This is a genomic window from Mycobacterium simulans, from assembly GCF_900232995.1.
GTDB classification, from domain to species: domain Bacteria; phylum Actinomycetota; class Actinomycetes; order Mycobacteriales; family Mycobacteriaceae; genus Mycobacterium; species Mycobacterium simulans.
The window spans coordinates 1424741-1479359 of sequence record NZ_OCVX01000003.1 but is presented as its reverse complement, the minus strand read 5'-3'; the positions used below and the strand labels follow the sequence as shown (position 1 = coordinate 1479359).

At 64.7% G+C, this 54619-nt stretch carries 60 protein-coding genes, 1 tRNA gene and 4 pseudogenes (1 of these 65 only partly in view); 24 read left to right on the top strand and 41 right to left on the bottom strand.

The genetic code is table 11. The features are described 5' to 3' along the window. A protein-coding gene (ligD, locus tag MSIMFI_RS07460; protein ID WP_191496732.1) for a non-homologous end-joining DNA ligase crosses the window boundary here: on the bottom strand, positions 1-682 show its 5' portion. The gene continues 359 nt to the left of window position 1, outside the view; the window shows 682 of its 1041 coding nt (coding positions 1-682); its start codon is at positions 680-682; its stop codon lies beyond the left edge, outside the window. 37 nt (positions 683-719) lie between these two features. Between ligD and MSIMFI_RS07455 the strand changes: the two genes are divergently transcribed. After that, positions 720-1814 carry an ATP-dependent DNA ligase gene (locus MSIMFI_RS07455; RefSeq protein ID WP_191496731.1) on the top strand — a complete coding sequence of 365 codons (1095 nt, stop codon included), beginning with the start codon at positions 720-722 and terminating at the stop codon, positions 1812-1814. A gap of 45 nt (positions 1815-1859) precedes the next feature. Then, positions 1860-2300: a hypothetical protein gene (locus MSIMFI_RS07450; protein ID WP_191496730.1), complete on the top strand. Its 441-nt coding sequence runs from the start codon at positions 1860-1862 to the stop codon at positions 2298-2300. Between the two features lie 7 nt (positions 2301-2307). Here MSIMFI_RS07450 and MSIMFI_RS07445 read toward each other — a convergent pair whose 3' ends face one another. Then, positions 2308-3540, bottom strand: coding sequence for a cytochrome P450 (locus MSIMFI_RS07445; RefSeq protein WP_191496729.1), 1233 nt, complete (start codon positions 3538-3540; stop codon positions 2308-2310). 82 nt (positions 3541-3622) lie between these two features. On the opposite strand from MSIMFI_RS07445, the gene MSIMFI_RS07440 reads away from it, so the two are divergent. Beyond that, on the top strand, positions 3623-4675 hold the full coding sequence (locus tag MSIMFI_RS07440) for a DUF2330 domain-containing protein (RefSeq protein ID WP_191496728.1): 1053 nt from the start codon (positions 3623-3625) through the stop codon (positions 4673-4675). On the opposite strand, the gene MSIMFI_RS07435 is transcribed toward MSIMFI_RS07440, so the two are convergent. From MSIMFI_RS07435 to MSIMFI_RS07390, 10 genes and pseudogenes are all read right to left on the bottom strand, one after another. Continuing rightward, entirely contained in the window at positions 4672-5151 is a 480-nt protein-coding gene (locus MSIMFI_RS07435) for an NUDIX domain-containing protein (protein ID WP_191496727.1), read from the bottom strand. The genes MSIMFI_RS07440 and MSIMFI_RS07435 overlap by 4 nt on opposite strands. A 17-nt stretch (positions 5152-5168) precedes the next feature. Continuing rightward, positions 5169-6527: pseudogene (locus MSIMFI_RS07430) on the bottom strand (WS/DGAT/MGAT family O-acyltransferase); the annotation flags it as partial. A gap of 161 nt (positions 6528-6688) precedes the next feature. After that, entirely contained in the window at positions 6689-7813 is a 1125-nt protein-coding gene (eccE, locus tag MSIMFI_RS07425; protein ID WP_318187381.1) for a type VII secretion protein EccE, read from the bottom strand. A gap of 49 nt (positions 7814-7862) precedes the next feature. After that, positions 7863-8153, bottom strand: coding sequence for a WXG100 family type VII secretion target (locus tag MSIMFI_RS07420; RefSeq protein WP_191496725.1), 291 nt, complete (start codon positions 8151-8153; stop codon positions 7863-7865). Between the two features lie 32 nt (positions 8154-8185). Continuing rightward, positions 8186-8479, bottom strand: a complete 294-nt coding sequence (esxG, locus tag MSIMFI_RS07415; RefSeq protein WP_191496724.1) for a type VII secretion system protein EsxG — start codon at positions 8477-8479, stop codon at positions 8186-8188. 37 nt (positions 8480-8516) lie between these two features. Beyond that, entirely contained in the window at positions 8517-9791 is a 1275-nt protein-coding gene (locus MSIMFI_RS07410) for a PPE family protein (protein WP_191496723.1), read from the bottom strand. Further along, on the bottom strand, positions 9788-10102 hold the full coding sequence (locus MSIMFI_RS07405) for a PE family protein (RefSeq protein WP_191496722.1): 315 nt from the start codon (positions 10100-10102) through the stop codon (positions 9788-9790). The genes MSIMFI_RS07410 and MSIMFI_RS07405 overlap by 4 nt, the downstream gene beginning before the upstream one ends. Positions 10103-10413: 311 nt before the next feature. After that, complete coding sequence (locus MSIMFI_RS07400; RefSeq protein ID WP_191496721.1) at positions 10414-11322, bottom strand: HpcH/HpaI aldolase/citrate lyase family protein; 909 nt, start codon at positions 11320-11322, stop codon at positions 10414-10416. Between the two features lie 17 nt (positions 11323-11339). Further along, on the bottom strand, positions 11340-12524 hold the full coding sequence (locus MSIMFI_RS07395) for a CaiB/BaiF CoA transferase family protein (RefSeq protein WP_191498067.1): 1185 nt from the start codon (positions 12522-12524) through the stop codon (positions 11340-11342). Next, positions 12517-13902 (bottom strand): LLM class flavin-dependent oxidoreductase, encoded by a 1386-nt coding sequence (locus tag MSIMFI_RS07390; protein WP_191496720.1) that lies wholly within the window; start codon positions 13900-13902, stop codon positions 12517-12519. Before MSIMFI_RS07390 ends, MSIMFI_RS07395 begins: the two co-directional genes overlap by 8 nt. 67 nt (positions 13903-13969) lie before the next feature. On the opposite strand from MSIMFI_RS07390, the gene MSIMFI_RS07385 reads away from it, so the two are divergent. Next, positions 13970-14623, top strand: a complete 654-nt coding sequence (locus tag MSIMFI_RS07385) for a GntR family transcriptional regulator (protein WP_191496719.1) — start codon at positions 13970-13972, stop codon at positions 14621-14623. A gap of 11 nt (positions 14624-14634) precedes the next feature. On the opposite strand, the pseudogene MSIMFI_RS29970 reads toward MSIMFI_RS07385, so the two are convergent. Further along, positions 14635-14835, bottom strand: a pseudogene (locus MSIMFI_RS29970) (hypothetical protein); the annotation flags it as partial. Between the two features lie 91 nt (positions 14836-14926). Here MSIMFI_RS29970 and MSIMFI_RS07380 point away from each other — a divergent pair. Continuing rightward, on the top strand, positions 14927-18838 hold the full coding sequence (locus MSIMFI_RS07380) for a Pls/PosA family non-ribosomal peptide synthetase (protein ID WP_191496718.1): 3912 nt from the start codon (positions 14927-14929) through the stop codon (positions 18836-18838). Further along, entirely contained in the window at positions 18835-20151 is a 1317-nt protein-coding gene (locus tag MSIMFI_RS07375) for a M1 family metallopeptidase (RefSeq protein ID WP_191496717.1), read from the top strand. The genes MSIMFI_RS07380 and MSIMFI_RS07375 overlap by 4 nt, the downstream gene beginning before the upstream one ends. Positions 20152-20154: 3 nt before the next feature. Here the strand turns inward: MSIMFI_RS07375 and MSIMFI_RS07370 are convergent, their stop codons facing one another. Both MSIMFI_RS07370 and MSIMFI_RS07365 read right to left on the bottom strand, forming a co-directional pair. Next, complete coding sequence (locus MSIMFI_RS07370) at positions 20155-20550, bottom strand: DUF2237 family protein (RefSeq protein ID WP_186245246.1); 396 nt, start codon at positions 20548-20550, stop codon at positions 20155-20157. Positions 20551-20604: 54 nt separating this feature from the next. Further along, on the bottom strand, positions 20605-20916 hold the full coding sequence (locus MSIMFI_RS07365) for a PE family protein (protein ID WP_191496716.1): 312 nt from the start codon (positions 20914-20916) through the stop codon (positions 20605-20607). 205 nt (positions 20917-21121) lie between these two features. Here MSIMFI_RS07365 and MSIMFI_RS07360 point away from each other — a divergent pair, with 205 nt between their 5' ends. Further along, positions 21122-21511: a hypothetical protein gene (locus MSIMFI_RS07360; protein WP_191496715.1), complete on the top strand. Its 390-nt coding sequence runs from the start codon at positions 21122-21124 to the stop codon at positions 21509-21511. Positions 21512-21545: 34 nt separating this feature from the next. Here MSIMFI_RS07360 and MSIMFI_RS07355 read toward each other — a convergent pair whose 3' ends face one another. From MSIMFI_RS07355 to MSIMFI_RS07345, 3 genes are read right to left on the bottom strand one after another with little or no spacing between them, the layout of a single operon-like run. After that, on the bottom strand, positions 21546-22295 hold the full coding sequence (locus MSIMFI_RS07355; protein ID WP_191496714.1) for an SDR family NAD(P)-dependent oxidoreductase: 750 nt from the start codon (positions 22293-22295) through the stop codon (positions 21546-21548). Further along, positions 22292-23500, bottom strand: coding sequence for an MBL fold metallo-hydrolase (locus MSIMFI_RS07350; RefSeq protein WP_191498066.1), 1209 nt, complete (start codon positions 23498-23500; stop codon positions 22292-22294). Before MSIMFI_RS07350 ends, MSIMFI_RS07355 begins: the two co-directional genes overlap by 4 nt. Positions 23501-23520: 20 nt before the next feature. Beyond that, on the bottom strand, positions 23521-24837 hold the full coding sequence (locus MSIMFI_RS07345; protein ID WP_191496713.1) for a sulfotransferase family protein: 1317 nt from the start codon (positions 24835-24837) through the stop codon (positions 23521-23523). 159 nt (positions 24838-24996) lie between these two features. Here MSIMFI_RS07345 and MSIMFI_RS07340 point away from each other — a divergent pair, with 159 nt between their 5' ends. The 4 genes and pseudogenes from MSIMFI_RS07340 (at position 24997) to ribH (ending at position 27777) form a co-directional block, all read left to right on the top strand. Continuing rightward, positions 24997-25407: a YbjQ family protein gene (locus tag MSIMFI_RS07340; protein WP_186245251.1), complete on the top strand. Its 411-nt coding sequence runs from the start codon at positions 24997-24999 to the stop codon at positions 25405-25407. A gap of 33 nt (positions 25408-25440) precedes the next feature. Beyond that, positions 25441-25803, top strand: a complete 363-nt coding sequence (locus MSIMFI_RS07335) for a hypothetical protein (protein ID WP_191496712.1) — start codon at positions 25441-25443, stop codon at positions 25801-25803. Positions 25804-26112: 309 nt separating this feature from the next. Further along, positions 26113-27228: a GTP cyclohydrolase II gene (ribA, locus tag MSIMFI_RS07330; protein WP_191496711.1), complete on the top strand. Its 1116-nt coding sequence runs from the start codon at positions 26113-26115 to the stop codon at positions 27226-27228. Between the two features lie 67 nt (positions 27229-27295). Continuing rightward, positions 27296-27777, top strand: a pseudogene (ribH, locus tag MSIMFI_RS07325) (6,7-dimethyl-8-ribityllumazine synthase). On the opposite strand, the gene MSIMFI_RS27905 reads toward ribH, so the two are convergent. The 7 genes from MSIMFI_RS27905 to MSIMFI_RS07295 all read right to left on the bottom strand — a co-directional run bounded on the left by MSIMFI_RS27905 (position 27746) and on the right by MSIMFI_RS07295 (position 31166). After that, on the bottom strand, positions 27746-28426 hold the full coding sequence (locus MSIMFI_RS27905; protein WP_224770240.1) for a Fic family protein: 681 nt from the start codon (positions 28424-28426) through the stop codon (positions 27746-27748). The pseudogene ribH and the gene MSIMFI_RS27905 sit on opposite strands and share 32 nt — an antisense overlap. Next, positions 28363-28926, bottom strand: a complete 564-nt coding sequence (locus tag MSIMFI_RS27900; RefSeq protein WP_224770108.1) for a Fic/DOC family N-terminal domain-containing protein — start codon at positions 28924-28926, stop codon at positions 28363-28365. Before MSIMFI_RS27900 ends, MSIMFI_RS27905 begins: the two co-directional genes overlap by 64 nt. Then, positions 28844-29356 carry a PIN domain-containing protein gene (locus MSIMFI_RS07315; RefSeq protein ID WP_191496710.1) on the bottom strand — a complete coding sequence of 171 codons (513 nt, stop codon included), beginning with the start codon at positions 29354-29356 and terminating at the stop codon, positions 28844-28846. The genes MSIMFI_RS27900 and MSIMFI_RS07315 overlap by 83 nt, the downstream gene beginning before the upstream one ends. Before the next feature lie 15 nt (positions 29357-29371). Further along, entirely contained in the window at positions 29372-29821 is a 450-nt protein-coding gene (locus MSIMFI_RS07310; RefSeq protein ID WP_191496709.1) for a helix-turn-helix domain-containing protein, read from the bottom strand. A gap of 230 nt (positions 29822-30051) precedes the next feature. Further along, positions 30052-30141, bottom strand: a tRNA-Ser gene (locus tag MSIMFI_RS07305). Positions 30142-30170: 29 nt separating this feature from the next. Next, positions 30171-30629, bottom strand: coding sequence for a nucleoside deaminase (locus tag MSIMFI_RS07300; RefSeq protein ID WP_191496708.1), 459 nt, complete (start codon positions 30627-30629; stop codon positions 30171-30173). A 15-nt stretch (positions 30630-30644) separates the two neighbouring features. Further along, positions 30645-31166: a tRNA adenosine deaminase-associated protein gene (locus tag MSIMFI_RS07295; RefSeq protein WP_191496707.1), complete on the bottom strand. Its 522-nt coding sequence runs from the start codon at positions 31164-31166 to the stop codon at positions 30645-30647. 119 nt (positions 31167-31285) lie between these two features. Between MSIMFI_RS07295 and MSIMFI_RS07290 the strand changes: the two are divergent. Continuing rightward, a pseudogene (locus MSIMFI_RS07290) lies at positions 31286-32225 on the top strand (prephenate dehydrogenase). Here the strand turns inward: MSIMFI_RS07290 and MSIMFI_RS07285 are convergent. The 5 genes from MSIMFI_RS07285 to MSIMFI_RS07265 are packed head-to-tail and all read right to left on the bottom strand — an operon-like array spanning position 32188 to position 36281. Further along, the gene (locus MSIMFI_RS07285) at positions 32188-32787 is read right to left on the bottom strand and encodes a putative glycolipid-binding domain-containing protein (RefSeq protein ID WP_191496706.1); all 600 of its coding nucleotides are present in this window, start codon (positions 32785-32787) and stop codon (positions 32188-32190) included. The pseudogene MSIMFI_RS07290 and the gene MSIMFI_RS07285 sit on opposite strands and share 38 nt — an antisense overlap. Before the next feature lie 4 nt (positions 32788-32791). Continuing rightward, a complete protein-coding gene (locus tag MSIMFI_RS07280) occupies positions 32792-33550 on the bottom strand; it encodes an ABC transporter permease (RefSeq protein ID WP_191496705.1) in 759 nt (252 codons plus the stop codon). Then, positions 33547-34236 carry an ABC transporter permease gene (locus MSIMFI_RS07275; protein WP_191496704.1) on the bottom strand — a complete coding sequence of 230 codons (690 nt, stop codon included), beginning with the start codon at positions 34234-34236 and terminating at the stop codon, positions 33547-33549. The genes MSIMFI_RS07280 and MSIMFI_RS07275 overlap by 4 nt, the downstream gene beginning before the upstream one ends. Positions 34237-34239: 3 nt before the next feature. After that, entirely contained in the window at positions 34240-35334 is a 1095-nt protein-coding gene (locus tag MSIMFI_RS07270; protein WP_191496703.1) for an ABC transporter ATP-binding protein, read from the bottom strand. 8 nt (positions 35335-35342) lie between these two features. Further along, positions 35343-36281 carry an ABC transporter substrate-binding protein gene (locus MSIMFI_RS07265; RefSeq protein ID WP_191496702.1) on the bottom strand — a complete coding sequence of 313 codons (939 nt, stop codon included), beginning with the start codon at positions 36279-36281 and terminating at the stop codon, positions 35343-35345. A gap of 94 nt (positions 36282-36375) precedes the next feature. On the opposite strand from MSIMFI_RS07265, the gene MSIMFI_RS07260 reads away from it, so the two are divergent. Continuing rightward, complete coding sequence (locus MSIMFI_RS07260) at positions 36376-36714, top strand: LapA family protein (RefSeq protein ID WP_186245266.1); 339 nt, start codon at positions 36376-36378, stop codon at positions 36712-36714. 7 nt (positions 36715-36721) lie between these two features. Here MSIMFI_RS07260 and MSIMFI_RS07255 read toward each other — a convergent pair whose 3' ends face one another. The 4 genes from MSIMFI_RS07255 to MSIMFI_RS07240 all read right to left on the bottom strand — a co-directional run bounded on the left by MSIMFI_RS07255 (position 36722) and on the right by MSIMFI_RS07240 (position 39624). Next, complete coding sequence (locus MSIMFI_RS07255) at positions 36722-37765, bottom strand: phosphotransferase family protein (RefSeq protein ID WP_191496701.1); 1044 nt, start codon at positions 37763-37765, stop codon at positions 36722-36724. 182 nt (positions 37766-37947) lie between these two features. Continuing rightward, positions 37948-38553 carry a histidine phosphatase family protein gene (locus tag MSIMFI_RS07250; RefSeq protein WP_191496700.1) on the bottom strand — a complete coding sequence of 202 codons (606 nt, stop codon included), beginning with the start codon at positions 38551-38553 and terminating at the stop codon, positions 37948-37950. A 58-nt stretch (positions 38554-38611) separates the two neighbouring features. Further along, positions 38612-39007 (bottom strand): PPOX class F420-dependent oxidoreductase, encoded by a 396-nt coding sequence (locus MSIMFI_RS07245; protein WP_191496699.1) that lies wholly within the window; start codon positions 39005-39007, stop codon positions 38612-38614. A 14-nt stretch (positions 39008-39021) separates the two neighbouring features. Further along, a complete protein-coding gene (locus tag MSIMFI_RS07240; RefSeq protein WP_449868423.1) occupies positions 39022-39624 on the bottom strand; it encodes a TetR/AcrR family transcriptional regulator in 603 nt (200 codons plus the stop codon). 61 nt (positions 39625-39685) lie between these two features. On the opposite strand from MSIMFI_RS07240, the gene MSIMFI_RS07235 reads away from it, so the two are divergent. From MSIMFI_RS07235 to MSIMFI_RS07195, 9 genes are all read left to right on the top strand, one after another. Next, entirely contained in the window at positions 39686-40375 is a 690-nt protein-coding gene (locus MSIMFI_RS07235) for a methyltransferase domain-containing protein (RefSeq protein WP_191496698.1), read from the top strand. An 18-nt stretch (positions 40376-40393) separates the two neighbouring features. Continuing rightward, positions 40394-40813, top strand: coding sequence for a nitroreductase family deazaflavin-dependent oxidoreductase (locus tag MSIMFI_RS07230; RefSeq protein WP_191496697.1), 420 nt, complete (start codon positions 40394-40396; stop codon positions 40811-40813). Positions 40814-40825: 12 nt separating this feature from the next. Further along, positions 40826-41527, top strand: a complete 702-nt coding sequence (locus MSIMFI_RS07225; RefSeq protein ID WP_191496696.1) for an NAD(P)-dependent oxidoreductase — start codon at positions 40826-40828, stop codon at positions 41525-41527. Between the two features lie 66 nt (positions 41528-41593). Continuing rightward, positions 41594-42604 carry a phosphotransferase family protein gene (locus MSIMFI_RS07220; protein ID WP_191496695.1) on the top strand — a complete coding sequence of 337 codons (1011 nt, stop codon included), beginning with the start codon at positions 41594-41596 and terminating at the stop codon, positions 42602-42604. Position 42605: 1 nt separating this feature from the next. After that, positions 42606-43370, top strand: coding sequence for an SDR family NAD(P)-dependent oxidoreductase (locus MSIMFI_RS07215; protein ID WP_191496694.1), 765 nt, complete (start codon positions 42606-42608; stop codon positions 43368-43370). 16 nt (positions 43371-43386) lie between these two features. After that, entirely contained in the window at positions 43387-44667 is a 1281-nt protein-coding gene (locus tag MSIMFI_RS07210) for an acyl-CoA dehydrogenase family protein (RefSeq protein WP_191496693.1), read from the top strand. Further along, a complete protein-coding gene (locus MSIMFI_RS07205; protein ID WP_191496692.1) occupies positions 44651-45271 on the top strand; it encodes a TetR/AcrR family transcriptional regulator in 621 nt (206 codons plus the stop codon). Before MSIMFI_RS07210 ends, MSIMFI_RS07205 begins: the two co-directional genes overlap by 17 nt. Next, the gene (locus MSIMFI_RS07200) at positions 45271-46239 is read left to right on the top strand and encodes an NADPH:quinone oxidoreductase family protein (protein ID WP_191496691.1); all 969 of its coding nucleotides are present in this window, start codon (positions 45271-45273) and stop codon (positions 46237-46239) included. Before MSIMFI_RS07205 ends, MSIMFI_RS07200 begins: the two co-directional genes overlap by 1 nt. A 40-nt stretch (positions 46240-46279) precedes the next feature. Continuing rightward, on the top strand, positions 46280-47410 hold the full coding sequence (locus MSIMFI_RS07195; RefSeq protein WP_191496690.1) for a sodium-dependent bicarbonate transport family permease: 1131 nt from the start codon (positions 46280-46282) through the stop codon (positions 47408-47410). Between the two features lie 93 nt (positions 47411-47503). Here MSIMFI_RS07195 and MSIMFI_RS07190 read toward each other — a convergent pair whose 3' ends face one another. Then, complete coding sequence (locus tag MSIMFI_RS07190) at positions 47504-49384, bottom strand: alkyl/aryl-sulfatase (protein WP_191498064.1); 1881 nt, start codon at positions 49382-49384, stop codon at positions 47504-47506. 188 nt (positions 49385-49572) lie between these two features. Between MSIMFI_RS07190 and MSIMFI_RS07185 the strand changes: the two genes are divergently transcribed. After that, positions 49573-50055 carry a lipoprotein LpqH gene (locus MSIMFI_RS07185; protein ID WP_186245275.1) on the top strand — a complete coding sequence of 161 codons (483 nt, stop codon included), beginning with the start codon at positions 49573-49575 and terminating at the stop codon, positions 50053-50055. Between the two features lie 7 nt (positions 50056-50062). Here the strand turns inward: MSIMFI_RS07185 and MSIMFI_RS07180 are convergent, their stop codons facing one another. From MSIMFI_RS07180 to MSIMFI_RS07160, 5 genes are all read right to left on the bottom strand, one after another. Continuing rightward, complete coding sequence (locus MSIMFI_RS07180) at positions 50063-51565, bottom strand: sensor histidine kinase (protein WP_191496689.1); 1503 nt, start codon at positions 51563-51565, stop codon at positions 50063-50065. Further along, positions 51543-52247, bottom strand: a complete 705-nt coding sequence (gene tcrX / locus MSIMFI_RS07175; RefSeq protein ID WP_186246038.1) for a two-component system response regulator TcrX — start codon at positions 52245-52247, stop codon at positions 51543-51545. Before tcrX ends, MSIMFI_RS07180 begins: the two co-directional genes overlap by 23 nt. 146 nt (positions 52248-52393) lie before the next feature. Next, complete coding sequence (locus tag MSIMFI_RS07170; protein WP_169726378.1) at positions 52394-52549, bottom strand: DUF6131 family protein; 156 nt, start codon at positions 52547-52549, stop codon at positions 52394-52396. Positions 52550-52569: 20 nt separating this feature from the next. Beyond that, positions 52570-52797: a hypothetical protein gene (locus MSIMFI_RS07165; RefSeq protein WP_191496688.1), complete on the bottom strand. Its 228-nt coding sequence runs from the start codon at positions 52795-52797 to the stop codon at positions 52570-52572. 109 nt (positions 52798-52906) lie between these two features. Next, a complete protein-coding gene (locus tag MSIMFI_RS07160) occupies positions 52907-53332 on the bottom strand; it encodes an MmcQ/YjbR family DNA-binding protein (protein ID WP_186246039.1) in 426 nt (141 codons plus the stop codon). Between the two features lie 57 nt (positions 53333-53389). Here MSIMFI_RS07160 and MSIMFI_RS07155 point away from each other — a divergent pair, with 57 nt between their 5' ends. Continuing rightward, the gene (locus tag MSIMFI_RS07155) at positions 53390-54217 is read left to right on the top strand and encodes a hypothetical protein (protein WP_191496687.1); all 828 of its coding nucleotides are present in this window, start codon (positions 53390-53392) and stop codon (positions 54215-54217) included. Between the two features lie 71 nt (positions 54218-54288). Here MSIMFI_RS07155 and MSIMFI_RS27895 read toward each other — a convergent pair. After that, positions 54289-54619: hypothetical protein (locus MSIMFI_RS27895; RefSeq protein WP_396819547.1), on the bottom strand; the 331-nt coding region annotated here is incomplete at its 5' end.

Here is a 54619-nt window from a genome sequence, read left to right as displayed (position 1 = left end):
AGATGCGCTTGCCGCGTTCTTCCTTCCACCACGACGTGGTCACCGCATCCGGTGCGCGGCGCTCCACCTCGCGTGCCAACGCGATACCGGCCCGACGTACTTCGATGAAGTCCCACTCTGTGGCGATCCGCAGAAAAACGTGGACCCCGCGCCCTCCGGATGTCTTCGGATAACCGACCAATCCGAGCTCGTCTAGCAACGGTCGCAGCACATCGACGGCAATGGCGCGGGCCTGTTCGAATCCGGTGCCGGGTTGCGGATCCAGATCGATGCGCAACTCGTCGGGATGTTCGGTGTCGGGACACCGCACCTGCCAGGGGTGCAGCGTGACGGTGCCCATCTGGGCCGCCCACACGATCGCCGCGGGGTGCGTCACCTTCAGCGCGTCGGCGGTCCGTCCCGACGGGAAGGTCACTCGGCAGGTCTCCAGATAGTCGGGATGGTGCTGCGGTATCCGCTTCTGGTAGATCTCCTCGCCATCGATGCCGTCGGGAAAGCGCTGCAAGTGCGTCGGCCGGTCCCGCAGCGCGGTGAGCATCGGACCAGCCGCCACAGCACGGTAGTACTCGACGAGCCGGCCCTTCGTACCGTTCGAGCCGAGCTGGGGGAAATACACCCGGTCCGGATTGGTCAACCGCACCGCGATGCCGTTGACGTCGAGTTCTTCTGCTGGGGCAGCCATATCTGGATTCCAGCATGCCGCACGGGAGAATGAACCAATGGACTTACCCGTCATGCCGCCGGTATCACCGATGCTCGCCAAGTCGGTGAAGGCGATCCCACCCGATGCGTCGTATGAACCCAAATGGGATGGGTTCCGCTCCATCTGCTTTCGCGACGGCGACGAGGTTGAATTGGGCAGCCGCAATGAGCGACCGATGACCCGCTACTTCCCGGAGCTGGTCGCCGCCGTCAAAGCCGAGTTGCCACGACGTTGCGTGATTGACGGCGAGATCGTCATCGCCAGAACCCGCGGCGCCTATCAGGGGCTGGACTTCGAGGCATTGCAGCAACGCATCCACCCGGCCGATTCGCGGGTGCGAATGCTCGCCGAGCAGACACCGGCTGCCTTCATCGCCTTCGACCTGCTGGCCCTCGGCGACGACGATTACACCCAGCTCCCGTTCAACGAACGGCGCGCGGCCCTGGTCGAGGCGGTGGGCTCGGGTCCGTCGATCCACATCACGCCGGCAACCACCGACTTATCCACCGCGCAGCGATGGTTCGAGGAGTTCGAAGGTGCGGGTCTCGACGGCGTCGTCGCCAAGCCGCTGGCAATCCCCTATCAACCCGACAAGCGCGTCATGTTCAAGATCAAACACGAGCGCACCGCCGACTGTGTGGTGGCCGGGTATCGGGTGCACAAGTCCGGCGGTGACGCGATCGGCTCCCTGCTGCTCGGGCTTTACCAGGATGACGGCCAACTCGCATCGGTCGGGGTGATCGGCGCGTTCCCCATGGCTGAACGACGCCGACTGTTCACCGAGCTGCAGCCGCTGGTCACCAGTTTCGACAACCACCCATGGAACTGGGCCGCACACGTTGCCGGCGAACGCACGCCACGCAAGAACGAGTTCTCGCGTTGGAACGCCGGCAAGGACCTCTCGTTCGTGCCGCTGCGACCAGAGCGAGTGGTTGAAGTGCGCTATGACCACATGGAAGGCGTGCGTTTCCGCCACACCGCGCAGTTCAGCCGATGGCGCCCCGATCGCGACCCACGCTCGTGTACCTACGAGCAGCTGGAACAACCAGTCACTTTCAGTCTGGGCGACATCGTGCCCGGCCTCATTGGCAGCAATGCAGACAGTCCATAACGAGCAAATGCGAACAATTTTCGCTAGCGACGTTAGGCTGTCGCAATGCACGTAGCCGCATTGTTCGTGGCCGGTTCAGCCACCCTCGATGGCTCCGCGATTAACGCCGCCCAAATACCTACGACCAGCTATGACGTCGACCAAATCCCGATGTGGCTGACCGTTCCAGTCGTGCTGGTGGTGCACGCGCCAAGTGGCGGGGACTACGAGCCCCAAATTTATGTCGTATGCAAGGACCCCGGCGGGGAGCGGCGCGGAGCGCTCCGGTCGAGTTGGGACTGGCCTGACGAGGACGGCAAACCATCCAAGTACCGGTGCTTTACCTACGACCTCTCATTCGCGATCGAATCCGAGGGTGAGTTCACAATCGGTGCTTACTACGACGCCGAGGCCACCGATCAGGTGGCCACACCGATACCGCTGGCGATCAGACTGGCCGGTCCCCGTCTGCCCGGCAACAACGGCCTGGGTACCGGCTCGATCTAGGGCTCTATCAGACCGCCACCATCAACTCCGATAGTCCGCGCAGCGTCACGTTCGACTTGTACTTTGGCTCGCCGTCCAGCAACTGCGCGTTCGGGAAGCGTGCGGCCACCGCGGCCAGGGCAATGCTGGCTTCCAGCCGCGCCAGCGGAGCGCCCAGGCAATAGTGCGCCCCGAGGCCAAACCCCAAGTGCCGCATCGACCCCCGATCCGGGTCGAAGACATCGGGTCGGTCGAACTCGGCGGCATCCCGCTGCGCGGCGGCCAACAACAGCATCATGATGTCGCCCTTGGGTACCTCGACGTCCCCAATTTTCATGTGGTCGAGGGCAATTCGGCTGGCCAGTTGTACGGGCGGGTCGTAACGCATTGTCTCCTCGACGACGGCCGAGGCGCGACCGGGGTCTTCGCCCAACGCGGTCCATTGCGGGCGGTGGCGCAACAACGCCAATATGGCGTTGGCAATCAAGTTCACCGTGGTCTCATGTCCTGCGATCAGCAACAGGTTGCAGGTGGCGACGATCTCCTCGGTGGTCAGCTGGTCGCCGGCTTCCTCCACTGCGACCAGACCCGACATGAGGTCGTCGCCGGGATGTGAGCGCCGCTGCTCGATCAGGCCGCGCAGATAATCGCGCAACCACTGAGCGGCTTGCCGCCGCTCCTCGACACCGTCCTCCGGTTGGCCGTTAATGGAAACGAACGGGTCGAGCGACTGTGCCAACCGTGCCGACGCGCGGCTGAATTGCGGCTCGTCTTCCAGCGGCACACCGAGCAGCCGGCAGATGACCGCCACCGGCAGCGGATAGGCGAAGTCTCGGATGACATCGAACCGGCCATCAACCCGGTCCAGCAAGCCGCTCACCAGCGCCCTGATGTCGGGTTGCAACGCGTTGACCACCTTTGGCGCGAAAGCCTTGCTGACCAGCTTGCGTAGCCGGGTGTGGTCGGGGGGATCGAGGAACAGGAATCCCGGCGGGCCCAGCGGGCGTGGCTCAATGCCATTGCTGATCTCCCGCTGCGCAACCGTCGAATTGAGCCGGTCGCTGCTCGACAGGGGGTGTCGCAACACCTCGTCGCAGTGTCGATACGCCGAGAAGACGGCGAGGTTGGCCTCTGGCAGAAGAAACGGTCCGCGGTCCCGAAACTGCGCATAGAGCGGGTAAGGGTCCGCCCGGTTGGCCGGGTCGAGCATCTTGCGCAATAGAGCTTGCGATTCGGCCTGGACTGTCGACGCGGCGGTCATCCTCACAGTGTGCCTGCATCGCTGAGAGTGGCGGTGTTCAAAGTGTCTCGGCTCACACACGCAGCCGCGTAGCATCAGCGGAATGACGGTGCTGCGCATCGGCCGGTTGGGGGTTGTCGTCATCGTTCTGGCCGCCAGCATGGTGCTGAGCGCACCGAGCTACGCGTGTGCCTGTGGTGCGGCAGTCGCTCCTGGCGGCGCCCAGGCCACGATGAACAATGAAGTGGCGCTGGTGCATTGGGACGGGACAACGGAGAACATTCTCATGCAGGTTGCGATGAATGCCTCTGCGGACAACGTCGCCCTGGTGGTTCCGACTCCTACACCGGCAACCGTGGCGGTGGGCGACAAGGCCGCTTTCATGGAGTTGGACGAACTCACCGCGCCGCAGATTCGGCATCAGCGACGTTGGACGCTGGGGATCGGCGTTGGAGATCCCGCGCCGCGCGAAGGAGCGGTCGCGGCTCGGCCGCCAGAAGTGGTCAATCAGGTGCGCCTCGGCCCCCTTGAGGCCACCACCCTGGCCGGCGGTGACCTGGCCGGACTGCAAAAGTGGTTGGCCGACAACGGTTATTCCATCCGGCCGGCGGTGTCCGACGCTCTGAACCCGTACGTGCGCGAAGGCTGGGCGTTCGTGGCGATGCGCCTGACGAGCGAAACCCCGATAGTAGGCGGGCTCAATCCGGTGCGACTCACCTTTCGGTCGCCACGCTTGGTCTATCCGATGCGACTCTCGGTCGCCGCTGCGGACCCACAACACGTGATCATCTTCACCTTGTCCGACCACCGGCAGCAGCGCACCGATGCCGACGCAGCCGTCCAGAACACCAAGGTCGAATTCGCCGGCAATATCGCAGGTGCGGTTCAAGACCCACTGCTGCGCGAATGGGTCGGTAACCATGGGTCGTATCTGACCAAGACGCGGGTGGACATCTTTCAGACGTCGCGAATCTCTTCGGATTTCACGTTCGGCAATGCGCCCAACGACAACGCCTACCGGCAGGTCCGCATCGTCTATGACAACGTCGAAATCCCGATCGTGGTAGTCCTGCTCGTTGGATTGTTGGTCATCATGGTCGTGGCGGCGGTGATCTTCTTGGTGGTCCGCCGGCATGGTCAACGACGGGCGGTCTAGCTTTCGGCTAACCCCGCCGTGGGATCCGTCATCAACCGATCCAGAAAAACACGCTGACCCTTGAGCAGCTTGGTGCGCGCCTGCGCCACCGGAAACCAGCCCACCCGATCGACTTCGGGGAACTCCCTCAGCTTGCCCGAACCCTTGGGCCACTCCATTGCGAAGGTGTTGCTGCGCGCGTCGGTGACGTCGAGATCGCCGTGGACGGCAAACACGGTGACCACCTTGCCGCTGGGTTGTTTCACCGAGCCGAAGTCGATCCGCGGCCCGTCGGGCACCGACAACCCGATCTCCTCGCAGAACTCGCGCTGGGCGGCCACCCACGGGTCGTCTCCGTCGGCATACTCACCTTTAGGAATTGACCAGGCGCCCTCGTCCTTTCGGGCCCAAAACGGGCCGCCCGGATGAGCGATCAGGACTTCGACCACCCCCGCGCGCGCCCGGTATAGCAGCAGACCGGCGCTGAGCTTGGGCATGCGGTGTTGCCGTTTCAGACTCCGACGGCCTGTTCCAGATCCTTCAACGACGACTCCAGGTGCGCGAGGAGCCGCTGCAGGTGCGGCACGCTACGGCGGCATCCGACCAGTCCGAAATCCAGATTCCCCGCGTTGTTGACCAGGGTTATGTTCAGCGCTTGACCGTCCGGGATGTTCGAAAGCGGATAGCTGCCGTCGAGCTTGGCGCCGCCGTAATACAACGGCTCTGCGGGGCCCCGCACGTTCGAGATGACGATGTTGAACGGTGGCCGCATGGTCGACAGATAACCCGGGATACCGGCCAAGGCCAGCGGCGCCATGTTCAATGCGGACAATGCCAGTACCTGCAGCCGCGGCAGCTCGGAGAGCACTTTCTTGTTGCCGCGCATTGAATTGCTGATGACCTGAATCCGTTCCGCCGGGTCCTCGACGTTAGTGGCGAGGTTGCACAGGATGCTGCCGACCTTGTTGCCGCCGTCCTCGGACTCCTTTTCCGAGCGCAGGCTTACTGGAACCATCGCGATCAGCGGGGTGTCCGGCAACGCGTTCTGCTCGATCAGGTAGTAGCGCAGCGCACCGGCGCACATCGCCAGGACGGCATCGTTGACGGTCACACCGGCGGCCTGCTTGACGTTCTTGATGCGGTCCAGCGACCAGGACTGAGCGGCGCACCGGCGGGCTCCGCCGACCTTGACGTTGAACATGGTGTGCGGAGCCACGAATGGCAATGTCAACTGCTGCTCGATCAGCGCGCCGCGAGCCAGCTTCAGAGTCGAAGGAGCTAGTCCCACAATGGATCCCGCTGCCTTGATCACTGAATCCAAAGGTGACGATCCACCACCGGATGGCTCACGCGGTGGGCGCGGTAGGTTCCACATTGCCCGTACTTCGGTGTCGTCTGGATCGGGCGACAGCGTGCGCTGCATCAGCTTCATCGCCGAAACACCGTCAATCAGGGCGTGGTGCATTTTGGCGTACATTGCGAACCGGCCGTCGTTCAGACCTTCAACCACATGCACTTCCCACAGCGGGCGGTGACGATCGAGCAGGCTGGTGTGCAGCCGGGAGGTCAGCTCCAGCAGGTCGCGAACCCGTCCCGGCGACGGCAGCGCCGAGCGCCGCACGTGGTAGTCGACGTCGATTTCATCGTCATAGGCCCACGCCACCCGGGCGATTCCGCCACCGATGGTCGCGGGGCGCTTGCGGAAAGTGGGCTGGAATTCGTCGTTAGCAACCAGAGAGTCGGTGAACTGCCGAACGAACTGCCGATCGGCCCCCTCCGGCGGCTTGTACAACGACAAGCCGCCCACGTGCATGGGGTGCTCGCGTGATTCGACAAACAGAAACATCGAGTCGGTGGGCATCATCAGCTCCATCCGCCTATTAGATCGCGATATAGGAATTTGCGGTAGCGGGCCCCCGCGATATGACCCTCGACACAGTCCCGCTTCAACACCTACGCGGGCGGCATACCGTCCGGTGATATCCGTCCAGACCACGCCGTTTGGCAGGGTCGGAACAGTGGGCCGATCGCTACCTACGGACCACCGGGATGAGCCTGTCGCAATTGGCCCGTTAATTGAGTTACGCCGAACGGGGCGTGCTGACCCGGACGTGCAAGAGGTGGTTTGGAGCCGGTCCGACCGCCTGCCGAGTGCAGACGCCACTGTCGTCCGTCGCGAAGGCTTGAGGCCGGCCACCGCAGTCGGACCAGCAGGTCGTCGGGCAGGTCGGTGTGTCCGTCGAGGCGCTCGGATGACAGCGGATTCAGCGCCATCGTCGCCTTAGCGTGGTTGCCATGCTGCGGTGTCAGGCCGGGCACTGGCGGGGCGCCGCCGGGCGCGGCGTCGGTCCGCAACGCGCAGGCAGCTGCCAGCGTCAAACCCGTTCGGCCGCACGCTATTTCCAGTGCTATCCAGGTCTCACTCGCCGGGCGAGCGCGGACTGCATCGAGGCTGTTGGGCAGCGCGTCATCTATGTCGAGCCGGTATGCCGCAACGTAATCGCCGGCGCCCTGCATGATCTCGCGTCGAAGCGCGGACCACGTCTCACGGGCGGATCGAGCGGCCAGCGGCGGGATGCCATCGGGTCCCCCCAGTGTGACCACCCAGCCGAGCTCATTGAGATGGTCTGCAAGTCGGCGCGCCGCGACCTGCGCGGCATGTTCCAACGGGATGGCCGACGAACGAGCCAGCAGCGCTGCCAGATTATCGGCGGCTGACACCGTCAATGCGATCCAGGTCCGCGAAACGCCAGTCGCGATGCACCTGTTGGTGATTCGGATCTTGTCGGCTCGTAGCCCGTAGCGGTTCAGGTAGCTGGCAATCAGCGGCAGCGGAAGTATATTGTCATCGGCCAGGCCCCGGATGCAGAGCAGAACTGTAGTCTTCGCGTCAATACCTGTTTCGAGAAAGCACCCTCGGTGCCTGCGCACCATCGGTCGGCGGCGAATCATCACCAATCGGCGCCGCACAATCGTCGTGAGATGTAGCCCACGCCACCAACCGAACAACATGACCGCAACGACCACAGCGGCACCGAGGACGCACTGCTCGCGCGCCGACCGCCAGGGACACGCCATCGCCGCGGGCAGCACCGCCAACAGCGTCAGCGCGGTCCGACCCCTACCCGGCCATGCAATGTTTCGGCGGCTATAGCGCACGCCTACCACCACGAAACTGGATCGAAGCCAACACCTTCCGCAAGGAAGGCTAACCGCCCCATTTAGCGGCTTCGGCTACGTCACGGGCGCTCATGGCCATGATGTTGGATTCGTGAGTGCCCGCCATCGATTGGTAGGCCCGCACCAGGTCCTCGCTAGCCTGGTTCCACTGTGTCTGCCAGCCCTGGTAAGTCATTCCGGTGTCGCCCTGCCAAGCGTTCGACAGCGCCGCCTGTTCACTAGCGATTTCGGCACCCAAGCTCTGTAGCGTGCCGGCATACCCCGACATCTCTCCGGCATGGGCCAGCATTGCCGGGTAGTTGTACATAATCTGCGACATCACAGGTCCTTTCGGCGTTGATGGTGGCTGGCTCAGAAGCCGGTGTAACTGGACGCGGCGGCGGCATCGGCGGCCACGTAAGTGCCCGCAGCGTCGCCCAGGTTGGCCTGTGCGACGTCGAGGAGGGGGTTGACCTTGGTGGCCGCTTCCACAAATCGGGCATGCGCGGCTTGAAAAGCCGCGGCAGACTCGCCTTGGTGGAACGCCTGCGCCGACATCGCCGACTGCTCGGCCTGACCAATCGTGTGCCGCATCAATCCCGCCTTGGCAGCAAACGCCGACTGGGACGCGACCAATTGCGGAATGTGGGCATCCAACAAACTCATAATGTTCCTCTCGTTGTGGGTTTTTCGTCGCTTGTGATCAGGTGGTTAGTTGCGGTGCAGCCGCTGTGCTCGGTTCGCACGCCAGAGTCGGATCCCAGTTGGCGGGCAACATCGGCACGCGCGGACTACCGCCATACTCGCCGCCTTCCAGCACAGAAAGCCCGGCAGGCTGCGTGCGGGTCCACTTGCCGGTGCCGCCGGCAGCGTCCCACGTTCCGACACCCCGAGCGGAGGCAGTCACCACCGCCGCTTGGGCGCTGCTCGGGGCCGGCGTCACCGCCGAAACCAGCGTCACCGCCGGCATCGCCGCCGCGGTGGCGGGTAGCGGCGTCACGGAGCTTGCGGCAGCCGCTCCCACAGCCGCCGGGGCAGCCCCCACTGATCCCCCAGCCGCCTGCAGCATCGAGGTGGCGAGCGGAGCAAGAGCGGGCGGCAACGCGGCCACCAACGCGGTCCCGGCGCCCGTGGCCACACCCGCGGCCAGGGCCTCGGCTGGCGCTCCGCCCTGCACCACCGTGTAACCTAGCGCGAAAATCATTGGACCCCACTGGAACAGCGCATTGAAGGGGTCGGTCGTGAAGGCATTGAACATCGCGATCAGATTGCCGATCGGGTTCTCCAGGAAAAGCGCGTCCTCCTTCAAGACCCAGAGGTTGAAGTCGATGTACATCTCCAATGCGAGCTTGATGAGCTCCCAGATCAGGTTCCACGGGATGTCACCAAACCCAGACTGGGTTGCAGTGGCCACGGCGTTGGTGGCGGCACCGACACCTGGCTTGACTATCACCGGAGCCGGCGTGGTGGGCGGCGCCGACACTATCGCCGCACCCGAGGCCGCCTGATACGCGCTCATCGTGGTGGCGGCCTGAATCCACATCCGCATGTAGTCTGCTTCATTGAGCGCGATCGGGATCGTGTTGATGCCAAAGAAATTCGTCGCTAGGAGTACGCCGTGGGTCACGTGATTGGCCGCCAGCTCCGCAAGCGTCGGCATGGCCGCCAAGGCAGTGGTATAAGCCGCGGCCGCACCTTCGTGCTGGGCGGCCACGGCGGCACTGTCGGCGCTAGTCTTCGTCAACCAGGCCAGATACGGCAGGTGCGCAGCCGCGTAGCTTTCGGCGCTCGGACCCTGCCATGCGCCGCCCTGCACCGCGGCCAGCACTGCAGTGAGTTCCGCTGCTGCCGAGGCGAATTCGTGACTCAACGAGGTCCATGATGCGGCGGCCGCAAGCAGCGACTCGGGTCCTGGACCGTCGCTCAGCAACGCCGAATGTATCTCGGGCGGCAGCGCAATCCAGATCGGCGCCGTCACGCCCCGCCGCCGAAGGCGAGATACGACGCAGCCGCCGCGGCATCGCCGGCCGCGTAGCTGACGCTGGACTCGTCGACGCCGGCCGCAGAGCGGCCGAGCTCTTCGATCCCTTCAGCCACCAGCGCGACATGCTCGTCACCGCGAGCGCTGAACTCGGTCGCGGTCTGCAGCGACACTGGATCCGTCGCGGGCGGCACCACCGCCGTGATGAGGGGTGCCGCAGCAGCTTGCGCAGCGGCCAGCCGCGCAGTCAGCGCTTCCACCGCAGCACCGGCGGCCACCAAACCTTCAGGAACCACTCGCAGCGTCATTTCTGACATTCCTTTGAACGCGTTTCACCTAGCCGCAAGGCCGAAGCCGTTCGGTCACGACCGGTCCGTTGCGTAGTTGTCGGGAAATAAATCTCACAGATACTTGCCATTGTCAACTGTTGCGAATAGCTACGGTTACGTAGGGAAAGGTAACGGTGGCGTAGCCTCGATTTCGCGTTGAGGTCCGGCACAGAGTGGATATTCTCGGTGCGGGTCGTCGACCTAAATGCGCTGCGATCAGTCGCTTGTGTTGTGCACTTTCTCGTTTCGGCATTTGTGATTAGCGACAGCGGTACGCCATGACGCCGAATTCAGCCTCGATTGATCAACGCAGCGCGGGCCAGTACCGCCTGCGCCATCTTCACGTGTGCGGCGTCGACGAGAACTCCACTGACACCCACGGCGCCGCGGCCGCTGGCTTCGGCCTCCCGGTAAGCGGCAACATTGCGCTCCGCCAGCGCGATTTCGTCGTCAGTCGGCGAGTAGACCTCGTTGGCAATGGCGACCTGCGACGGGTGGATCGCCCACTTGCCGGTGTAGCCCAATAGTGACGCACGCCGGGCGTCGCGCTCATACCCGGCGAGATCGCGATAGTCGGGATAAGGCGCATCGACGGCGTCGATGCCCGCGATCCGTGCGGCCACGATCACCTTGTTCCGGGCGTAATTCCAGAAATCTCCCGGATATTCGCCGAGCGGGACGAAATTCGTGTCCACCCGCGCACCCTGGGACAATGAAAAGTCACCCACACCGAAAATGAGAGCATCCAACCGGGCGCTGGCCACCGCGATCGCCTCGGCGTTGGCCAGGCCTTCAACCTCCTCGATGAGCACCTCCAGGCGAATCTGCTTGCCCAGGCCCAGTTTCGATTCCAACTGGGTAAGCAGTACGTCCACCCACCAGACATCGCGGGCCTTACGAGCCTTGGGGATGATGACCGTATCGAGGTTCGCACCGGCCTTGGTCACCACCTCGATCAGATCGTCGTGGCACCACCGGGTGTCCAAGCCATTTATCCGCACTGCGCGCGCCGTGCGTCCCCAATCGATGTCGTTCAGCGCGGCGATCGCCTTGCTGCGTGATTCCACTTTGACGGCTGCCGGGACGGAGTCCTCCAGGTCGAGGAAGACCAGATCCGCTCCGCACCCCGCGGCCTTATCGAACATGTTGTCATTGCTTGCGGGTACGGCCAGTTCGGAACGGCGCAGCAGATGGGTCATCGGTGAGTTTCCTTACCTCACAGCACGCCACGGGCGCGCAGATCATCGATGTCGTTGGCGGTCAAACCGAGTAACTCGCCGTAGACCTCGGCGTTGTGTTCACCAAGGCAGGGGCCCAGATGGTCGACCGTCCCGGGTTCTGCCGAGAAGCGCGGCACCGGGGCCTGCACTTTCATCGCCCCTAGCTGTTCGTCGTCCACCGAGATGAACACCTCACGATGCGCGAGCTGCTCGTCGGTGACCAAGTCGCTGATGTCGTACACCGGCGCGGCCGCCACCTCGTGGGCTTCAAAGACTGCCATCGCTTCCGAAAGCGTTTTGGTTGCAACCCAATCCGCGACTACCGTGTCGACTTCAAGGGCCTTGGCCAGGCGTCGCTGGGGGTCGGCGAAGTCGGCGTCCGCAAGCAGGTCAGGCCGGCCTATCGCCCGGAACACCCGCAGCGCCAAGGCCGGTGAGCTGCCGGACATAGCCAGCCACCGCCCGTCCGCGGTGCGGTAGGTGTTACGCGGCGCCGAGATGTCCCACCGATTGCCGGCTCGCTCGGGCACCAGGCCCAATTGGTCGTAACCCAACAAGGTCTGCTCCAGCAGCCGGGCCAGCGGGTCGATGAGGTTGACGTCGATCAGCTGCCCCGCGGCACCGTGTACATCGCGGTGATACAGCGCCATCATTACCGCGTACGTCGCATTCAGCGATGCGACGCCGTCGGCCAACATGAACGGCGGCAGGGTGGGGGGCCCGCCGGCCGGCCCGGTGATGTGGGCGAACCCGCTCATCGCTTCTCCGAGCGTGCCGAACCCGGGGCGCTCACTCTTCGGCCCGGTGAGCCCGTAGCCGGTGATGTGCAGCATCACTATCCGATCATTGACCGCGCGCAGGTTCTCGTAGTCCAGACCCCACTTGCGCAACGTCCGGGGCCGGGTGTTGAAGATGGCGACGTCGGCCCGCCGGACTAGCCGGCGTGCCAGTTCCTGACCTTCCGCGCACCGCAGATCCAGCGTGACCGATCTCTTGTTGCGCGATATCGACTTCCACATCAAGCCGACGCCGTCACGCTGATTCCCCCACCCCCGGATTGGGTCACCGTGTCGGGGTTGCTCGACCTTGATCACGTCGGCGCCGAACTCGCCCAGATAGGTCGCCACCAAAGGGGCCGCGGCCAAGGTCGCGAGGTCGAGCACCCGAATGCCGTCAAGCATTGGCACCGGCGCGGACCCGGGTGTTCGACGGTCGTTGCAGCCCAAGGTGTCCCCGCAACGTTGACGACTCGTATGCAGTGCGGAACAGCCCCCTTCGTTGCAGCTCAGGAACCACCATCCGCACCACGTCTTCGAACGCGCCGGGCAGATGCGTTGCGGCCAAGACGAACCCGTCGCAGGCACCGCCTTCAAACCAATCCGCCATCTGATCGGCCACCTGCTCGCCAGTGCCGACGAACCGCGGTCCCTGCAACAAGGTGGCACGGTGACCGGCGAGATCGCGCACCGTCACGGGGCGGCCCCCGCCCTCAAAAGAGATGTGCGCGCGCAGGTTCTGCACCAACCCCCGAATGCCGGAGACCGACGCGATGAGCTCGTCGGTGACCGGATCGTCGAGATCATGTTGGGCGAAGTCGTAATTCATCAGCTCCGACAACAACGTTAGCGACGCCATGGGATGGACCAAGTCGTTGAGGAACATGGCTTCGCGGTCCTTGGCGTGGGCCTCGGACTCCCCCACCACGGCGTAGGCCATTGGGCAGACGCGAACCGTGGACGGATCACGACCGGCATCGGCGATACGCCCCTTTTGATCCACGTAGTGGGTACGCGCCACCTCTAGACCCGGGTCGCCGGTGAAGATCAATTCCGCCCAGCGCGAAGCGAATTCGCGTCCACGTCCGGAAGATCCGGCTTGGATGATGACCGGCCGGCCCTGCGGGGCGCGTGGCACGGTCAGCGGTCCGCGCGCCGAGAAATACTGGCCCTCATGCCTTAGTTGGTGCACCTTGGCGGGGTCGGCGTACTGGCCGGACGCTCGGTCGTGCAGTATCGCGTCGTCTTCCCAGGTGTCCCATAAACCGGTGACGACGTCCATGAACTCGTCGGCGCGGTCGTAGCGTTCGTCGTGGCCCAGGTGGGCTTCGACGCCGAAGTTTTGCGCCTCACTGTCATTGACGGAGGTGACCACGTTCCAGGCGGCGCGACCACCGGATAGGTGGTCGAGTGTGGCGAAGGTCCTGGCCACGTGGAATGGGGCGTAGTAGGTCGTCGAATATGTAGCGCCGAGGCCGATCTTCGACGTGGCCTGCGCCAAGACGCCAAGCACGACGCCCAGGTCGAGCTTGACCGGGCGGGCACCATGGAACACCGCTTCGGCCACCGATCCGCCGTAGACCCCAGGCATGGCCAGTCGATCGTCGAAGAACATTAGGTCGAAGCAGCCTTCTTCGAGCTGCCGCCCGATCTTCGCGTAGTAGGAAGCGTCCAGATATCGGTGTTCGGTCGCGGGGTGCCGCCACGAGCCCGCGTATACCGAGGTGCTGCCCGCCTGCATGAATGCGACCAGCGCCATCTTGTCGTGTCGTCGATCTGACATAACCCGAAACTAACATCTGATATTTCAGATTTCAAATGTGAGGTGTTCTGTTTGATAGGATGCGCCGGTGGCGGCAACATCAGGGCTCGACATCTCCGGGACCGTGCGGGAACGCGCCGCACGTGAACTGAGGGACCGCATTCTCACCGGCGTCCTGCCCGCGGGATTACGCATAGATCTGGATGCCATCACCGAGGAGTTCGCAACCAGTCGAACCCCGGTTCGAGAGGCGCTGCTGGAACTGTCTTTCGAGGGCTTGGTCAAAATCGCCCCGCGGAGCGGAATCACGGTGATCGGTATCAGGCCCAGCGACGTCCTGGACAGTTTCACCATTCTTGGAGTGCTCACCGGACAAGCGGCGGCGTGGGCGGCCCAACGCATCGAACCCGAAGAACTCGAGACGTTGCGCGAGCTCGCGGCCGACGTCGCCGCCCGATCCGGAGACGACAGCATCGGCGAGGCTAACTGGCACTTCCACCAAAAAATCCACCGCGCTGCACACTCTCCACGGCTGCTCACCCAGATCAAGCAAGCGGCTCGGGTGGTGCCGACCAACTTCCTCACCGTGTTCCCCGACCACGAGAAGCATTCCCTCGACGAGCACGAGGAATTGCTCGACGCGGTCGCCGACAGGGACGCCGAGCGTGCCCGCGCCGTCGCCGAACGCCACGTCCTCGACGCCGGGCGCTTCCTGGCCGACTGGCTGCAGCGGCGCAGCTAACTGCCACCTAGTCACATCCGCCACTTTGGCCCCTGCCGGGAGTGATGCGCGTTAAGGGCTTGTAAGGCGCGGTGTTTGGTGGGGTCGTAAGCGGTGTGGGTCTGCCAGCAGCACCACATGATGTAGAGCCAGGCGCGGGCGAGGATGCGCACGGCGTGCTGGTGACTTTTGCCGCGAGCGATGGCGCGGGTATAGAGGTCGGCGGCCCAAGGGCGGTGTATCCAATGTGGCAGCTGTGACAGACGGCCCTCAGCAAGGGCCTGTCGGCGTCCCGACTACGGCAATCTCGCGTAGAAATATTGGGTGATTCCCGCGCAGTACCTGTTGTCGAGCAAGGCAGCCAGTCCGCGCACGCTCATCGACATCATCTATGACACCGCGTCGCGCTACCCGGATGCCGCCGCGGTCGACGACGGCGAAGTCCAGCTCACGTACCGCGAGCTAATCAGCGACATTGAGGACAGCGTGGCGTGGCTGGCCGCGCGGGGCATCGGCCGGGGGGACCGGCTCGGCATACGGATGGCCTCGGGCAGCTATTCGCTCTATGTGGCGATATTGGCCACGCTTGCCACCGGTGCGGCATACGTGCCCGTCGACGCCGACGACCCCGAAGAGCGGGCCGAATTGGTCTTCGGTGAGGCAAATGTCGTTGCCGTCATCACCGACGCGGGAATCGAGCGGGGTCCCGGCTCGTCACGCGGTTGGCTGGCCGGAAATCCGCAAACCCGCGACGATGCGTGGATCATCTTCACCTCCGGATCGACCGGCACCCCCAAGGGAGTGGCGGTCACGCACCGCAGCGCTGCCGCGTTCGTTGACGCTGAGGCGCAGATGTTCTTGCGGGACAACCCGATTGGGCCCGGTGACCGGGTGCTGGCCGGCCTGTCGGTCGCTTTCGACGCATCGTGTGAAGAGATGTGGCTGGCATGGCGGCATGGCGCCTGCCTGGTACCCGCGCCCCGATCGCTAGTGCGCAGCGGCATGGACCTCGGCCCTTGGCTGGTCACCCGTGACGTGACCGTGGTCTCGACGGTGCCGTCGCTGGCCGCGCTGTGGCCCGCTGAAGCACTGGAAGCCGTGCGGCTGTTGATCTTTGGCGGCGAGGCGTGCCCTCCGGAGCTGGCCGAGCGCCTCGCCGTAGACGGGCGCGAAGTATGGAACACCTACGGCCCGACCGAAGCCACTGTGGTCGCCTGCGCCGCCAAGCTGGACGGCAATGGGCCGATCGGCATCGGCTTGCCGCTGTCCGGTTGGGATCTGGCCGTTGTCGACTCCGACGGCCGAGCGGTCAACCACGGCGAAACCGGCGAGTTGGTGATCGGTGGCGTCGGGCTGGCCCGCTATCTGGACCTCGACAAGGACGCCGAGAAGTACGCCGCAATGCCGACGCTTGGCTGGGCGCGCGCCTACCGCACTGGTGATCTGGTCCGGCTGGAACGCGACGGGCTGTATTTCTGCGGGCGGGCCGATGACCAGGTCAAGGTCGGGGGACGCCGTATCGAGCTGGGCGAGGTCGATTCCGCGCTGGTGCACCTGCCGGGGGTCAGCGGCGGCGCGGCCGCGGTTCGCCAGACCGCCACCGGCGCAACCGTTTTGGTCGGCTATGTCGTTAGCGCGGATCCGTCGTTCGACATCGCCTCGGCGCGCAACCAGCTAGCCGCACACCTGCCCGCCGCGATGGTCCCGCGACTGGTGCAAATCGACGAGCTGCCAACCCGCACATCGGGCAAGGTCGACCGTGACGCATTGCCATGGCCACCGCCCGGCACAGATATAGAGGAAACGGCCGAGCTGGGTGGCACCGCGGGCCGGCTGGCCGAGATGTGGCGCGAGCTGCTCGGCGCCCCTGTGACCGGTGGGGTCAGCGGCCCGGAGTCGGACTTCTTCGCGCTCGGCGGCGGCTCGCTGGCCGCCGCACAGCTCGTCGCCACGTTGCGGCACCAATATCCGCAGCTCACGGTCGCCGACCTCTATGACCATCCACGGCTCGGCTCACTCGCCGGGTTCCTTGATGAACTCGAGCCACCCCCGCAGGTCGCCGAGCGGGTGGTGCGACCCACACCACGGCGCACCCAACTGACCCAGACCATCCTGGCGGTGCCGCTGGCAACCCTGGCGGCGTTTCCGTGGCTGACCTGGCTGGCTCTGGTCAACAACGTCGCCAGCGCCTTGCATGTGGTGCCGTGGACGGTGGCGGTGAATTGGTGGCTCGTCGCGGTCGCGTTCGTCGTGTTCGTCACACCGGTGGGCCGCATGGGCGTCGCGGTGCTCGTCGCACGCATCTTGCTCCGCAAGGTAAAGCCGGGTAGCTACCCGCGCGGCGGCTCGGTGCATCTACGGGTGTGGATCGCCGAGCGGCTGGCCGAAACCAGCGGTGCGCAGAATCTGGCCGGGGCGCCGTGGCTGGTGTACTACGCCCGTGCGCTCGGCGCCGACATCGGCAAAGGAGTTGACCTGCACTCGATACCACCGGTCACCGGGTTCCTCACGGTCGGGCACCGCAGCGCGATCGAACCGGAAGTGGACCTCTGCGGACACTGGATCGACGGAGACGTGTTCCACCTCGGCACCATCACGATCGGCGATGACGCAACGATCGGCTCGCGAACCACGATGCTGCCGGGCTCGGTCGTCGGCAAGAACGCCGACGTGGCGCCCGGATCGGGCGTGCTCGGCAAAATCAAGAACGGCCAGTACTGGAAGGGTTCGCCGGCCGCGAAGTCGGGCCGGGTCAACCACCCCTGGCCCGACGAGCGGCCCGCGCGCGGTTCGCGTTGGGTTGCGGTGTACGGGCTGACATCGCTGTTGCTTGCCGGTCTGCCGCTGCTAGCGGCAGCGTGCGGTCTCGCGCCGATCGCAGTGGCCGTCCACCGCACCCGTAGCTGGTCGCAGGCGGTCCTGCCCGCACTGCTGTGGACACCGGTAGCGACACTAGCCGCGCTCACGGTGTACGCGCTGCTCACGGCGGTGGCGGTGCGGGTGCTGTCGATCAGGGTGCGCGAGGGCTACCACCCCGTGCGCAGCCGAGCCGGCTGGCAGCTATGGACCACCGAACGGCTGATGGACGCCGCACGCAATTACCTCTTCCCGCTGTATGCCAGCCTGCTGACTCCGGTCTGGCTCCGAATCCTCGGCGCCAGGGTGGGTCGCGGCACCGAGATCTCCACGGTGTTGCTGACCCCCAGGTTCACCGTGGTCGAGGACGGCGCGTTTCTGGCCGACGACACGATGGTCGCCTCCTACGAGCTCGGTGGCGGCTGGATCTACGCCGCCGAGACGAAAGTGGGCAGGCGCGCGTTCCTCGGTAACTCGGGCATCGCCCAGCCGGGGCGCCGCGTCCCCGAGGACGGGCTGGTCGCGGTGTTGTCCGCGACGCCGCCGAAGGCTAAGCGCGGTTCCTCCTGGTTGGGCAGCCCACCGATGCGGCTGCGCCGCCGCCCCGCCGAGGCCGACACGGAAACCACGTATGCCCCGCCGATCCGTTTGCGGGTGATGCGGGCCGCGGTGGAGACCTGTCGGCTCGTGCCGGTCATCGTCACGGTCGCGATCGGTCTAGCGGTGCTAGGCACGCTGCAGGCGCTGGCAATAACTTTCGGAATCTGGTGGGCGGCGCTGTGCGGCGGGCTGGTGCTGGTGGCTGCGGGTGCCGTCGCCGGCGGTATTACCGTCGCGGCGAAATGGCTTTTGGTTGGCCGGATCGAGGCGAGCGAGTTTCCACTGTGGTCGTCGTTCGTGTGGCGCAACGAGCTGGCCGATACATTCGTGGAAACTGTTGCGGCACCGTGGTTTGCGCGCGCAGCCAGTGGTACACCGGTGATGAACCTGTGGTTGCGTGGGCTGGGCGCGCGCGTCGGCCAGGGCGTGTGGTGTGAAACCTACTGGCTACCGGAGGCCGACCTCGTTGAGCTCGGCACGGGCAGCACAGTCAACCGCGGCTGCGTGGTCCAGACGCATCTGTTCCATGACCGGATCATGCGGATGGACAGCGTCGTGCTCGAACCCGGCGCGACCCTGGGCCCCCATTGCGTCGCACTGCCCGCGGCCCGCCTGGGTGCCGGCGCGGCCGTCGGTCCCGCATCATTGGTGGTGCGCGGCGACGAGGTGCCGCCGTCGACACGCTGGCAAGGCAATCCGATCAGGCCGTGGGACATCAAGCGCAAAAAGTCCCGCGACAAGAAGCCGGCCAACGGTGCCGTCGAGGACACTGCCGCGTGAAAACTTCACCCAAGACGGTCACCCAGGTGATCGACCCCTACCTGCCTAAGAACGGCAACTTCGGCTACCGGGTTTCGCGCTACGAGCTGGATCTCGAGTACAAAGTCGCGAGCAACCGGCTGACCGGATCGGCGACCATCACCGCGGTCACACTCACCGCGTTACAGCAATTCACGCTCGACCTGTCCACCGCGTTGACCGTGTCGAAGGTTTCGGTGAATGGCAAACGCGCGGCCCAGTTCTCCTCTCGCGGAGGCAAATTGCGTGTCCGGCTGGAATCCAAGCTTCCAACCGGGGCGGCGCTGTCGATCGTGGTGCGCTACGGCGGTGCGCCGCGACCGCTGCGGTCGTTGTGGGGCGGGGTCGGCTTCGAGGAACTGACCGAGGGCGTGCTCGTTGCGGGGCAGCCCAACGGCGCCGCATCCTGGTTTCCGTGTGATGACCACCCGAGCGCCAAGGCCGCGTTCCGAATCCAAATCAGCACCGAAAGCCCCTACCGGGTGGTGGCCAACGGGAAGTTGGTGTCGCGGCGGGCACGAGCTTCGCGGACCGTCTGGACTTACGAGCAATCGGAGCCGACCTCGACCTACCTGGTCACCCTGCAGATCGGCAGATACCAGATGGCGAGGCTGGCCAAGGCTCCGGTGCAGATGCAGGCCGCATTGCCGCAGAGGCTGCGGGACGACTTCGACCACGACTTTGCCCGCCAGCCACAAATGATGGAGTTCTTCGTCGAACGGTTCGGACCCTATCCGCTGGCCAACGGGTACACGGTCGTGGTCACCGACGATCCGTTGGAGATACCGCTTGAGGCCCAAGGGATTTCGATCTTCGGCGCTAATCACTGCGACGGCACCCGGTCCAGTGAGCGGCTGATTGCCCACGAACTTGCGCACCAGTGGTTCGGCAACTCAGTGACCGCACGGCGGTGGCGCGACATCTGGCTGCACGAGGGCTTCGCGTGTTACGCGGAGTGGTTGTGGTCCGAGCACGCCGGCGGCGCGAGCGCCGACGATCTGGCCCGCTTCCACCACCAACAGCTGCGGGATAAACCGCAAGATCTGCTGCTGGCCGATCCCGGACCGCACAACATGTTCGACGACCGCGTATACAAGCGCGGCGCGCTGACCCTGCACACCCTGCGCGGGCGCCTAGGCGACGACAAATTCTTCGCGCTGCTCGAGGAATGGACGGCCCGGTACCGTCATGCAACCGTCGTCACCGACGACTTCACCGGCCTGGCGGCCAACTACTCCGACGAGTCGCTGCGGCCGTTGTGGGATGCCTGGCTGTACTCGACCGAGGTGCCCTAGGACCTAGGGCTGCTCCAAGTTCGCCAGATCGTCAGGGACGTCGACGGCGTGCTCCTGCAGTACCTCAAGGGGCACCACCTCGAGGGTCCGCTCATGGGTGGATGCCAGCACCACGGGGGCCGCACAGCCATCGTGGTGGGCCCGCAGCCAGTTCACGGCGGTGACACACCAGCGATCGCCCGGTAGCAGACCGGGAAAGCGGTACTCGGGCACCGGAGTTGACAGATCGTTGCCGATGGAACGCTGGTGCGCCAAGAACTCGGCGGTCACCACCGCGCAGATCGTGTGCCGTCCCAAATCTTCGGGGCCGGTCGAGCAGCAGCCATCGCGATAGAAGCCGGTGACTGGGTCGGTGCCGCACGGTTCCAAAAGGCCGCCCAGCACGTTGCGTTCGGGCATAGCCTCAGTATCGCGCTTCCGCACGAAAATTTGCTAAAGCTCGGCGCTAACCCGTTATCGCAACGCGACGCCGCGCAGGCCTGCGGCCGCGTTGACGTCGGCATCGGCGTACGTGCGTGCGATCTCAGTGAACGCCGCACCCGCCCGCGCCAACTCTTCTTGCGCCGCCTGGTTCAAGGCGAGCAGCTGGGCACCCTCGGTCGCAAATGCCATCGCCGCCTGCCCTGAGACTTCATCGGCACCTGCGGGCAGCAGCGACGTCAACGACGTCGACGCTGTCGCACCGTCCTGCAAGCCTTGGAAAGCATTGTCCGAGATCTGTGAACCGATGTCGGCCGCAGCCGAATCAATCGTCATGGGCTGCATGTGCGTCTCCTGTATCAGTCTTCGGTGAGTCTTATACAGTTACGCCTGCGATAGTAGCAATCGGCGACTGTTTCCGGATGAACAAATAAACTTGTGGGCTGGGACCGTCTGGGGCACAAACCCATTGAGACGTACGGTGCAGCGGCATCGGCGGTTCACCGGGCGCCGGAGGAACGGCTGGGGACGGTGCGGTAGGTTCAGCGGCGTGATACTTACGGGCGCCTTTCTGGCCGACGCAGCTGCCGCGGTAGACAACAAACTCAATGTGTCGGGCGGCGTGCTGTCCAGATTTGCTCTTGGACCGGACCGATTGGCCCGCTTTGTGTTGGTGGTGCTGACCCAGGCGGAACCCGGTAGCTCAGACCGGCAAGTTGAGATTGAGATGCGGCCTCCGACAGATGACGATCCGATCCGCCTGCAGTTCGAGGTGCCCGAATCCGCCGTCGCTGAGTTTCCCGGGTTCGCCTTCTTCGAGCTGCAGTTGCGCCTGCCTGTCAATGGTCGTTGGGTACTTGTGGTGACCGGTGGCACTGGAGCGATATCGCTTCCGGTGTTGGTTAGCGAGATGCCGGCACAGCCCTCCTTCGGCCTCTAACTCGCGCCGCCGGGTTAGCGCCGGCAGCGCGCCGTCAGACACAATCCGATGCGCCGTCGACGACGAAGACCGCGCCGGTCGTGTAGCTGCTCTGCTCCGTGCACAAGAACGCCACCGTGGGCGCGATCTCCCCGACGGATCCGAAGCGGCGCAACGGTATATGCGCCAACTCGGCATCCACTAGTTCGGGCGCGACCTGCATGGGCGCGGTCATCGGGGTGACGATCGCACCCGGCGCCACCGCGTTGACCCGAATTCCGATGGGCGCCCATTTGGCGGCGAGATTCCTCGTGACACAGATGACCCCGGCCTTCGCGGCCCCGTAGCCGGGCACCGCCGGTACGGCTCGTAGCGCAGACATGGACGCCAGATTCACCACGCTGGCACCTCCCGCCGCTTTCGATGCCTTCAATGCCCGGCGGAGTCCAATGGTCAACCGGTACGGACCGGTGAGATTGAGAGCGACCGAAGCCTCGAACCCTTCTGGCTTGGATTCGTCGAGGCCCCCGGGAAAGGTCGCACCGGCGTTGTTCACGAGCACATCGAGTTGGGCGAAACGCTGCGCCAGTTTGTCCACTGAATCAGGCTCGGTGATGCGTAGCTGTTGATATGTCATTCCGGACAAATCGGTGTCGTAGTCTGCCGCACTGGGTTTGGTTCCGGTGATGGCGACATCGGCGCCGGCGTCCCGGAACAACGTCGCGATCGCATGTCCAATGCCGCTGGTTCCGCCGGTGATCAGCGCAGTGGTTCCGGTGAAGTCGAACCTCACCCGCGCCGTCACGGGTTGCTCGCAATCTGCTGCTCCAAATAATGCCTAAGCCAGGCGCTCTCCCAGAAGTTCTTACTTTCCGCCAAGAGATTCTCGTGGGCGTCGCGCAGCACTTGGCACGCACCCGGATGGTCCTTGTATACCAGCTCGGCGAGGTGGATGGCGTGCAGTGGGCGGCCGGCCGCGAGGTGCGCCCGCGCCCGTTCCACGAGTGCGTCTGCGCCGGCCAGTTCTACCACGTCTGCGGCGACGGCGTCGAAGGCGATCGGATAGAGCTCGGTGGTCGAGCGGTGATGGAACCATCCGGAGTAGTTCTCCCAGATGGCTCGCACATCCCAGGAGACTCTTCCATAGCCTTGTCCCACTTCGTATTCCGCGGGCAAAGTGATCTCACGCATCAGGGTCCAGACGTCCTTGCCGGCGTTCATGCCAGCGACGGTCTGATCGTGGATGTGCTGAATCGCGTTACGCAGCCGGGTCAGTTCGGCGTTGATGCGGTCCGCGCCCACGATCGGTGCGAAGTGACCGGTGACCAGGAGTTCGGGTTGCAACTCGCGCACCCGCTCAACCGACTCGATGGCCGTCAGGGCATCTCGGTATCGGTCGCCGCGAATCGTGACCAGGTTGGGTATATGTCCGAATAGCGGACCAAAGGTGTTTCCGCATAAGCAAATCCGCTCGTCGGGCAGCCATACGACCAGCGAGTCGGTGGTTTCTCCGCCGGGCGCGGAGATTAGCTCCAGGCATCGCCCACCAACGTCCAGGGTGAGGGTGTCATCGAAGTCGAGATCGACGGTGGGGACACTCTGGCCCGGCAAATGGGTGGCGCCGAGCCGGCGTTGGAAGGCCTGGATACCCGCCGCCAAGGTGTCTTTGAAGGCGAAGGCACTGCGGCTGGCTCGATACCGGATGAGACGTTCGTTGTCGTCGCGCCACAGGCGCCAGTTCGCTTGCGCAACAACGATTGTGTCGGGGTCCCGGATACTGTCCAGGCCGCCGACGTGATCCACGTGGCCTTGGGTAAAGATTATGTAGCGCACCGGCGAGGAATCAACAGCGTCGAAATTGGCGCGGTGCACCGGCCCCTCGAACCCCATGCCGGTATTGATGATCACCCGACCCTCAGCCGTGGTCAGCAGGTACGCATTCGACAGGCCCGGCGAACACCACAGTCCCGGGGCGATCCGTTCGGCCTGTTCGGCGCAAGCCGGGCGCATGGCGTCCGCGCCGGGCCGGCTTAGGTAGACCGGTTCCAACTGTTGTCTCCTTTATTCTGGCATTCGGGGCGGACGTCAAATGCATTGAAGTAGAAGTCGAACCGGTCGCGGAGTTCGTCCGCCGAGATGCCGAAGTGGCGTTGCAGGTCGTAGCGGATCCGGCCGCGCTTGCCGCGCGGATTCCCGTCGAGGTACTGCTGGAAACGTTGGCGTGCCTCCGGCGTCAGCTCCACACCGCCACGCTGGTAAAGCTGTTCCAGGAGCGCCATTTCGTTGCCGTTGAGTTGATGGAAGCTGATGTCGATGCTGTGTTCTGCCGGCACCAGATTGCGGTCGCGCACACACGCGCTCAGCAGTCGATGCACCCGGTCGCTCCAGTAGTCCAGTAGCCAGGCCGCGTCAATGCTGGTCCGGCGCAGTCGGTCTGAGTAGGCCATCATCGTGATTGCCGACTGGATGACGGCAGCTGGGTCGCGGTGCGTGAAGGCCACCGTTGCGTCGGGGAAGGTGGCCATCAGCGGGCCGAGCTGTTCACAGTGCTGGGGGCTCTTGAGGACCCAGGTCCGCGGGCCGCGCAGGAAGGTCAACGCCTGCAGCACTTTCTTCATATACGCGTAGTGTCGAGTTTGATCGAGCCCAAGGTAGAAGTCACGCCAATCCGGCACGCGCGCATGCCATTCCAAGACATAGGCGGCCAGATCCAGGTCGAGCAGTTCGACTTCTTCCTCGATCGCCTCGGGGAAGCGATCGTGCATGGCGGCCACCACCGGGGCGCTGACCATCAGCGCGTCATGTTCTTGCTTGCTGCGCGTGTAGCGGGGGTCGACTCCGAAAATGTCGGGGCCGTGGCCGCATGCGGGTATCGGCTCCTGGCTCTCCCAGTATGGAAGCGCGCGCCGGCGCGGATCGGCGGCTATCAGGTTCACCAAATGCGTGGTGCCGGATCGCGGCATCCCGACGACGATGACGGGCTTCTCGATTGGGATCGACTCGATCTCGGGATACCGCTTGACGAGTTCGGTCAACGACAATCGGTTTCGCAGCAGGCGAACCATCCGCCGGCGCAGGGTTGAGCGAGTGAGCTGGGTCAAACCTGCGTCCGCTTCGATCGCTGCGACGTGCGCGGTCATACGGTCGCCGAACCCGTCGGCGTCGTCCAAGTCGTCGACCCCGGACTGGTCGATGGCCTCGGCAAGCATCCGGTCGATGTCGAATTCGATCTGTTTGGCTTCGGTGAACCGCAGAATCTGACGCTGCACATCGGTCAGCTTGGGCGACGTCAGATCATCGAAGTCGATGGCGTCGATGGCCTCGCCGCCGGGGCCCACAGAACCCATGACACAGACGGTAGCCGCGGCCGCCAACCCGTCGTCAACCCACCTCCCCGGCAACAGCCGCGAAGATAGCTCGGTGGGGGTTTGCCATCATGGCGCAAATAGGGCGGTACCCTGCAGCGGGAACCCGTCCATCGCTTACCTCGACCGAAAGGCCGCCCCGTGCTCGTCGTCACTACCAATGACATTCCTGGTTGGGAGATCCAACGTGTATGCGGCGAAGTCTTTGGGCTCACTGTCCGATCACGAAATGCCTTCTCCCAGATTGGCGCCGGTTTCAAGTCAATGTTTGGCGGCGAGCTGCAGGGCATGACCAAGAACTTGGCCGAGAGCCGCAACGAAGCAATGGCGCGGCTAATCAATGAAGCGCGCAATAGAGGCGGTAACGCAATCATCGGAATGCGCTTCGACACGACCGAGCTTGGCGACGTGTGGACCGAGATATGCGCATACGGGACCGCGGTCCAAGCCGTGCCGGTCACCGACGCCGCGCGCTACACCGCCTCCCAGCTGGGCTACGGCGTTGCCGCACAGGCGCAGCCTCAACATCGTGGCGAAGCCGGACCAACGTAATCCTGTCAACCTACGGAGCGGTAGGTTCGGCGCGTGATAGTCGGAGCCTTCCTGGCAGAAGCCGCGTCCGTGGTCGACAACAAACTCAACGTGTCCGGCGGCGTGCTGTACAGATTTGCCGTCGAGGCTGACCGTTCGGCCCAGTTTCTGCTTGTCGTGCTGACGCAAGCCGAGACCGGCAATCCGGATCGGCGCGTTGATGTGGAGATCAGGCCTCCCACGGATGACGAGCCGCTATTCATAGAGTTCGAGTTACCGGAGGCGGCCACCACCGCCGAGGTCGGATTCGCGATCTTCAACCTCGACATCGTCCTGCCCGTCGACGGTCGGTGGGTGATTGTGGTGACGGGCGGCGCCGGAGTGATCTCGCTGCCATTGCTGGTGAGTGGCGGCTGAGCGGTTTAAGCTCGAATTGTTCAGCAAATTCCCAGGACCTATGGACACAATTGCTAGCAACAATTGTCCCCATTGACGCTTATAGTGTTTCCTGTCACAAGCCAAAACCCGCGATGTGCATCACCATCGGCGGTTCGTGGCCGGACCAAAATTCAGGCATGAGCCTTGGGGGTAAGCGGTTCGCGCCATAGGGACGCTTCCCAGTGGCGGCTTTGCTGATTTACGCTGCAGCGGTCGGGCTGACCTGCCTATCCGCCTTAACGACCCCCCGGCTTCTCAAGTGAGCCGGCCTGACAACAAGGTGGCACGATGACCAAGTTTGACTCCGTCGAGCGGGCGGTTGCTGACATAGCAGCCGGCAAAGCCGTCGTCGTCATCGACGATGAGGACCGCGAAAACGAGGGTGACCTGATTTTCGCCGCGGAGATGGCGACACCGGAGCTGGTGGCGTTCATGGTCCGCTATACGTCAGGGTACTTGTGCGTGCCGTTGGATGGCGCGGTCTGTGACCGGTTGGGTCTGTTGCCGATGTATGCGGTCAATCAGGACAAGCACGGCACCGCCTACACCGTCACCGTTGATGCCAGAAACGGTGTGGCGGCCGTCGATCTGGCCCGCATGGCGGGGCTGCAACCCGCGGGGGCGATCTGTGAGATCGTCAGCCAAAAAGACGAGGGTTCGATGGCCCAGACCGATGAGTTGCGGGTCTTTGCCGATGAGCACGGTCTGGCCATGATCACCATTGCCGACTTGATTTCATGGCGGCGCAAGCACGAAAAACATGTCGTGCGAGTCGCCGAGGCGCGCATCCCGACTCTTCACGGCGACTTTCGCGCGATCGGCTACACCAGCATCTACGAGGACGTCGAGCATGTGGCACTGGTCCGCGGCGACATCACGGACGGCAACGACGTGTTGGTGCGGGTGCACTCGGAGTGTTTGACCGGCGACGTGTTCGGGTCGCGCCGCTGCGATTGTGGGCCCCAGCTGGATGCGGCGATGGCGATGGTGGCCCGCGAGGGCCGCGGTGTGGTGCTCTACATGCGCGGTCACGAGGGCCGCGGGATTGGGCTGTTGCATAAGTTGCAGGCCTATCAGCTGCAGGATGCCGGGGATGACACCGTTGATGCCAACCTCAAGCTCGGATTGCCCGCCGATGCCCGTGACTATGGGATCGGTGCGCAGATCCTGGTCGACCTGGGGGTGCGTTCGATGCGGCTGTTGACCAACAACCCGGCCAAGCGGGTGGGCCTGGACGGGTACGGTTTGCACATCAGCGAGCGGGTTCCGCTGCCGGTGCGCGCCAACGCCGACAACATCCGCTATCTGATGACCAAACGCGACCGGATGGGCCATGAGCTCACCGGGCTGGACGAATTCCACGACACTGTTGCCTTGCCGGGTGAACTCGGGGGCGCCCTATGACCGCCGGCGACGATACAAATGGCGATGTGGGGGTACCTCCCGCTTGTGGGGGAGAGGAGCGGCGCAGATGAGCGGCGGCGCGGGTGTGCCGGCGATGCCGGTGCTGGATGCCGCGGATCTGCGGGTGGCGATCGTCGCCAGCACCTGGCACACCAAGATCTGCGACGCCCTACTCGACGGTGCCCTCAAGGTGGCCGCCGACTCGGGTGTCGGCAGCCCGACGGTGGTGCGGGTGCTAGGCGCGATCGAGATTCCGGTGGTGGTGCAGGAGTTGGCCCGCAACCATGACGCCGTGGTGGCGTTGGGCGTGGTGATCCGTGGTGAGACACCGCATTCGACTATGTGTGCGATGCGGTGACCCAGGGATTGACCAGGGTGTCGTTGGATACTTCCACGCCGGTGGGCAATGGGGTGTTGACCACCAACACCGAGGAGCAGGCACTGGACCGGGCGGGGCTGTCGACGTCGGCCGAAGACAAGGGCGCCCAAGCCACCGCGGCGGCGCTGGCCACCGCGCTTACGCTGCGTGATCTGCGCGCACGGTCTTAGTGGCTGGGCGAAAATTTGTTTCCATACGAATCACTTTCTCCCACAGGGTCTTGACGCGCCAAGAGCTGCAAAATTCGCGGTTGATGAACAGGCGATCGCGACCGATCTTCACCGTTCGCAGGAGCCCGGCGTCGGCGAGCGCATTAAGCCACGACACTGCGGTTGGTCGTGACACGTCACATCGCGTCATCACGGTGGCTATACGGCAGTATGGCTGCTCAAACAGCACGGACTGGAAGTCCGCGTCGGCACCGCCGCGGGATGCCGATCGCACTCGCTGGTTGAAGTCATCCTGCAACATGCGGATGGCGGCGATCTTGCGCATTGTGTACCGCGACGTTGCTTCGATTCCAGTCAGCACATACAGCACCCACTCCTCCCACGCCCCCTCAGCAGAGACGGCGAGAAGCAGGCGGTAGTAGTCGCTCTTGGAGTCAATGAAGTATCGCGATAGATGGAGCACGGGCAGTCTTAACAGGCCGGCATCGATAAGCATCAGCACATTGAGGATTCGGCCGGTGCGCCCATTGCCGTCAGTAAACGGATGTATCGCCTCGAACTGATAGTGGGCGGCGGCCATCCTCGCTAGTGGGTCGAGACCGTCTTCTGTGTGGACGAATCGCTCCCACTCACAGAGCTTTTCATTGATGACATCGCACCCTTCTGGGGGCTGTAGATCACCTCAGCTGTTCCGGGCCGACCGATCCTGGTGCCGGGCAGCGCGCGCACCTTCATCTCCCGCCCCATGATGATGCTGCATACGGTTGATGCAGTCGCCGTGGTAATTCCACGTTCCACGGTGTGGTCGAATCCTGCGCGTAGCGCGGTGCGGTACCGGAGAGTCTCACGTGTAGCCGGATCCGCATTGGCGTCGTCCTCTAGGTAACGAAACAGTTTGTCGGTGGTTGTGACGATGTTTTCGATCTCCGAGCTGGCCTGCGCCTCCAGGATGGGGATGGAGTTGATGAGGACCGTGGGATTCGGGATCGATACGACTGCTTGGTCAAGCTGTGCAAGGGCAGCGTTGGCGCCGATGGCGGCCTTGAGAACGCGTCGACTCTCTAGGTCATCCGCGCTCGGCGGAGGTGGCAGATCGTTGTATGGACGGTCGGGACTTCCAGGCGGCCACGATCGCGAGCAGGGCGGCACGTGTCGCGTCTTCGTAGAGGTCGATCTGGTCGAGCAGGAAGTCGTCCGGATGCCGCACTTCGATGTGGTAGGGCTCGACGGCCTCGGATGGGAAGTGTGAAAGATTCGATGTGACGATCACCTCGGCGCGTTCGCGCACGGCTGCGGCCAGGACATGGCGATCCCCCTCGTGGTTGCGCATCGCGCTTATCAGATCACGGTAGCCGGTGACTTCAGCGCCAATGAAGCTGTCCCGCATCGCCTTTAGCCGCTTGTTGGCCTGTGCCGGCGTCCTGTTGAGCTTGTTGATCAGCGTGCGCCGCGTCTCCTCGAGAATATCCTCGGACCACAGCGGCCGATAAATCCCTTCGTCGGCCAGCCGCAGCAGAAGATCGACCAGCGGGTAGGGAACGAGCACGCAAGCGTCCAACACAACCGGGAACGCCGACATTGATCGTTTAATCCCTCACTGTGCCTTCAGAATTGCCTCAATTTCGCCAGCGGCGTCTCGGGTCAACTCGTCTAGCGCTGCGCGCCGGTTGGCCCGTGTCTGCCGCTGATACTCCAGCAGAGCATCGAGGCTGACCTTGCGGTGCCGCCCAGGCTTTTCGAACGGGATACGCCCGTCTTCGAGAAGCTTCACGAGTGTTGGGCGTGAGATGTTCAACAGGTCGGCAGCCTCCTGCGTGGTGAGCTTGCGCTGGCGCGGAATGAGCGAAATGCCCTTGCCCTGCGACAGCGCTAGCACCACGTTGTAGAGCGCGTCGCGTACAGAATCGGGAAGGGTAATCGGACGGCCGTTGCCACCGCACACGGAAACCTCCGGAGAGCTGAGCGCTTCGAGCAGAGGCGCAAGACCTGCCGGTTCTTGGGGTGGTAGAACGGTCCGTTCTTCAACGGCTAAGGCTGCTGTCATAGGCACAGGCTAAAACGAAAGAAACGAAAAGTCGAGGACTGGGCAATCGGTGGGCTGAGCGGGTCAGCGCGGTACTGGCCGACTGGGGTCGGCGCATGTTATGGCGCACCCCGTGCCGAATTCCGTCCGAGGCTCGGAGCCGTCGTTAGGGGTTGCTGATATGTCCTTGTTGACCTCAGTGCTGACCCCCTGGTGTGGCCTCGGCGACGGTGCTGCCATGGCAGAAAAGCTGGCGGTGGCGGAGGGATTTGAACCCTCGGACGGTGTTAGCCGTCACACGCTTTCGAGGCGTGCTCCTTAGGCCGCTCGGACACGCCACCGCCGAGCAGCTTACCCAAAGAGCGCGCCCTCACCCCAATCGCTGCCGGGCGAAGAACTCCTCCAGCGGCGCCGCACACTCGGCGGCGAGCACGCCACCGCGCACTTCAGGGCGATGGTTGAGCCGACGATCTCGAACCACGTCCCACAGCGAGCCAACCGCGCCGGTCTTGGGTTCGAAGGCCCCGAACACCAGGCGCGCGACCCGCGCCAGCACCAGGGCACCCGCGCACATCGTGCACGGTTCCACAGTCACGGCGAGGGTGGCTCCCACAAGTCGCCACCCGTCGCCCAGCACACCCGCCGCCGCGCGCAACGCCAGGATCTCAGCGTGCGCCGTCGGATCGCCCAGCGCCTCGCGGGCGTTCACCGCCCGCGCGAGTTCGGTGCCGTCGGCGCCAATGACCACCGCGCCGATCGGCACGTCGCGGGGCCCGGCCGTCGCAGCAACCGCCAATGCGGCCCGGATCAGATCTTCGTCAGTGGTCACTGACCGCGCTTGCGATCACCGACCGAGGCGGTCGATCACCGCCGACAGTTGGTCGGCGAAGCCCATCTCCCGGGCAATGCGGCCCAGCTGCTCGTCGGCGTAGAGGTCGCTCTCGTCGAGGATGACCCCCAACACGGCTTCGGACAGCCCGATGTCGGACAGCAAGCCGAGATCGCCCTCTTCGAACGGTTCGGCATCCTCGAGATCGTCGGGATCGATTTCGGCGTCCAGATTGTCCAGCACTTCCGCGGCGATGTCGTAGTCCAGCGCGGCAGTGGCATCCGATAGCAGCAGCCGCGTCCCCGAGGGCGCCGGCCTCACGATGACGAAGAACTCGTCATCGACGTCGAGGAGCCCAAAAACGGCACCCGCGCTGCGCAGTTCACGCAGTTCGGTCTCGGCGGCCGACAAACTGGTCAGCGCTTTGGGACCCATGGCAGTACAGCGCCATCGGCCCTCCTCGCGTACGACCGCGACGCCGAAGCCGTCCGGCGTCTCCGCAGACGGGCCCTGCATGGAGGCCCGTTGTGCTCCCATGGGCGCCTACGCTAGTCGCTGACCAGGCCCCTGGCCAGCGGCGAGCGCATCCGAAAGCGCCGCGGCGGCCGAACTGTGCCAACCTTAGGACTGTGACTAGGGCGGTCGTGGCACCACCGGTGTGTGTGCTCGGGCTAGGACTCATCGGCGGTTCGATCATGCGGGCCACAGCGGCGGTCGGTCGCGAGGTTTTCGGCTACAACCGATCGGTGGAGGGCGCGCAGGGCGCCCAAGCCGAAGGATTCGACGCCAGCACCGATCTCAACAAAACGCTGGCCCGGGCCGCCGATACCGACGCGTTGATCGTGCTGGCCGTTCCGATGCCTGCCCTGCCGAACATGCTCGCCCATATCAGCGAATCGGCCCGCACCTGTCCCCTGACCGACGTCACCAGCGTGAAAAGCGCGGTGCTCGACGAAGTCAACACGGCCGGTCTGCTGCCGCGCTTTGTGGGTGGGCATCCGATGACGGGCACCGCGCACTCGGGTTGGGCCGCCGGGCACGGCGGATTGTTCAACAGGGCCCCCTGGGTGATCAGCGTGGACGACCACGTGGATCCCACGGTGTGGTCGATGGTGATGGACTTGGCGCTGGACTGCGGGGCGGTGGTCGTGCCGGCCAAATCCGACGAGCACGACGCCGCCGCGGCAGCCATCTCACACCTGCCGCATCTGCTCGCCGAGGCGTTGGCAATCACCGCCGCGGAGGTGCCGCTGGCCTTCGCGCTGGCCGCGGGGTCGTTCCGGGACGCCACCCGAGTCGCAGGCACCGCCCCCGATCTGGTCCGGGCCATGTGCGAAGCCAACTCCGGCCAACTGCTGCCGGCGGCCGACCGAGTAATCGATCTGCTGAGCCACGCCCGCGATTCACTGGCGAACCACGGCTCGGTGGCCGATCTGGTCGACGAGGGCCACGCTGCGCGCACGCGCTACGAGAGCTTCCCGCGCTCCGACATCGTCACTGTCGCCATCGGCGCGCCAGACTGGCGCGCCGATGGCGACAGTGACGATGTCGGGGGTGATCAGATCCGCTCTGCCAAGCCTGGATACTCCACGATGAACCCATCGGAGTCGACGGTCACCGTCGTATCGGCGACCGGGGAACGCAACTTGATCCCGTCGACACGTCCTTCGCTGGCATAGCTGACGGTGTCCGCGATAACCGACATCTCGGGCACATTCACGTAGACCACCGGCAGCGTGATCGACTCCGCTCGCTCGTGTAAACCGAGACGACGGATCGGCAGTGCGTTGAAGAACGGGCTGAACACCACGTCAATGTCCAGCGCGCCGTTGTATCCGGCACGCCTTTCACCCTGGTGGTCGGTGACCAACCACATGTTCTCCTCGTCGCGGGCGATCGCAAGCTGGCGTTCCCGCTCGGCGAGCGTCACGGTCAACCCGAACCGCTTGGTGGCACCGGACTCATCGGTCTGAACTTCATAGAAGGCGCCAAACGCCGGGTTGGTTGCGGTGGCCGCGGCAACAATGCGACCAGTGGCCCTGATTCGCTTGCCGGACAACTGGATTCGTACCGATTCCATGCGCGAGATGTCCTGTGCGCGCCATGTCAACATCGCCGGCCACTTGCGCGGAGTCGGATCAGGGGAGGCTGCGTTCACACATCTACCGTAGGACGTGTCCACCAACGGCGGCACGTTTGGCGCTAACTGTGGCGTCAATTCTTGATCCGGTCTCCGATTTGGCTCGGTCGCCGGGCCTGCTGAGCCGCCCGGTCCCCGGTGCCGACGCCCACACCGCCAATGCCAGCAGACCGTCGAGAATCAGGGCCAGCGCGGCCACCATCAGCGCGCCGACCAGGGCAATGTGGAATTGACGCTCCTTGATCCCGTCGATCAGGTAGCGGCCCAGACCACCAAGACTGGCGTAGGCGGCCACCGTCGCGGTCGCAACCACCTGCAGCGTCGCGCTGCGCAGTCCGCCCACCATCAACGGCAACGCGTTGGGTATCTCGACCCGCAGCAGCACCTGGCACTCGGTCATGCCCATCGCGCGGGCGGCATCGACGACGGTCGGATCGACATTGGCAACGCCGGCGTAGGCGCCGGCCAGCAGCGGTGGGATGCCCAGCAGCATCAGGGCCACGATCGGCGGTCCCATGCCCAACCCGTACATGAGAACCCCCAACAGCAGCACGCCCAGCGTCGGCAGCGCGCGCAATCCGTTGACAGCGCTCACCACCACCAGCTGGCCCCGGCCGGTGTGGCCGATGAGCAGCCCTATCGGGACGGCGATCACCGCCGAAGCGCCCACTGCCAACATGGTGTATTCCAGGTGCTCCAAGGTGCGGGCCGCCAGGCCGGCTGGGCCGGCCCAGTTGCTCGCCGTGAAGAGGTAGGACAGCGCATGTTCGATGAAGTTCATCGCGCACCGCCCGCTATCGGAGCCGGGACCTGGCGGCGCCGACGGGCTGGACGTGCGGCGCGCTCCCACGGCGTGGCCAGCCAGCCGCCCAAGACGATCAGCGCGTCGATGACAACCGCCAACAGGAACATGACGATGATGCCCGCCACGATCTGCTCGCTCTTGTTCGTCTGGTAGCCCGCGGTGAACCAAGTACCCAGGCCGCCGACGCCGATCACCGAACCCACCGAAACCATCGCGATGTTGGTCACCACAACCACACGCAATCCCGCCACCAAGACCGGGATCGCCAGCGGCAGTTCGACTTTCAACATCCGGGAGATCGACCCATAGCCGACCGCAATGGCCGCGTCACGCAGCTGCTGCGGCACCGCATCCAGCGCCTCCAGCACCGACCGCACTAGCAGCGCGGTGGTGTAAGCCGTCAGCGCGATCATGACGTTGGCCTCGTCGAGGATCCGGGTCCTGATGATTAACGGCAGTACCACGAACAGCGCGAGCGACGGGATGGTGAACACGATGCTGGCGGCGGCCGTCGTGAACCGACGAAGCATCGGCTCACGCTGCACCAGCAGGCCCAGCGGCACCGAGATCGCCAGCCCGATCAGCACCGGGACCAGGGCCAACCGCAGATGGACCACGGTCAGCGCCCATGCGGAGCCGAGGTGCGTCATCAGATAGTGCACGTGTCACTCCCGCCGTCGGGATTCCACGGCAGCCAGCACGTCGGCCGCCAGTATTCCACCGATGACCTTGCCGCCACGATCGACGGCAACGCCAACCGCCGACGGCGACGACAGCGCCGCATCCAGTGCCTGGCTGAGGTTTCCGTTCGGGCGGAACACCGAACCGACGACGACGATGCTCTCCGACAGCGCCGCGCCGCCGCGGTGGCTCTGCAGACCTTTGGCGTCAATCCAGCCCATGGGCGCACCCTCGTCGTCGATCACCAGCGCCCAACCGTCGCGAAGTCGAGTGTCCCCGAGGCTGTTCAGGGAAATTCGCTCGATGTCGTGTACTGGCAACCCGGCCGCGTCAACGAGTTGTAGCCATCGATAGCCGCGGCCGAGACCGATGAACTTGGATACGAACTCATTGGCTGGCCGCGTCAGCAGTCGGGCGGGTTCATCGCACTGTTGCAGGCGGCCGCCCGGGGCAAACACCGCCACCAGATCGGCCAGCATGAACGCTTCGTCGATGTCGTGCGTGACGAAAACGATGGTTTTATGCAATTCGCTTTGCAGACGCAGTATTTCGTTTTGCAGCTCATGACGAACCACCGGATCGACCGCCGAGAACGGCTCGTCCATCAACAGGATCGGCGGATCGGCCGCGAGAGCGCGCGCGACGCCCCCGCGTTGTTGTTCACCGCCGGAAAGCTGCGATGGGTAGCGGGTGGCGACCCTGGGATCCAGCCCGACGCGCTCGAGCACCTCATGGGCGGCCTTGCGGGCAGCCCGGCGAGATTGCCCTCGTAGCACCGGCACCGTGGCGACGTTGTCGATGGCCCGTTGGTGGGGCATCAGCCCCGCGTTCTGGATAACGTAACCGATTCCTAGGCGCAGCTTCACCGGGTTGACGGTCGATACGTCGGTTCCGTCGACAGTGACTGTGCCGGAGGTAGGTTCGACCATCCGGTTGATCATCCGCAGCGCGGTCGTTTTGCCGCAGCCGGAGGGTCCAACAAAGACCGTCAGCATGCCGTTAGGGACGGCCAGACTCAACTGGTCCACGGCGGTGGTGCCGTCGCCGTACACCTTGGTGACTTTGTCGAAGCTGATCAACCTGGTTCCTATTGCTGGATCGGGTGATCGAAGCCGTTGTCCCGCACCCATTTTCGTGCTGCCTGGTCGGGATCAACTCCTGCGTTACCCTGTACCGCTGCGTTGAGTTCGGCCAGTCCGGCGGTGGTGAGCTTTGCCGATACCGCATCCAATACGTCTTTAAGACGATCCGACTTCTTCTGCGAGTTCACCAGCGGCACAATGTTACCCGCTAGGAAATTGTGCTCTGGATCCTCGAGCACCACCAACCGGTTCTGCGGGATTGCCGCTGAGGTGCTGAAGATATTGGCGGCAGTGACCGTTCCGTCCACCAGCGCCCGCACCGTAACGGCACCGCCGCCGTCGTTGATGGTGACGAAGTTACCCGGGCGGACATCAAGTCCGTACTTCTGTCGCAGCCCGGGCAAGCCGGACGGACGGGTCTGAAACGCCGACGGCGCTGCGAACCGCACATCCGCAGAATGGGCCGCCAGGTCGGCGATCGTTTTGAGGTTCCACATAGTGGCAGTCGCGTTGGTGACGGTGACGGTATCGGTGTCCGAAGCCGGCGACGGCGTCAGGATCGACAGGTCGCCGGGCAGGCGCTTGTAAAGCTCCAGCTCGACCGCGTCCAGCAAGGTCACCTTGGAGTCGGGTTGGAAGTACAGCAGCAGGTTGCCGATGTACTCCGGAACCAGGTCGATGGAATGGTCCTTGAGCGCTGGGATATACGTCTCGCGGCTTCCGATGCCCATCCGCCGTCCGACGTCAAAACCGTTGGTCTGCAAGGCTTGTGCGTAAATCTCGGCAACGATCTGCGATTCGGGGAAGTCACCGGATCCGACCACGATTGATTTCAGGTTCCCCGTCGCCGACCCAAGCGGATCGGAACTGCCGCAGGCTGCAACCAAGCCAACCGCCGCGAGCCACACAGCCGCGGCGAGTGCCGCGCGTCGCAGCATCCCCATGCCGTTGACAGTATCGCCAGAAAGGTCGAGCCGCCGCGGCGGCTTCCCGCGTGGTTAGGTTTCATTCCGTGCAGGAAGGGGCCAAGATGGCACTATGACCAGCAGCACGCCTTCCGGCTCTCCTGATCAGCGCCCGGCGCCCCGACCGCGACCGCCCACCAAGGACCCCGCATCCAAGTTCACCCGCGCTGGCGCTCTGTGGTCGGCCTTGATCGCCGGCTTCCTGATCCTCATCCTGCTGCTGATCTTTATCGCACAGAACACCGCGTCTACACCGTTCGCCTTCTTCGGCTGGCGCTGGAGCCTGCCGCTGGGCGTGGCCATCCTGCTGGCGGCGGTCGGCGGCGGATTGTTGACCGTGGCGGTCGGCACCGCACGCATTGTCCAGCTGCGGCGCGCGGCCAGGAAGAGCCACGCGGCCTCACGTCCGTAGTCGCGCACTAAAGCCTGGCGATCTCGCCCAGCCCACGCGAGATCAACGGCGCCACAACCTCGGGCGCGTCATACGCGTCGTCCTTCCCGTCGGCGTGCAGTGACATGCGGCGACGGAAATCGATACCGGCGGCGATGATGGCGAGCTTGAAGTACGCCAGCGCCATGTAGAACTCCCAATGTCCGAGCGGCTGCCCGGAGACCAGCGAGTAGCGATCCGCCAACTCGTCGGCGTTGGGCAACACCGGCGACGTCCAGGCAGCCTGCGCATTGACGATCAGGTCCAGCGCGGGGTCGCGGTAGACACACATCAACGCCGCGTCGGACAGCGGGTCACCCAGTGTCGAGAGCTCCCAGTCCACGACCGCACGAATCTGGGTCGGGTCGTCAGCGTCCAGGATGGTGTTGTCGATGCGGTAGTCGCCGTGCACGATCGAAGTGCGGCTCTGCTGCGGAATGGCTTGTTGCAGAGCCGAATGCAGCTTCGCGACGTCATCATCGCGGTGATCGTCGGGAAGCCGCACCAGCTCCCATTGCGAGCCCCATCGGCGCACCTGGCGTTCCAGGTAGCCGCTGGGTTTGCCGAAATCGCTGAGCCCGACGGCATTCGGGTCGATGCTGTGCAAGTCGACCAGGGTCCGAATCAACGCATCGACGCAGCCGTCGATCGCCGACCGGCTGAAGGCTTCGAGTTGGGCACGGCGGCGCACCACCTGCCCGGCAACGAATTCGACGATCTGGAACGGCGCGCCCAGCACCGCGTCGTCCTCGCACAGGGCGATCGTGCCCGCGACGGGAACCGGGGTGTCTTGCAGCGCGTCGACCACCCGGTACTCGCGGGCCATATCGTGCGCCGACGGGGTCAGCCCGTGCAACGGTGGACGACGCACCAGCCAGCTCGTCGTGTCGTCGTAGACCCGGAAGGTCAGATTCGAACGGCCGCCAGAGATGAACTCGCCGCGCAACTCACCTTCGCGTTCGATGCCGAGCGATCGCATATACGCATCCAGCGACGCCAGGTCCAGCCCGTCGAGTCGGTCAACGGAAGTCACCGGACTTGTTTACCACCGCCGGTCGCTGAGCTACCGCTCAGGCTCGGGTCGATTCTGCGGTGACTGCGAGGATTCGGCCGCATGGGACGCGCTGGCCGCAGGCTCGATGGCCGCACCGAGCTACCACCGCTGAATTGCCCGGCTCCTCCTCAGCCCGCTCCGCGGGCCGCATCGTCGCCGAGCTACCGCTGATTCCGGGGCAGTAGGTCCCACACATGTTCGCTGAAGTTCACTGTCGCCACCGTCGCCTGACCGGTCCGGGAGAACAACAGTCGGGTCACCGAGGCGTAGTCGATAGGAAACGACAACAGCCGCGGGGTCCCCAGAATCTCGTGTAGCACCACATTGATCCCCCCGCCGTGGCTGAACGCAGCGACGGTGTCCTCGGGGTCGGCTGCGGCCACCACGTCGTCGACCGCCGCGCGAACGCGCGCCCGAAATGCGTCCTCGTCGACCGCACTGGGCAAATGCCCCTGCGCCATGCGCGCCCACTCCTCGGGGAATTCGTGGCGGATGTGTTCGACGGGTATGTATGCGGGAAGGTCGCGGTCGTATTCGGCGAACCGGTCGTCGATATCGACAGCCAACCCGCGTGCGGCCGCGACCGGTTCGGCGGTTTGGATGGCGCGGCGCTGCGGGCTGCTCACTACCCGGGAGATCGGAAACCGAGCCAGCGCCTGCGGCAGTCGCGCGACCTGCGCAAGCCCGTCGTCGGACAGGTCCGGGTCGGAACCCTTGCCGTGTTCGCTGCGCAGCGGCAACGCATGCCGGACCAGAAGCAGTTGCATCTTGTTTCCTGTCGTCGGGTAGTCGCCGGACAACAGTCTCTCAATCGTCGGACTACAGCTACCGGTGCACAGTCCGGCGCGGCGGAGTAGGAGTCTCGTCGTGGCTGAACGGCTGGCCGCTCAGGTTCCAGCTCCACGAGATCTCCGGCGTAATGCACAGGTACGGTTGTGCACCCCCGACCACCTCCGCCGTGCCGTAGACGCGCAGGAACCGCGGCGTCCACGGCTGCGTCGACACCAGGTCGTCGATCACCAGCGCGACCTTGGCGTTCCCCGCCAATACGTTGTGGTGCCGCCGGGTCCTGGCCGGCTGGTAGCCGCCGACGTTGATGTATGTCCCGTCGAACTCGAACCCGACCGGGACGACGTCGGGCTGCCCGTCGGCACTGACCGTCGCAATCCGCGCCAGGGGCTGCGAGCGCATGAAGCCGATCTCTTCGTCGGTAAAGCTCATCTCGTTTACCTCCGCTATTCCACGTGTGGATTCATCAACGCATGCAGTGCCGGGGCGATGAGCCGAAGGATTTCCTCGCTGTCGACGTCGCGAAGATCCGGCATCCGAAGCAGGTAGCGCTGGCTGGCGATGCCCATCAGCATCGCTCCGGCGAGCGCGGCACGCAGGCGCGCGTCGGGTGCGTCAATTGTTTCGGCGATCGCGGTGACGGCGTGCGAACTGATGTGACTGCGCAGGATTTCGGCGGCGTCGTCGCTGGTCATGCTCGCGCGCAGCAGCACAGCCATGGGGCTGTTGGGGTCCGCTGCCCAGGCGGCCAGCATCCCGCGGGCCAGGTTTTCGGCGGTTTGACCCGGATTGTCGCCGATCGCCTCGGCGACCGGAATGGTCCAATGGACGGCCTCCCGGAACAGGTCCTGCTTGCTGCCGAAGTACTGCATGATCGACGACTTGTCCACCCCGGCCGCGGCCGCGATACCCCGGATGGTGGCGCGCTCGTAGCCAACTTCGGCGAACACGCCGCGCGCGGCGTCCAGGATCCGGCGCCGAGTGCGCTGGCCCTTGCGCTCGCCGCCCTCGCCGGATCCAGCCGCCTGAAGCACCGGCTCTGCACTCACCGCGCCCTCCCATCTACCAGCAAATATAGACAAGCGTTGAGAAATTTGCAATTATCGAAGCATGACACGGCCGTACATGGATTGGGACAGCGCCTATCGACAAGAGGCACCACCGCCGTGGAGCATCGGAAGGCCGCAGCCCGAGTTGGCCGCTTTGATCGATCACGGCAAGGTCCGCAGCGACGTCCTGGACGCCGGCTGCGGCCACGCGGCGTTGTCGCTGGCCCTCGCCGCTCGCGGCTACACGGTGGTCGGCTTGGACGCCAGCGCGACCGCGGTGGCGGCCGCCACCGCTGCGGCCGCCGAGCGAGGACTGTCGACGGCGACCTTCGCGCGGGCCGACGTCACCTCGTTTCGCGACTACCCACCCGGTTCCGAAGGCCGGTTCGCCAGCATCCTGGACAGCGGGTGCTTGCATTCGCTGCCAGCCGAGAAACGCCAGGATTACCTGCACTCGATCGCTCGGGCGGCCGCGCCGGGAGCGGCGCTCTACATCTTGGCGTTTGCCGCGGGGGCATTCGGCGACGAGGGCGCCGGGGACCGGCCCGGACCCCGTGGCTTGACCGAAACCGAACTGCACGAGGCGGTCTCGACGCTGTGGGCGGTTGACGAGGTTCGCCCCGCCAAGCTTTACGGCAACGCCAGCGCTCTGGACCTTGCCGAGGCGCCGTTTGCGAACGTCGAACGCGACGACGACGGCCACTTTGTGATGCCTGGATTTCTACTCAGCGCTCATCAGCCCGAGCGATGACCCACGGAGGATAAGAACATGGCCGATCGCCCCGAAGTGCCGATGAACCCGCAGATCATCGCGGAGTTCCGCGCCAACGGTGGCAAGGTCGGCGGACCCTTCAAGGACGCCACGTTATTGTTGCTGCACACCACCGGCGCGAAATCCGGCAAAGAGCGCGTCAATCCGGTGATGAGCTTCCGCATCGACGGCAAGCTGATGGTCGTCGGATCCTACGCCGGCGCCGACGTGGATCCGGCGTGGGTGCACAACCTGCGCGCCCACCCGCGGGCACACATCGAAATCGGCACCGACTCCTACGATGTCGAGAGCCGTGAGCTGCCGCGCGCCGAACGCGACGCCGCCTTCGACCACGTGGTGAAGGAAGCTCCCGGGTTCGCCGGGTACCAGACCAAGACCGACCGCGTCATCCCCATGTTCGAACTTCAGGCGCTGTAGCAGCCAAGTGACATGAGGTTGGCACTGTTCGGCGCGAACGGGGCAACGGGCCAGTTGCTCACCCGACTGGTGCTCGACGCGGGCCACACGGCCGTGGTGGCGACCCGCCGGCCGAGCGATTTCCCGTTCACCGATACTCGGCTGACGATCGCCGAGGCCGATGCCCGCGACCAATCGGCCGTCACGGGAGTCGTCGACGGCGCCGACGCCGTCCTCTCGACACTGGGCGTGCCGTTCACCTGGCGGCGCGTCGACACGTACTCCGTCGCCGTCGGCAACATCGTCGCCGCGATGCGCCACGTTGGGGTGCGCCGGCTTGTGGTGACGAGTTCCACTGGCGCCTACCACTATCCCGGTCGGCGCGATCGCCCGTGGTCGTTGCGGCTGTCCGAGCCCATCCTCACGCGCACGTTCGGTAGGTCGGTCTACGCCGACACCCGCGCGATGGAAGGCGTCGTGCGCGGCAGCGACCTCGACTGGACGATCGTGCGGCCGTCGATACTGTTCGACCTCCCGGAGCGCACCCGCTACCTCGCCGGGGAGATGGAGCCGGTGGGCGTGTTCACCGCGCGAATTGACCTGGCCGACTACCTGCTCGCCCTCGCCGGCGACCAGTCGGCGTACGGCAAGACCGTCGTCATCTCGACGACCGAACACGCGCCGGTTTTCTGGCGGACGATGTTGCGGCAATCATTCGGATCCGCGCAGCGGTAGCGAAGTCGAGGACGGCCCGGCGGCGGAGAATGCTATTCTCCGGATGGAGAGCGAGGTGTGCAGGCGATGGACACGGTTGTTCTTGGGCGATGGCTCGACACCGAAGGTGCTCCCGGTAACGGTGCGGAACCGGTGCTCGAGCAGCTCAGTGGGGGCTCGCAGAACACCCTGTATCTGATCCGGCGAGGCGACCTGCGCATGGTGCTGCGGATGCCCGGGCCGCGTGCCGACGCGGCTCGCATCGACGGGCTACTGCGCGAGATCCGGCTGGTGCGCGCCTTGTCGGGCACCGACGTGCCCCATGCGGAGCTGATCGCGGCCGACGAGACCGGCGCGGTACTCGGCATGCCGTTCTACGTGATGCGGGCGATCGACGGGTGGAGCCCGATGGACGACGGGTGGCAAGCGCCGTTCGACACCGACCTGCGGGCTCGGCGTGGGCTGGCGTTCCAACTCGTCGAGGGTGCCGCGCGACTGGGACGGGTGGACTGGCGCGCCCAGGGCCTCGAGGGGTTCGGTCGTCCGGACGGCTTTCACGAACGGCAGGTCGATCGCTGGCTGAAGTTTCTGGACGCCTACCGGGTGCGCCATCTACCCGGGCTGGAGGAAGCCGCCGACTGGCTGCGCCGCAACCGGCCCGCGCATTACACCCCGGGCATCATGCACGGCGACTACCAGTTTGCCAATGTGATGTTCGCGCACGGGAAGCCGGCCCGGCTGGCCGCGATCGTGGACTGGGAGATGACCACGGTGGGCGATCCGCTGCTGGATCTGGCGTGGGCGCTACTGGGCTATGACGGCGAGCAGCCGCGCGCCGACGGGTTCTATCTGGACCTGCGCGGGATGCCTACGCGCAGCGAACTGCTTGAGCACTATGAGAAGGTCAGCGGGCTGTCCACCGAAAACATCGACTACTACTTGGTATTGGCCAACTGGAAGCTCGGCATCGTGCTGGAGAAGACCTACGCCGCCGGGGTGCGAAATCCCGGAAAAGTCGATCCCAAGATCAGCGAGACCTTTGGGGCGATGATCCCGCAACTGATCGCCACCGCGGCCGAGCTGGCTAAGGTCCACTGAAATGGGTTATGCGGACCGACTTTTCGACCTCACTGATCAGGTGGTGCTGATCACGGGCGGCAGCCGCGGCCTGGGCCGCGAGATGGCGTTCGCCGCGGCGCTGTGCGGCGCCGATGTGGTGATCGCCAGCCGCAAGATGGATAACTGCGTGGCCACCGCCGAGGAGATCGAGGCCGAGACCGGGCGCACGGCAATGCCTTACCAGGTGCACGTGGGACACTGGAACCAGCTCGACGGCCTGGTCGAGGCGACCTACGACCGCTTCGGCAAGGTCGACACGCTCATCAACAATGCCGGCATGCAACCGATCTACGACAAGCTGACCGACGTCACCGAGAAGCTGTTTGACGCGGTGGTCAACCTCAACCTCAAGGGCCCCTTCCGATTGGCGGCCCTGGTCGGCGAGCGGATGGTCGCGGCGGGCCGCGGCTCGATCATCAACGTGAGTTCCAGTGGGTCGCTGCGTCCCAACGGCGGCATCGTGCCCTACGCCGCCGCCAAGGCCGGGCTCAACGCCATGACGGAAGGGCTGGCGCAGGCGTTCGGCCCGGCCGTGCGGGTCAACACGTTAATGGCTGGACCGTTCTTGACCGACGTCAGCAAGGCCTGGAATCTCGACCAGGACGAAACCAACAGGTTCGCCCATCTGTCGCTGCAACGACCCGGCAACCCGCCCGAAATCGTCGGCGCGGCACTATTTTTGGCTTCCGACGCATCCAGTTTCACCACGGGCTCGATCGTGCGGGCCGACGGCGGCATCCCCTAAGAGACAGGAGCATCCGATGGCGATTGAATTCTCCATAGAACCGGAATTCGAGAAGAAGCTCGACTGGATCCGCGAGTTCGTTCGCGAAGAGGTGGAACCGCTGGAGGTGCTGTTCCCGGGTTGCGAGTTTTTGCCGCTGAATGACGAGCGCCGCCGGATCGTCGATCCGCTCAAACAACAGGTTCGCGACCAGGGCTTGTGGGCACCGCATTTGGGCCCCGAATTAGGCGGGCAAGGCTTCGGTGCAGTCAAGCTGACGCTGATCAACGAGATCCTGGGCCGCAGTCCATGGGCGCCGATCGTGTTCGGAACACAGGCACCCGACACGGGCAATGCCGAGATCCTTGCTCGTTTCGGTACCCAGGACCAGAAGGACCGCTATCTGGCCGGACTGCTGTCCGGCGAGATCTTCTCCTGCTTCTCGATGACCGAGCCCCAAGGCGGCGCCGACCCGCGGGTCTTTAAGACTCGCGCCGTCCGCGATGGCGATGATTGGGTGATCACCGGTCGAAAGTTCTTCTCCTCCAATGCATCTGTCGCCTCGTTCTTTATCGTCGTCGCCATCACCGATCCCGACGTGCCCGTCCATCGCGGCGCCTCCACGTTTTTGATTCCGGCCGGCACCGAAGGGTTGACCGTCGAAGCCAACTATCACTTGGTCGGTGCCCTGCCGCACGAGCCGGGACATTCCCTGGTGCGCTACGACGAGGTACGGGTGGGCCCGGACGCGCTGCTCGGCGAGCCAGGCCAGGGGTTCTTGATCCTGCAGACCCGACTAGCCGGCGGTCGGCTGCATCATGCGATGCGGTCGATCGGACTAGCGCAGCGAGCGGTCGAGATGATGTCGCACCGCGCGAAAAGCCGTTTCACACAGGGCAGCTCGCTGGCAGACAAACAGCTGGTGCAGGAATTTGTCGCCGACTCCTACACCGAGCTCATGCCGTTTCGGCTGGCGGTGCTGCACGCCGCCTGGCTGACCGAAACAGCCGGAGAACGCGCCGCCCGCACTGAGCTTGCTGCCTGCAAGATACTCGCATCACAAGTGCTCAAATCCATTGCGCTGCGGGCAATCCAGGTGCACGGCGCGCTCGGGCTCACCGACCAGCTGCCCCTGGTAAATGTGCTGCTCGGCGGCATCGCGCTCGGCCTGGCCGACGGGCCCACCGAGGCGCACAAGGTCAACCTGGCCCGGATGCTGCTCAAGGATTATGAAGCCGAGGACACGGAGTGGCCCGGTGAAATGCTGGATATCCGGCGACACGCGGCCCGCGCCAAATACGGTGAGCTCGTTGACTAGTAGAGTCACCGCGGCCGTCGAGCGAGCGCTCGATGACCGCCAACGCGAGGCCACCGAGGAGGTGGAACGCATCTTGGCAGCGGCGGTACGGGTGATGGAGCGGGTGGCACCCGAGCCCCCCCGAGTCAGTGACATCGTCGCCGAGGCCGGCTCGTCGAACAAGGCGTTCTACCGGTATTTCGCCGGCAAGGACGATCTCATCCTGGCCGTCATGGAGCGCGGAGTGGCCATTGTCGTGTCCTACCTTCAGCATCAGATCGCCAAGGAATCCAAGCCGGAGGTAAAAGTCGCGCGCTGGGTCGAGGGCACCCTTGCCCAAGTCGCCGATCCGCATTTGATCAGCATGAGCCGGGCAGCCGCCGGGCAGATGTCGGCAAGCGCCAATTGGCGTGCCGCCGACCAGGAAATGATGCGACCGCTGCGTGATCTGCTGATCGACCCGATCACCGAGTTGGGCAGCACCGATGTCGGTCGCGACGTCGAGGCGGTCTTCGGTTGCACGGTGGCGACCATGCGCCGGTATGTGGGTTCGTCGGAGCAGCCCAGCCCGGCCGACATCGAGCATGTGGTGCGGTTCTGTCTGCGCGCTCTCGGGGTCGGTTGATGCGCGCGATCGTCTGCCGCACCTATGGTCCGCCCGAGGAGCTGGTGCTCGACGACGTTCCCGAACCCGTCCCGGGTCCGGGCCAGGTGCTGGTCCGGGTGCGCGCGGCCGCCGTCAACTTCCCCGACGTGCTGTTTATCGCCGGCAAGTACCAGGTTCGGATTCCGCCGCCGTTCATACCGGGTAATGAGATCGCCGGCGAAGTGCTGAGTGCCGGTGACGGCACGGCACTTAGGCCTGGGCAGCGGGTATCCGGGACCACCTTCGGAGCGTTCGCGGAGCGGGCGCTGCTCGATGCGGGCCAGGCGATGCTCGTGCCCGACGACGCCGACTTCGCGTCGGCAGCGGCATTCGGCGTCACGTACCGCACCGCGTATCACGCGCTGCGCTCGACTGCCCAAGTCGCAGAAGGGCAATGGGTGGTGGTCCTCGGCGCCGCCGGCGGTGTCGGTCTGGCCACCGTCGATCTAGCGGTGGCCATGAAGGCGCGGGTGCTGGCGGCGGCCTCCGGCCCGGAAAAGCTCGACCTCTGCACGCGGCGCGGCGCGGCGGCCACCGTCGACTACGACTGCGAGGACCTGAAGACCCGCATCCGCGAGCTCACCGGCGACAGCGCCCGGGTTGTCATCGACCCCGTCGGCGGATCTTATTCGGAGCCGGCGCTGCGCGGTCTCGCCCGCGGTGGAACGTTCATCACCCTCGGCTACGCAACGGGCACCATCCCGGCAATCCCGCTCAATCTCGTTCTGCTCAAGGACGTCACCATCCGCGGCATGGAGATCCGCACCTTCATGGGCGACTACCCCGACGAGGCCACCCGCGACGTAGCCGAGTTGGCGCAGATGTTCACCGCAGGGCAGGTCCGGCCCTACATCGGCGCGCGATTCCCGTTGGCCGAAACCCCGGCGGCGTTACGGCATGTGGCCGAGCGCAAAGTGCTCGGGAAAGTCGTCATCGACGTGCCCTGACGTCGCAGGTACTCTCCCTCAAAGTCCAAGGAGAGGGTCGATGCTGCACGAATTCTGGCAGAACTTCGCCCACAACCTCTTCAAGCCGCTGTTGCTGTTCTTCTACCTTGGGTTCCTGCTGGCAGTCCTGAAAGTCCGGTTCGAGATTCCGTACGTCATCTACCAGGGCCTGACCATGTACTTACTGGTGGCCATCGGCTGGCGCGGAGGCGAGGCACTGGCCCATATCGATCCGTGGCAGATCGACAACATCGCCGGATTCGTCGTCCTGGGTTTCGTATGGAACTTTGCCAACGGCATGATCGCCTACTTCCTGCTCAACTACATGACGACCATGCGGCGCGTCGACAAGGCCACAGTCGCGGGCTATTACGCGTCGGATGGAGCGGGCAGCTTTGCGACCCTGATGGGCGTCCTCACTAGCATCGGGATGGCCTATGACGCCTACATGCCGGTCCTGTTGGCCGTCATGGAGATTCCGGGCTGCCTCCTGGCGCTGTACCTGGTGGGCCGCCTCCGCCGCCAGGGGATGGACGCAGCGGGAGTGATGCCCGACGAGCCTGGGTACACCGAACCGGTCGGGGCGGGGCCCGGCGCGGCGGCGCAGCGGGCGTATGACGCGCGACCAACCCGCCAGCGTCGTGGCAGGCCGCGGGGAGTGTCCCGACAGCTCTTGGGCGAAGTGTTCCTAAACCCTGGGCTTGCACTGCTTATCGGCGGCGTCGTTATTGGCGTGATCAGTGGACTGCAAGGCACTCAGGTGGTTCGCGACGATGACGCGTTTTTTGTGTCGGCATTCCATGGCGCGTTGTGCTTGTTCCTGCTCGACATGGGAATGACGGCCGCACGCAAGTTGCGCGACCTCAGGTCTGCAGGCCGCGGCTTTATCGTCTTTGGCGTGTTGGCGCCGAATCTCTTCGCGACACTGGGGATCGCCGTCGCGCACGCCTATGCGCTGATCAGCGACACGCATTTCAAGCCTGGCACATACGCCCTGTTCGCAATACTGTGCGCCGCGGCGTCCTACATCGCCGTCCCGGCGGTGCAGCGGCTTGCGATTCCCGAGGCGAGCCCTACGCTGCCGTTGGCCGCATCATTGGGCCTGACGTTTTCCTACAACGTCACCATCGGGATCCCGGTCTACATCGAGATCGCCCGGCTCTTTGGTTGAGTAGGTACCGCGAGCAGACGCAAAATCGCCTTGGAACGCGCGTTCCAGGGTGATTTTGCGTCTGCTCGCGGTACTCTCGCGGTACTCGCGGTACTAAGGTGTGACGATGTTGAAGTCCGGGTTCGCTTCATCGAGTGCACCCAGCATCGACGCCAAGGCCGTGGCGTCACCAGACAGTTCCAGCCCGGGCGAGGTGAAGTCACCGCCCGCGGCCATCAGAAGCCGAAACTTACTGTCCAGCTTGACCGTAACCTTCGCGGTGGCCGGGTCAGCGGCAATCTTGCGGTGAATCAACACCCCGTTGCGCAGCGTGAGCCGATAGTTGGTAGCCAAGTCAGCGAACGTGATGTCGATGGCGAGATCGAGGTCCCAGCTGCGCGGGCCGTTGACCCGAATGGCAATGCTGTCGAAGATCTGCTCCGGCGTCAGCTGGGAGAGCAAAGTTGGTGAGGTTGCTTGAGTCGCGGTGCCCACGTTGCCGACGCGCAATTCAGCGGCGCCAGTCATGAAGAAGTTGCGCCACGTTGCGTTTTCGGCACCGTATGCCAGCTGCTCCAATGTGTCGGCATACAGCCCGCGAGCCGCCGCGTGGTCGCTGTCGGTGAAGATCGCGTGGTCGAGCAGCGTGGCCGCCCAGCGGAAGTCGCCGGAACCGAAGGCCGCCCGCGCGAGTTCGACCACTCGGTCGATTCCGCCGAGGGCCTCGACATAGCGGGGGGCGAGCGCTTCCGGGGGATGCGGCCACAGCCGAGCCGGGTTGCCGTCGAACCATCCCATATAGCGCTGGTAGACCGCCTTGACATTGTGGTTGACCGACCCATAGTAGCCGCGGGTATGCCAGGCCTGCTCCAACGCCGGTGGCATCTGGAACATTTCGGCGATTTCGACGCCGGTATAACCCTGGTTGAGCAGCCGCAGCGTCTGGTCATGCAGGTACGCGTACAGATCTCGTTGCAACGAAAGGAATTCGACGATCCGCACTCTCCCCCAGGTCGGCCAGTGGTGGGAAGCGAACACCACATCGCTGCGATCGGCGAACGTGTCGATCGCTTCGGTGAGATAACCCGACCAGGCACGCGGGTCACGCACCAACGCGCCACGCAGGGTCAGCAGGTTGTGCAGGTTGTGGGTGGCATTCTCGGCCATGCATAGCGCGCGGAATTGCGGGAAATAGAAGTGCATTTCGGCGGGAGCCTCAGTGCCCGGCGCCATCTGGAACTCGATCTCCACACCGTCGATGGTGTGGGTCTCCCCGGTTGTCCGGATGTCGACGGTGGGGACAATCATCGCCACCTCGCCAGTCGACGGGGTCTGGCCTAGGCCGCAGCCCACCTGCTCCAGCGGTCCGCGCGCCAACAGGGTGCCATACATGTATGTCGCGCGGCGCGTCATAGCCGGACCCGCGTAGACATTCTCCTGGATCGCATGGGCGGTAAAGCCCTGCGGCGCCAGGACTGCAACCTTTCCGGCGTCGACGTCTGCCTGGGTGGTAACGCCCAGCACGCCACCGAAGTGATCGACGTGGCTGTGGGTGTAGATCACGGCGACGACGGGACGATCACCTTCGCGGTGAGTGCGATACAAGGCCAGCGCCGCCGCCGCCACCTCGGTGGACACCAATGGGTCGATGACGATGATTCCGGTGTCGCCCTCGACGAAGCTGATATTGGAAATGTCGAATCCGCGGACCTGATAAATGCCCGGCACCACTTCATACAGGCCCTGTTTGGCCGCCAGCGTCGACTGCCGCCACAGGCTTGGATGCACCGATGTCGGCGCGGGTCCGCTGAGAAATGCATATGCGTCGTTGTCCCACACCACGCGGCCGTCGGCGGCCTTAATGACGCACGGGGACAGGGCCGCAATAAATCCGCGATCGGCGTCGTCGAAATCCGTTGTGTCATGCAGCGGTAGCGAGTGTTCGCGATGTGCCGACTCGATTATCGCCGTAGGAGGTTTGTGGTCCATCGGCAATACATTGCCATTACCACGGCGGCCTTCGAAAGCTCCCAATAGGTCCGGCTAGCCGGCACGACGACGTCGAAAGACCCGACGAACCGGAAAATAATTCTTCGCCGCACCTAGACCTCCGGTCCAGTTAACCCGCATACTGCGGACGGTCCTCATGCCGATGGACCGCTACAACAGGCAAAGGAGCACAGGTGAAGCGTGGACTAACGGTCACGGTAGCCGCGGCAGCAATCTTGGCTGCGGGTCTTTCCGGTTGTTCGAGCAACAAGTCGAGTACGGGCGGTGGCGGCACCACGACTGCGGGCACATCGGCGCCGGGCGGAGGAGGCGGTGCCTCAGGGACCAAGGTCATCATTGACGGCAAGGACCAGAACGTCAGCGGCTCCGTCGTGTGCACAACAGCGGCCGGCAACCTCAACATCGCGATCGGTGGTGCAGCGACAGGCATTGCCGCCGTGCTAAGCGACGCCAACCCCCCCGAGGTGAAGTCTGTTGGGCTGGGCAACGTCAACGGAGTAACGCTCGGATACACCTCCGGCACCGGTCAGGGCAACGCCTCGGCAACCAAGAATGGCAACTCCTACAAGATCACCGGGACCGCTACCGGCGTTGACATGGCTAACCCAACATCGCCGGTGAACAAGCCGTTCGAAATCGACGTGACCTGTTCCTGACCTGACCTCACGTTGACGTTGGCGCGGGCGGGTGCCACCCGTTGATTGGCAACCGCACCGCGAACTCGGTATGACCGGGCGAGCTGTTCACCGTGATCGTCCCGTTGTGGGCCTTGACCACGGCGGAGACGATCGCCAGACCCAGCCCGGTGCTGCCGCCTTTGCGAGAACGTGACGTGTCGCCGCGCGCGAACCGCTCGAATATCTCCGACTGCATCGCTTTCGGAATGCCGGGGCCGTTGTCGATGACCTGCAGCACCGAGTGCGTCGGCTCGGTGGTCAGCCTCATCGTCACGACGGTGCCTGCGCCGGTGTGGATGCGCGCGTTGGCAAGCAGGTTGGTCACCACCTGGTGCAACCGCGCCGCATCACCGGGGACCACCACCGGTTCGGCGGGCAGGTCGAGCTCCCACTGGTGATCCGGACCTGCCACGTGCGCGTCGCTGACCGCGTCAACCGCCAGGCGGGACAGGTCCACCGGTTCGCGTTCCAACGGCCGGCCGGAGTCCAGGCGAGCCAGCAGCAGCAGGTCCTCGACCAGACGCGTGATCCGCTCGGTCTCGGATGCCACCCGGCTCATCGCGTGCGCCACCGCCTCCGGGTCGTCACCCATACGCTGCGTGAGTTCGGTGTAGCCGCGGATCGCGGCGAGCGGGGTACGCAGCTCGTGGCTGGCATCGGCGACGAACTGGCGCACTCGGGTCTCGCTGGCCTGCCGCGTCGACAAGGCGGCCGCAATGTGGTCGAGCATCCGGTTGACCGCAGACCCAAGTTGGCCCACCTCGGTGTAGGGGTTGGCATCGGGTTCGGGCACCCGCACGGGCAGTTGCACCTCGCCCCGGTCCAACGGCAGGTCGACAACCTCACCGGCGGTTTGCGCGACGCGGCGGAGCGGCGCCAGCGCGCGCCTAATGATGACAATTCCGGCGGTGGTCGCCGCAACCACCGCGATCAATGTGACGATCCCGAAGATAATCAGCATCCGGAACATCGTCGCGTCAACGTTCGCCATCGACAGGCCAGTGACAATGACGTCGCCCCCGTTGCGGCTCGGCGCTGCCACGACGCGGTACCTGCCCAGCCCGTCGAGGTTCAACGTCATCGGGGTGCGGCTGGCGGCGATCTGTTCCAGTTGAGCCTGTGCGGTTGGGGTCAGCGCGGCCCGGGCACCGCTGCTGGTCAGATAGCCGGCGTCAACCGTCTCGCCCTTATTCACCACAGCCCCGACCATGCCGGCCGGCTGGCCCGGGGCATCGAGGAATTTCGGGCCGGGGCCCGGCCTGACGAATATGTGCGCATCGCGTCGCCGTTCGGGATACATCAACGCCGAGCGGTAGGAGGTGCCGGCAAGCTGACTATCGAGCTGTGCCAACAGGGGGTGGTGCAGCGCCAGTTCGGTCGCCCCGATGATGCCGACACAGACGATGACGAGCACGACGACTTGGCCGACCAAGAGCCGGAGTCGAAGCGACCAGACCCGTGGCGCCCTAGCGGGCCGGCTTGAGGACATAGCCCGCGCCGCGCAGCGTATGGATCATGGGTTCACGACCGTTGTCGATCTTCTTGCGCAGGTAGGAGATGTACAGCTCGACGATGTTGGACCGCCCGCCGAAGTCGTAGCTCCACACGCGGTCCAGGATCTGTGCCTTGCTCAGCACGCGCTTGGAGTTACGCATCATGAACCGCAGTAGTTCGAACTCGGTGGAGGTTAGCGAGATCGGTTCGCCGGCGCGCGTCACTTCGTGACTGTCTTCGTCCAACACCAGATCTCCGACCACGAGTTGGGCGCCACTGTCGACCGTTGCGATGCCCGTGCGCCGCAACAGCGCCCGCAGCCGCAGCACGACCTCCTCGATGCTGAACGGCTTGGTGACATAGTCGTCACCCCCTGCGGTCAACCCGGCGATGCGATCTTCCACCGCATCCTTGGCGGTGAGCAGCAGCACCGGTAGGCCCGGATTCTCGTTGCGCAACTTGTGCAGAACGTCGAGGCCGCTCATGTCGGGCAACATCACGTCGAGTACCACTACGTCGGGTCGCTCGGCGCGGGCCGCTGCGATGGCCGACAAACCATCACCGGCAGTGGCGATATTCCAGCCCTCGTAGCGCAATGCCATAGACACCATCTCGGCGAGAACGGGTTCGTCGTCGACGACCAGGACGTTGACCGGCTTGCCGTCGGCACGACACATCACGACCCGCTCAACAGAGGTTCGAGGGGCAGTCACGGATTCCAGTATGCGCCGCCGTCTAGGGCAAGGCTATGCCGTTGCTATGCGCGAGCTGTGAAACGGTCGCGTGACTGCTGAGCAGTCACGCGACCGTACCCGCTTCATGCCTAGTACCAGTATCGCCTGCCGGCGACGGGGCGGCCAATAGCGCCCAGGGCCCACATGACCGCACCAATCACCAGCAAAACGACGCCCAGGACGGTCAACAAATGTATCCCAAACACAAATCCGAGGATTAGCAAGATCGCACCGACGACAATCATGGCGAATTCCTTTACATAGATCAGTTAAGCACAATTTGCATTGCGCTGGGTTGCGGCAAACGGCAATCCTTTACTTTCGGGTTGACACCGAAGTAGTTCAACGGACCGGCGATTACCGTGACGGCAACGGTTCCCGCTGACGCGCAAGTGGTTTCGCTACCCTTGAAGTAGTCACGCTGCCATGCAGCGACAACGCCGATGAGCATCCACACCAGCACAACCGCCCCGAGAATTCCGCGACCGCGCATCGTGACCTCCGTAGAGTCCGAGAAAATTCCCGTATGCTCGCCAGATACCCGTTGCACCTATGTCTAAACCTGCGCAGGCGAGTAATTCACCGCCGTCGAAACAGCCCAGTTACAGATGTTGCGTTGCGAGCCAGGCCGTTGCCCGCCGCTTCGACGCGCGAGATAACCATGCGTCTTGAATGAGCTCGGTCAATTCCGTGACGCTGATTTCCGCCAACCGACCGGCCCGCACGAGCACCGAAGGATGCCCGTCGAAGTGGGCGGTGGTGAAAAAAGGCGACGCGGGATCTTGGGTCAGTGCCAGCTTGTCGCCTTCCGACTCCACCCACAGCATGATCACGTCGTTGTAGCGTTCACTGGTCACCGGATCGACTGCGTCTGGCTGAGGGGTCCGGAAGAACACGAACGACTTGCCACCGACCTGATAGATGCTGTTGCCCTTCGGCCCTTCGAGGCGCTTCACGTGCGGCATCGACGCGGCAATCTGATGCACGTCGCCAACCCGAGCGGGTCGATCAGCCCTACGATCAGCCATAGCGGCGACAATACCGAGTACCCTTCCAGGCATTGCGGCAAAGGGGGATTGGATGCAGTGACGGACACTTTGTTCGCTGACGTCTCCGAATACCAAGTGCCAGTGGATAACTCATACCCCTACCGAGTGCTCTCGATCCGTGTTTGCGACGGCACCTATCGGGACCACAACTTCGCGCGCAACTATGCGTGGATGCGTGCCGCGTTGGACACCAGGCGGTTGACGTTCGGAATCGTCTACACCTACGTCCGCCCGAATTGGCAGGCTAACGCCAACACCGTGCGTTCGATGATCGACGCCGAAGGCGGCTTGCACCAACGCGTGGCATTGATGCTCGATGTCGAGTCGGGCGGCAACCCGCCGAGTGACGGGTCCAACTGGATCAACCAGCTCTACTGGAACCTCGCCGACTACGCGGGATCTGCCGCGCGAATCATCGGATACGCCAACGCCTATGACTTTTTCAACATGTGGCGGGTGCGCCCACCGGGCCTGCGGGTCATAGGAGCCGGCTACGGGTCGAATCCGAACCTTCCCGGCCAAGTCGCGCACCAGTACACCGACGGGCAGGGCTACAGCCCGAATCTGCCGCAGGGCGCGCCACCGTTCGGTCGATGCGACATGAACTCTGCCGACGGGCTGACACCGCAACAGTTTGCCGCCGCCTGCGGCATCACAACGAACGGAGGACCGTTGATGGCGCTCACCGATGAGGAACAAGCCGAACTGCTGACCAAGGTCCGCGAGATCTGGGACCAACTACGCGGACCCAACGGCGGCGGCTGGCCACAACTCGGGCAGAACAGTCAAGGCCAAAACCTCACCCCGGTCGACGCGATCGCCGCGATCAAGCAGGATGTGGGCAGCATTCAGTCGTCGAGTTGAAAACTGTTGGCAGGGTTACTTCCCATGCCTTCTCAGACGTGCTGCCTACCCCGTGCGAATTTCGTAGACGCCTAGCCCGCCGCGCCGTGGTTGCCCAACCACCCGTCGGCGCCGTCGTCGCCTTTGAGCCCGTCGGCTCCGGGGGTCCCCGCAGGACTCCCGGCCGCGGCCCCACCGCTACCTCCCGCACCACCCGCGCCGCCAGCGCCGATCAGCCGAGCCGCTCCACCGCCGCCACCGCTTCCAGCGTCGCCACCCGCGTTGGCAGCGGTGTAGGTGGTTCCGCCGTTGCCAACGCGGGTGGCGACGCTGGAAGCGGTGGCGGCGGTGGAGCGGCTCGGCTGATCGGCGCTGGCGGCGCGGGGGGGGCGGGGCGGGGTCTGTTGCACAACTGAGGCGGTG

Coding starts and splice junctions, on each gene's coding strand:
- MSIMFI_RS07455 (WP_191496731.1), top strand. CDS start 720: ATGGACTTACCCGTCATGCCGCCGGTATCACCGATGCTCGCCAAGTCG.
- MSIMFI_RS07450 (WP_191496730.1), top strand. CDS start 1,860: ATGCACGTAGCCGCATTGTTCGTGGCCGGTTCAGCCACCCTCGATGGC.
- MSIMFI_RS07445 (WP_191496729.1), bottom strand. CDS start 3,540: ATGACCGCCGCGTCGACAGTCCAGGCCGAATCGCAAGCTCTATTGCGC.
- MSIMFI_RS07440 (WP_191496728.1), top strand. CDS start 3,623: ATGACGGTGCTGCGCATCGGCCGGTTGGGGGTTGTCGTCATCGTTCTG.
- MSIMFI_RS07435 (WP_191496727.1), bottom strand. CDS start 5,151: ATGCCCAAGCTCAGCGCCGGTCTGCTGCTATACCGGGCGCGCGCGGGG.
- MSIMFI_RS07420 (WP_191496725.1), bottom strand. CDS start 8,153: ATGTCGCAGATTATGTACAACTACCCGGCAATGCTGGCCCATGCCGGA.
- esxG (WP_191496724.1), bottom strand. CDS start 8,479: ATGAGTTTGTTGGATGCCCACATTCCGCAATTGGTCGCGTCCCAGTCG.
- MSIMFI_RS07405 (WP_191496722.1), bottom strand. CDS start 10,102: ATGACGCTGCGAGTGGTTCCTGAAGGTTTGGTGGCCGCCGGTGCTGCG.
- MSIMFI_RS07400 (WP_191496721.1), bottom strand. CDS start 11,322: ATGACCCATCTGCTGCGCCGTTCCGAACTGGCCGTACCCGCAAGCAAT.
- MSIMFI_RS07395 (WP_191498067.1), bottom strand. CDS start 12,524: ATGCTTGACGGCATTCGGGTGCTCGACCTCGCGACCTTGGCCGCGGCC.
- MSIMFI_RS07390 (WP_191496720.1), bottom strand. CDS start 13,902: ATGTCAGATCGACGACACGACAAGATGGCGCTGGTCGCATTCATGCAG.
- MSIMFI_RS07370 (WP_186245246.1), bottom strand. CDS start 20,550: ATGCCCGAACGCAACGTGCTGGGCGGCCTTTTGGAACCGTGCGGCACC.
- MSIMFI_RS07365 (WP_191496716.1), bottom strand. CDS start 20,916: ATGCAGCCCATGACGATTGATTCGGCTGCGGCCGACATCGGTTCACAG.
- MSIMFI_RS07350 (WP_191498066.1), bottom strand. CDS start 23,500: ATGCGCCCGGCTTGCGCCGAACAGGCCGAACGGATCGCCCCGGGACTG.
- MSIMFI_RS07345 (WP_191496713.1), bottom strand. CDS start 24,837: ATGGGTTCTGTGGGCCCCGGCGGCGAGGCCATCGACGCCATCGACTTC.
- ribA (WP_191496711.1), top strand. CDS start 26,113: ATGACCAAGTTTGACTCCGTCGAGCGGGCGGTTGCTGACATAGCAGCC.
- MSIMFI_RS07315 (WP_191496710.1), bottom strand. CDS start 29,356: ATGTCGGCGTTCCCGGTTGTGTTGGACGCTTGCGTGCTCGTTCCCTAC.
- MSIMFI_RS07310 (WP_191496709.1), bottom strand. CDS start 29,821: ATGACAGCAGCCTTAGCCGTTGAAGAACGGACCGTTCTACCACCCCAA.
- MSIMFI_RS07295 (WP_191496707.1), bottom strand. CDS start 31,166: ATGGGAGCACAACGGGCCTCCATGCAGGGCCCGTCTGCGGAGACGCCG.
- MSIMFI_RS07280 (WP_191496705.1), bottom strand. CDS start 33,550: ATGAACTTCATCGAACATGCGCTGTCCTACCTCTTCACGGCGAGCAAC.
- MSIMFI_RS07265 (WP_191496702.1), bottom strand. CDS start 36,281: ATGGGGATGCTGCGACGCGCGGCACTCGCCGCGGCTGTGTGGCTCGCG.
- MSIMFI_RS07260 (WP_186245266.1), top strand. CDS start 36,376: ATGACCAGCAGCACGCCTTCCGGCTCTCCTGATCAGCGCCCGGCGCCC.
- MSIMFI_RS07250 (WP_191496700.1), bottom strand. CDS start 38,553: ATGCAACTGCTTCTGGTCCGGCATGCGTTGCCGCTGCGCAGCGAACAC.
- MSIMFI_RS07245 (WP_191496699.1), bottom strand. CDS start 39,007: ATGAGCTTTACCGACGAAGAGATCGGCTTCATGCGCTCGCAGCCCCTG.
- MSIMFI_RS07235 (WP_191496698.1), top strand. CDS start 39,686: ATGACACGGCCGTACATGGATTGGGACAGCGCCTATCGACAAGAGGCA.
- MSIMFI_RS07230 (WP_191496697.1), top strand. CDS start 40,394: ATGGCCGATCGCCCCGAAGTGCCGATGAACCCGCAGATCATCGCGGAG.
- MSIMFI_RS07225 (WP_191496696.1), top strand. CDS start 40,826: ATGAGGTTGGCACTGTTCGGCGCGAACGGGGCAACGGGCCAGTTGCTC.
- MSIMFI_RS07220 (WP_191496695.1), top strand. CDS start 41,594: ATGGACACGGTTGTTCTTGGGCGATGGCTCGACACCGAAGGTGCTCCC.
- MSIMFI_RS07215 (WP_191496694.1), top strand. CDS start 42,606: ATGGGTTATGCGGACCGACTTTTCGACCTCACTGATCAGGTGGTGCTG.
- MSIMFI_RS07210 (WP_191496693.1), top strand. CDS start 43,387: ATGGCGATTGAATTCTCCATAGAACCGGAATTCGAGAAGAAGCTCGAC.
- MSIMFI_RS07200 (WP_191496691.1), top strand. CDS start 45,271: ATGCGCGCGATCGTCTGCCGCACCTATGGTCCGCCCGAGGAGCTGGTG.
- MSIMFI_RS07195 (WP_191496690.1), top strand. CDS start 46,280: ATGCTGCACGAATTCTGGCAGAACTTCGCCCACAACCTCTTCAAGCCG.
- MSIMFI_RS07180 (WP_191496689.1), bottom strand. CDS start 51,565: ATGTCCTCAAGCCGGCCCGCTAGGGCGCCACGGGTCTGGTCGCTTCGA.
- tcrX (WP_186246038.1), bottom strand. CDS start 52,247: ATGTGTCGTGCCGACGGCAAGCCGGTCAACGTCCTGGTCGTCGACGAC.
- MSIMFI_RS07170 (WP_169726378.1), bottom strand. CDS start 52,549: ATGATTGTCGTCGGTGCGATCTTGCTAATCCTCGGATTTGTGTTTGGG.
- MSIMFI_RS07165 (WP_191496688.1), bottom strand. CDS start 52,797: ATGCGCGGTCGCGGAATTCTCGGGGCGGTTGTGCTGGTGTGGATGCTC.
- MSIMFI_RS07160 (WP_186246039.1), bottom strand. CDS start 53,332: ATGGCTGATCGTAGGGCTGATCGACCCGCTCGGGTTGGCGACGTGCAT.